Source organism: Altericroceibacterium indicum (assembly GCF_009828105.1).
Lineage (GTDB): Bacteria > Pseudomonadota > Alphaproteobacteria > Sphingomonadales > Sphingomonadaceae > Altericroceibacterium > Altericroceibacterium indicum.
The window spans coordinates 173015-230685 of record NZ_WTYQ01000004.1 but is presented as its reverse complement, the minus strand read 5'-3'; the positions used below and the strand labels follow the sequence as shown (position 1 = coordinate 230685).

The following is a 57671-nucleotide window of genomic DNA, read 5'->3' as shown; positions in this document are numbered from 1 at the left end:
GTATCCTCATCGGTGCAGACTGGTATCGGGAGAAGGCTGACTTCTGGGCGCATACGGTCCCCAACAGCAGAATTCCCCTGCTCAGCCTGCGCAATCCTGTTTACGGACTGTCGGGCGCATCTTTCTATGATCTCGATGCGCTACCCTTACGCGAAACAGAAACCCGCAACACATCCTATGGGGTCTATCTTCAGGACCAGTTGAGCCTGTCCGATCACTGGATCATCGTCGGCGGCACTCGCTATGATCGCTTCGATGGCGAGAATGTTATCACCGGAGAGGATTACACTGGGGATGCCTGGACTTTCCGTGGCGGCCTGATCTTCAAGCCCAAGCAAGATATGTCGCTCTATGTGAGTTGGTCACAGGGGTTCGAACCGCAGGATGTTGCCTCACAGGACAGCTCAGTTGGCGGTCCGTTTGATCCGATCACGGGCAATCAGATAGAAGCGGGCGTTAAGGTTGCCCTGCTGGGCGGCAAACTAAATGCCAGCAGCGCCATCTATCAGATCAAACGTCGCAATCTTCTTCAGGCCAATGGAGAAGTGGTAAATGGCGTGGACCAGCTCGCCCCGATTGGTGAAGTCACCAGCAGAGGCTTCGAACTGGAACTCAGCACTGATCTTACGCCCAATTGGGTACTGACCGCCAATTATGCTTACAATGATACCAAAATCACCCGAACGGTGGCAGGGCAATCGCTAACTAATGCCGTTGGTGATCGCTTTGCCAATGCGCCTAAGCATCAGGCCGGGTTCTGGTCGCGATATCAATTCCCATCCACAGGCACGGCCATTGCCGTGGGTGGTGAATATGTGAGCAAGCGCCTGTCCCTCTCTGACCAGACCGTAAAGCCCTATGCCATTTTCGATGCCTCCATCATTCAGCAGCTCACCAACCATCTCGACATTTTGCTGCGTGTCGATAATCTATTCGACAAGACCTATGCGGCCTCTGGCTTTATTGAACGGACCGGGCACTTCCCCGGCGATCCGCGTACTGTATTTGCCGAATTACGCTGGAAATTGTGAAGCCGCAGCTCCCTTCTGGAAACGTTCGAAAACGCACACGCAATTCCGGGCGTTCGCTATGGTGGCGCATCCACCAGTGGGCGGGGTTGCAGATCAGCCTGTTCCTGATCTTCATTCTCGCCACCGGGACACTGGCAACTGTTTCGCCTGAAATAGACTGGCTGATTCATCCCGCCATACGGGTCGCTGTAGAAGACCGCCCCCTGGCATCATGGGGCGTGCTGGCCACTCACGCAAAAGATGAAGCGGGGGATGCACTTATTGAATCCATTTCCGCACCGCGGGAGCCATGGTTTGCAGCAGAGGTTATTGCGAGACAACCCGACGGATCGCGTTTCCGCATTCAACTCAATCCCTGGACCGGAGAGGTTCAGGGGCGCACTCCGTGGTTCAACGCCCAGCGGCTGTTTCGAGAAATGCACCGCAATCTGATGCTCGCCCCCGCCATTGGCGTGCCGATTGTCACAAGCCTTTCCATTCCACTGCTACTCGCGCTCATCTCCTCTTTCTGGGTCTATAAGAAATGGTGGCGCGGGTTCTTTACCTTCCCCCGCCTAAACCGCGCGCGCCGCAATGACAGCCGCCGTTTTACCGGTGCCCTACACCGCTTTGCCGGGTTATGGAGCCTCTGGTTCGTCGCCTTAATCGGTATCACCGGCACATGGTACTTTATTGAGAAGATGGGCGGTGAAGCACCTGCTTCAAACCCAGCAGCGGCCATCGCCAGCACCCAGCTTGCCGGGCCACAACTCGATGCCATGATCGCACTGGCACACAAGCGCTTCCCTGAATTGCAGGTCAAGGGCATCGCCTTCCCTCATGGCAAGTCAGGCGGTGTTCTGATTGAAGGACAGGCCCACGCCCTGCTGGTGCGTGACCGGGCCAACGGTGTCCTGATCGACCCAATCACGCGAAAAGTTGCCGCTATAGTGAGAGGTGAGAACCTAAGCGTTCACCAACGGATTGCCGAAGCTGCCGACCCTCTGCACTTCGGGACATGGGGCGGGTTCACGACACGGCTCATCTGGTTCGCCTTTGGCGCCATTCTTACCGCACTCAGCGTCACCGGAGTGATGATTTATGCAATGCGGATGCGACAGCAGGAAAAACTGCCCAGAATGCGGCTGGTCCAAGCGATGTGGAAAGGCATGGGGCCAGCCAGGTGGGTTGCTCTTTTGCTGATCGTGATGACCATCGCGCTTATTCCGAGCAAAATGACAGCATAAAGCTGCGCTTCCCGACACCTGAATTTCTTTGACGTAAATTGCGCATCCGCCTGCGAGTACGCAGGATAAGATAAATTTATCATGTACAAAATAAAATTGCCCTCAATCTATAAGATTGGCGGCATTCCAGGCGTAAACCTGCAAAAACCGTCCATGACGCCGCCTCCAACCGGCTCGAAAACCAGAAGGTGAGAGAGGGAGAGCGGAACTGCCCCAGTGGCTTTGCGTATAGGTGATGAGCCAGGTGGTGCAGCGCAATGCAGACATCACCTCCCCCGCATCCACCTGATGCGAGCAGTAAAATCAACAGCTTCTGCCTTTGTTCAGAAGTGTGTTTCGCCCGGAAAGATTCCTATGAGCAACCCTATTACAACCATCAATCCAGCCACTGAAGAAACCATCAAAACCTATCCGCTGATGAGTGATGATGAGGCCTCCAAAGCCGTCGAAAATTGCCATCAGGCCTATCTGGAATGGCGGCTGAAAAGTCCGGAAGACCGGGCAACGATTATCAAGGCAATCGGGAAGGAACTGCTCAACAGCAAGCATGAATTTGCCAAATTGATGACCAGCGAAGTCGGCAAATTGATTGGTGACAGTGAGCAGGAAGTCGAGCTTTGTGCGGCAATTTGTGATTACACAGCCGAAAACGGCCCCGCCGGTCTTGCTGACGAAGAACGCGATATCGATGGAGGGACCGGCGTAGTTGCCTATTCCCCGATCGGTGTCATTTACGGCATCCAGCCGTGGAATTTCCCTTGTTACCAGGCAGTCCGCTACTCGATTGCCAATCTGATGGCAGGCAATGGTGTGCTGCTAAAACATGCTGAAAGTTGCACCGGCAGCGGCCTGTTCCTGCGTGATGTTTTTGAACGCGCTGGGCTTCCTAAAAACCTCTTCACAGTTCTGGTGATCGACCATAAGCAATCAGACGCTATCATCGAGAACGATTTGGTGCGCGGTGTTACGCTTACCGGAAGTGACAAGGCGGGTCGCACGGTTGCAGCAAAAGCGGGTGAGCAGCTCAAGAAGACTGTTTTGGAGCTTGGCTCCAATGATGCCTATCTGGTGCTGGACGATGCCGATCTGGAACTGGCTGTGGAAACCTGCGTACAGGGCCGCCTCTACAATAATGGCCAAACCTGCGTGAACGCCAAGCGCTTTGTCATCACCGAGAAGAACTATGATCAGTTCGTAGAGAAATTCGTCGCCAAGATGAGTGCTGTTGAACTGGGTGATCCGACAGATTCCAACACCAAGCTTGGCCCAATGTCGCGCACCGAACTACGGGACAATCTGGCTGAACAGGTTGATGAAAGCGTAGCAAAGGGTGCGCGAGTGATGTGTGGCGGCAAGGTGCCAGATCGCAAGGGTGCCTATTATCCGGCAACGGTTCTGGCCGATGTTGCACCGGGCCAACCTGCCTATGATGATGAATTGTTCGGTCCCGTTGCCTCTGTCATCAAGGCCAAGGATGACGAGGATGCAATGCGCATCGCCAATGATAGCCGCTATGGCCTTGGCGGCGGCATCTTCAGCCGCGACGAGAAGCGTGCTCGTGAATTGGCGGTCAAACATTTCGATACCGGCATGATTACCATCAATGGTTACAATATTGCGCTTCCCAACATGCCATTCGGCGGTGTCAAGAATTCGGGATATGGCCGTGAACATGGCGGGTTCGGAATGAAAGAATTCGTCAATATCAAATCAGTCTACATGAAGTGACGGGTGCGGCTTCGGCCACCATTCACCTGTCCCTCCCCAGAATTACCGAGTATTCCACATGACTGACATTTCGACACTTTTTAAACCCCTTCATATCGGCGACCTTGAACTCCCTAATCGTGTTTTGATGGCCCCACTAACCCGCAACCGGTCGCAAGCCGATGGCACGCCGAAGGAAATGGCACAGACTTATTACTATCAGCGCGCTTCAGCCGGCTTGATCGTCAGCGAAGCGACGCAGATCTCTGCAATGGGTAAAGGCTATATTGATACGCCGGGCATCCACACAGAAGCTCACGCTGATGCCTGGAAGGAGATCACTGATGCGGTTCACGCTGGCGGCGGGCGAATATTCTGTCAGCTTTGGCACGTAGGCCGGATCAGCCACACATCGCTTCTGCCGGATGGCAATCAGCCAGTATCTTCCAGCGCTGTGAAAGCGAATACCCAAACCTTCACCGCCAACGGCTTTGAAGATTGTTCAGACCCTGTGGCCCTCGACAAGGACGGTATTGCCCAGACAATCGAAGATTATGGCCGCGCCGCAGCCTTTGCCAGACAGGCGGGATTCGATGGGATCGAAGTCCACAGCGCCAATGGCTATCTGCTTGATCAGTTTCTGCAGGATGGTGTGAACCAGCGCACGGATGAATATGGTGGCTCGGTCGAAAACCGGATGCGCCTGCTCAATCAGGTTCTGGACCGGGTGCTACAGGAATTTCCGGCAAACCGGGTTGGCATTCGCCTGTCGCCTTTGGGGCAAGCCAATGACATCACTGATAGTGATCCAGAAGCTCTATTTGGCCCGGTCTATGACATGCTCTCAACCCGTAAGCTGGCCTATCTTCATGTGGTTGAGCAGTTCTTTGGCCAGGACACGGAAGAAGCGGACAAGCAGTTGCTGATGCGTCTGCGCAAACGCTATGATGGCGTTTATATCGGGAATGGCGGATATGATGCTGAAAAAGCTGCCAAAGCGATTAGCAGTGGCGCAGCAGATGCCATCACATTCGGTCGCCCCTTCATCGCCAATCCCGATCTGCCTGAACGCTTCCGCACAGGCGCTGCTTTAAATGAGCCAAATTCCGACACATTCTACGGCGGTGATGAAAAGGGTTACACCGACTACCCATTTCTCGACCGCTAAGTTTTGGCCTTAAGGCTATTATAAAGCCCCCTGATCGCGAAAATCAGGGGGCTTTTGCATGTATAATTTCAGAAACAAACGGCCTTTATTTTTGGCTGCCCTCTTCCCAGCCAAGGCCAAGTGCCTTTTCCACCGAAACGAATGATTCTGCCAACCCGGCTTGCGCACTCACCAGTGCCTGACGCAGAATCAGATGCTGGTTCTGCGCATCAAGCAGTTGAAGCCGGGACACGGTGCCAGCCTCAAATCGTTGCTGAGTAAGGGTGACAGCGCGGGCGCTGCTCTGTTCAGCCCGGGCAAGCCGAGCGACCATTTCCCGGCGGTGGCCAAAGGAAGCGAGAGAATCCTCTACATCCTTCAAGGCGTTGAGCACCGTCGAACGATAATTTGCGCTGGCTTCATCATTCGCGGCTTTCGCCTGCCGCACATTCGCCTTGCTGCGGCCAAAATCGAGGAAATTCCAGGTCAGTCTCGGCAAAGCAACCGCAGCGAAATCGTCGAGATTTGAGAGGTCAGAGATACTGGTGCCACCAACGCCCAAAATCCCTAAGAAACTCAGGCTCGGGAACTGGGCTGCTTCAGCAACACCGATCTGCGCATTGCTCGCCGCCAATTGCCGTTCCGCCATGCGAATATCAGGACGCCGACGGATCAGGCTTGCCGGGTCACCGACCGCAACCTGCGCCGGGGGGAGAGGAATTTCCGCTGATGGTTCCACGATAGAGTCTACCGCGCCTGGAACCTGACCTGTCAAAACCGCCAGAGCGTTGGCGAAGCTGGCAGCTTCGATCTGTAACGGTGAAAGGTCGCTCTGTGCCTGTTCAAGCGCTGTGTGCGCCTGATCAACGTCCACTTTCGATCCGGTTCCATGTTCATAACGCTGCTGCGTCAAATCAAGCTGAGTTTGACGCTGGTTGGCGATATCTCTCGCAAGCTCCAGTCGGTGCTGGCGATCACGAAGATTAAAATAGGCCTGTGCGACAGCAGAGGTCAGGCTGACCTGAGCATCTGCAACGGCGGCATCGGCTGCATCCAGTTTGGCACTAGCCGCTTCAGTCTTGCGGCGTTGTCCGCCGAACAAATCCAACTCCCAATTAGCCTGCAAGCCAAGGTTGTAGATGTTGTAGTTATTCGTCTTGCTGCCGCTTTCCCCATCGCTTGCAGTGTCACCTTCATTCCCTCCCAAGCTGAGGCCGGGAACTCGGATGTGGCTATAGACTGCCTGCGCGCCCACCGTTGGCGTCCCAGAGACCTCCTCAAGACGCAGAGATGCCCGCGCCTGGTTGAGCCTGGCCCGCGCAACATCGAGATCAGGGCTGCCTGCAATGGCCATCTGCTCCAACTGGTTCAGAATGGGATCATTGAAGTTCTCCCACCAGGCTGCAAGGCTTGGCTCCTGCTTCAGCACGGCCTCACCACCACGCACAAAGCCATTTCCCGCCTTGCCTGATGCAGAACCAATCTGCGGAGGACCGCCATAATTAGGCCCCACAGTGCAAGCACTGAGCAGAAGAAGCGAAGCAGGGATTGCGAGATATCGCATGGCGTGTCTCAATGAACTGGAGCCGAAGTCAGATTCTTCGGCAGGGGTTTAAGCAAGAAGGCCAGTGGCATGGCGATTGCAACGAACACAGCCAGAAGCCAGAACAGATCGTTATAGGCCATCACAAGCGCCTGCTGCGAAATCTGGTTGCCCAGCATACGGATCGCCGCTTCCGGCGACCCCAGCAGATGAGTCATTGATGTAATATAGTCCTGAACACTAATGCTGTTCGCGCTCACCGTTTCTTCGATGCGGCGCGAATGGAAATACATGCGCTGGTCCTGCATCGTGGCGATGCCGGCCAAAGCGAAGGATCCGCCAATATTACGCGCGGCATTGAAGATGCCGGACGCATCACTGGCCATAGAAGCTGGCACTGCAGAGATGGCAGCCTGATTCAGGAACAGAAAAGTCATCACCGTACCCAGGCCACGCAGCAACTGGGATTCCACAAAGGCAGAGCCGGTTGATGCAGCAGTCAGTTCCGTATCTACATAGCAACTCAGCGCTAACAAGAGCATCCCTGTCACTACAGCAATGCGCACATCTACATGCTTCATCAGCAATGGCATAAAGGGCATCGCCAGAAAGGCAGGTACGCCAGAAATCATCACAATCTTGCCCGCCTGATAGGCATCATAATCAGCGATCGCAGCGAGAAATTGCGGGATCACATAGGATGTTCCGTACATCACCATGCCCATCACAACGCCCATAATGGCAACACTGCCAAACACACGGTCAAAGAGCAAAGAAAGACGGATAACCGGGTTTGGCGACCGGATTTGCCCAATAATCATGAGCGTAAAACCAATCACCGACATGATCGTCAGCTTCACAATCATGCTGGAATCAAACCATTGTTCCCGATGGCCATCTTCAAGAACAACAGTCAAACCACCCAGACCAAGGCTCATGCCGATGATCCCAAACCAGTCCGCTTGGCCGATCAGATCGTACCGGGCTTTCTGAGTGGGCAACCCCACCAGCAACAGAACCACCAATACGACACACACTGGCACATTGAGGAAAAACGCATAATGCCAGCTCAGTGCTTCAGTCAGCCAGCCGCCAAGCAATGGCCCCATCACAGGCCCCAGGATGGCAGTCATCCCGAAGAGAGCCGTTCCCAGAGGCTGCTGATGCGGCGGCAGTCGGGTAGCGATGATCGTCATCGCGGTGGGGATCAAAGCACCACCAGTAAAACCCTGCCCTGCACGGCCAATGATCATGGTTTCCAGATTGGTCGCCATCCCACACATCACTGAAAACACAGTAAACAGGACCGAAGCAATGAGCAGGAATCTGCGCAGCCCAAAGAGGCGTTCCAACCAACCAGACAGCGGAATAATGATAATTTCCGCAACCAGATAGGCCGTCGCAACCCACGTGCCCTCAGAACTGGAAGCACCGATCTCACCTTGAATAGTAGGCAAAGCAGAATTGACGATCGAAATATCGAGCGTCGCCATCATGGCACCCAAAGTTCCGGCAGCTACTGCGAGCCAGGCACCCGCATCGGCGTTTGGCTGCCGGTCAGGCTGCGAGCGTTCCTGATCGGCTGTGGTCACAGAACCAGCCATCAGTTAGACGCCTGCGCCCGCTTTTCCTGTCGCTTCTCGATTTTATCCAAGTCACCCTTGGCTGAACGCGTATCCACACTCACTGTGACCGACATACCAGGAACGAGCAACTTCTGCGTTTCCGGTGATGCATCGATAAAGATGCGGACAGGAATTCGCTGAACAATCTTGGTAAAGTTACCCGTCGCATTTTCCGGGGGCAGCAAAGAAAATTCAGCGCCCGTCCCAGGAGAAAAGCTGGCTACCTTACCGTGCAGTTCAATGTCATTAAGAGCATCAACTTCGATCGTTACCGGCTGGCCAGGGCGCATCAATGCAACCTGCGTCTCTTTAAAGTTAGCCGTGACATAAAGACCAGTGTTCGGAACAATCGACATAAGGCGCAAAGCCGGTTGAACAAATTGCCCCACGCGCACTGTTTTATTGCCAACACGCCCATCAATGCTGGACTGAAGAATGGTAGAATTCACGTTGACTTCGGCTTCGTCCAGCTGAGCCACATTGGCTTCACCTTGCGCCTGCGCCTGAGTAACCTGTGCATTCAGTGTGTTGAGCCGGCGCTTGGCAGCTTCCACGCCAGCTGCAGCATTGGCAACAGCTGCCTGTGCCTGGTCAGCCTGATTACGACGTTGATTGAGAGTCTGCTTAGGCTCCGCACCAGTAGCCACAAGTGGCTCATATCGTGCCACTTCCGAACGGGCGAAGGAAAGGTCTGCCCGCGCTTTGGCCAGCTGTGCCTGAGCCTGCTGGATGGCAGCTTGCTGTTCACCGATTTGCGCCCGGATGGCATTCGCATTGGCCTTAGCCACATCGATCTGAGCCTGCGCCTGCTGCGCTTGCGCACGATAATCACGCGGATCAATTCGAACCAGTGGATCACCTTTTTTGACGAATTGATTATCCTTTACGAGGACTTCTTCGACATATCCGGAGATCTTCGGCGAAATGGTCACCGAATCAGCCTGAACGAAGGCATCGTCAGTGCTTTGCATATATTTACCGACTGTCTGATAGTGAACGAACCAAGCGATTCCCGCTATCACCAGAACCACGACAGCTATCATTAACCCCTTGCGAACTTTAGGATTCTGGAAAGCAGTCGCCTTCTTTTCCGGCGCTTCTGTTTCTACTGTTTCGCCGTTTTGTTCTGCGATTTCGCTCACGCTGAGACGTCCTTCGTCAAACTGATTTCGTCCGATTCGACTTGCCTAATGCTCGCAATTGCAGCATATGGCAATCCCCTATATTGAGGGCCCTCTGTAATGCCTAAAGTCGAATCGCTCGTCGCAGAATATGTCGAGCTATATGTTAAAATGATGAAAATGATGGATCGGCGCATGACCCAATGCGGCGCATCCTTTGCCCGCACGCGCGTCTTACTGGTATTGTTCAAGTTTGGAGAACAGCGCGCAACGGAGATTGCAGAACGCTTCAGTCAATCACCACGCACTGTAACCGAGGCTATTGATGCGCTTGAACGAGACGGGCTGGTTAGCCGCTGCCCTGATCCGTCAGACCGCCGGGCCAAGCTGATACATATAACCAGCAAGGGCATTGAATCGCTTGAGAAAACCGAGCCTATGCGTCAAAAATTCATCGCTCAAACTTTTGGTAAGCTGAGCGATGAAGAAAAAAGCAGCTTTCACCACGTCATCGCCAAGCTCAACCACGCCGTTGATGACATGCAAAATGAGGGCTGAGTGTGGTCCTCAACCTTCATTATGTGACTGACCAAAGTCTACCTGTTTGGGAATTCGTGCGAAGAGTTCCGTGAAAGGGTGATCTCCAAGTATAGCAGGAAAGGAAATCGATACGCCGCGTTAAGAATAGGCGGAATGAGTTTTGAGGAGAGTAAAATGAACAGAAAAATGAAAGGCTTAATTGCGCCTTCACTGGCGATCGGCCTTGTATGCAGCCTCGCTGCCTGTGACAATAAAGCGCCTACAGAAAGCCCTACGCCCGACAGTGGAGAGGCACTTAATGCCCCCCCTTCAGAGACGGACACCCTCCCGGCAAACTCTACATCAGACCAAGCCAACAATGAGAAAACATCTGCCCAAAGCGGGATAATTCCTACGCCTATTCAGGGGCGCTGGGGTCTCGTTCCAGCGGATTGCACAAGCACAGCAGGTGACGCAAAAGGGTTGATGGTCGTTAAACCCACGGAATTGGAATTTTACGAATCCGTGGGCAAATTAGGCCGGGTTTCTCAGAGTAGTAACAATAGCATCAAAGCCGATTTTGCTTTCTCTGGTGAAGGCATGACCTGGGACCGCGAACAATCGATGACGCTTGAAGATGGCGGAAAAACCTTGGTTCTGACCGAGTTTGGACAGGGCGCAACCCCCACCCCCCTCCGCTACAAGAAATGCGAGAATTGAGATGAGCAGAGTTTCCATTCCCCCGCGCTCTCCTTTTGAAAAAGAAATCGGCTTCACCCGCGCTTTGCGCGTAGGGCAAAGAATTGAAGTGTCTGGTACAGTTGGCATTGCAGAGGATGGCTCTGTTCCCGAAAGCGCTCGCGAGCAGGCGGACCGTTGCTTTGCGTTAATTGCCGATCATATTGAACGGCTTGATGGTAAGGTCAGCGAGATCGTCCGCATCCGGATGTTTGTGACTGACATGGCATATGCTGATGATGTTAGCGCAGCCTTTGCCGCCGCCCTGCAAGGCGTTCGCCCTACAGCCACGCTCGTCGGCGTGACTTCTCTTTATGATCCTAGCTGGAAGGTTGAAATCGAAGCCGAGGCACAGGTCGGAGAAACCTGATGGGCGGGCAATTTTCGCTGACGGAAGACCAACTCGCCATTCAGGAAGCTGCACAGCGTTTTACCGCTGAGCAGATTACGCCCCATGCGGCTGAATGGGACGTCCAGCATATCTTCCCGCGCAACGTCATCCAGCAAGCGGCAAAGCTGGGGTTTGGCTCCATCTATGTCTCGGAAGAGAATGGCGGCATTGGCCTTACCCGATTGGAGGCAGTGCTCATCATGGAAGCGATGGCTTATGGTTGCCCCGCGACCAGCGCCTTCCTGTCGATCCATAATATGGCGAGTTGGATCATTGATCAGTTCGGTTCACCTTTATTGCGGGAAAAATACCTTCCTTCCATGGTGGGGATGGATCGTTTTGCATCCTATTGCCTTACCGAACCCCATTCCGGCTCTGACGCTGCGGCACTGACCAGCAGTGCGATCCGGGAAGGCGACCACTACCGGGTGAACGGCACCAAGCAGTTCATTTCCGGTGCAGGCGAGAATGATCTTTATATAACCATGCTGCGCACCGGGGAGGATGACCCCAGGGGAATCTCCTGCATCGTGATCGAAAAAGACATGCCCGGCGTCAGCTTCGGATTACCTGAACGCAAACTGGGTTGGCATGCCCAACCCACTGCCTCGGTACATTTCGACAATGTCCTGGTGCCGGTTGAAAATCTGGTGGGGCGAGAAGGTCAGGGCTTCACCATTGCGATGAGCGGCCTGGATGGCGGCAGGCTGAATATCGCTGCCTGCTCTCTGGGCGGTGCCCAGCGCTGCCTCGATGAGACTGTACGCTATGTCAGCGAACGCAAGCAATTCGGAAAGAAACTGGCCGACTTCCAAAACACCCAGTTCACGATTGCCGACATGGCCACCGACCTTGAGGCGGCGAGAGCGCTGCTTTATCTGGCTGCCGACAAGGTGACGGAAGGAACGGCTGACAAGACCCGCTTCGCCGCTATGGCCAAACGTCTGGCAACCGACCACGGATCGACCATTGCCGACAAGGCTCTACAGTTGCATGGGGGCTATGGATATCTGGAAGACTATCCCATCGAACGGTTCTGGCGCGATCTGCGGGTCCATTCGATCTTGGAAGGCACAAACCAGATCATGCGGATGATCATTGGAAGGGACTTACTGCGCGAATGAGTGAAGATCTGAGCATTCACACCCATGGCTCCATCGGCCATATTTCTCTCAGACGCCCCAAGGCCCTTCATGCACTGACGCTGGACATGTCCGCAGCCATAGCTGAGGCATTGATCCGGTGGCGTGCAGACCCTGCGATCTCCACTGTGCTGGTGGATCATGCCGAAGGGCGCGGGTTCTGCGCTGGCGGCGATGTGGTCAGTATCCGAAAATCTGTATTGGAAGATGGCGGTGAAACAGGCCGCGCATTCTTTTTCACAGAATACCGCCTGACCCATCTGATGTTCACCTACCCAAAACCGATTATCACATTCATGGATGGGGTGACGATGGGTGGCGGTGTGGGGCTATCCACACCTGCCAGCTACCGGATTGCGACCGAAAATACACTGTTCGCCATGCCCGAAGGTGCCATCGGCCTGTTTCCTGATATTGGTTCGGGCTGGTTTCTTCCCCGGCTTCCCGGGCGTGTAGGTGCCTTTCTGGCCCTGACCGGAGCAAGACTTGACGGCGCAGAATGTCACTGGGCCGGGCTTGCCACTCACTATCTGCCCAGCACCGCCATAGCTGAGGCCAAGGCGCGCATTATCGCAACACCCGAAGCAGTCGAACAAGTTCTGGCCGAACTATCCATCGCTCCGTCCCCTGCTCGGCTCGCGAAGAATGCCGAGAAAATTGACCGGCTATTTGCCTCCAACTGCCTAGAAGACATTCTTGAAGCCTTGCAGAACGATCCTTCAGATTGGGCAGCAAAGGAACTCAAAACGCTGCGCTCCCGTAGCCCGCAAAGCTGCAAAGTGGCCTTGCGCTTGCTCGCGGAAGGACCGCACCGCAAGGATTTTGCCGAGGAGATGGAAGTAGAATATCGCTTGGCGGTGCGTTCCATCATGCGCCCGGATTTTGCTGAAGGTGTCCGCGCAGTTTTGGTGGACAAGGACAATACACCAAGCTGGAACCCGCCCAGCGCTCAAGAGGTGAGCGACGATCTGCTCGACCAGATGTTTGCGCCATTGGACGATGATCAGCGCTGGCGCCCTTACTCCGAAGCCTTGCAAGACTGACCAGCAAGCACTTTCAAAAACAACACAAAAGCGCGCCTCAGCGCCGAGTGGTATGGTGGGCATTTAGGGGTGACAAGAAAATGTCACCCGCCCATCGCCTTGCGATTACGCGCCTCAAAGGCCAATCAACCTCTCAACATTGTTACACCCAATTATCCGAGGTTTGAACGCGCCCTATGCAGCGTCTGACGCATCTTCAGCGGCTTGAAGCCGAAAGCATTCATATCATGCGCGAGGTCATGGCCGAAGCGCAGAACCCGGTCATGCTCTATTCGGTGGGCAAGGACAGCGCAGTGATGCTGCATCTGGCCAAGAAAGCCTTCTACCCCTCGCCACCGCCCTTCCCGCTGATGCATGTAGATACGACCTGGAAGTTTCAGGACATGTATGCCCTGCGCGATAAGGCTGCGCGTGATGCCGGGATGGAACTCATCGTCTATCAAAACCCTGAAGCCAAGGAACGCGGGATAAACCCGTTCGATCATGGTCCGCTCCATACCGATATGTGGAAGACGGAAGGGTTGAAGCAGGCTCTCACCAAATATGGCTTCGACGCTGCCTTTGGCGGCGCACGGCGGGATGAAGAGAAAAGCCGCGCGAAAGAGCGTATCTTCTCCTTCCGCACTGCCAGCCATGGCTGGGACCCGAAGAACCAACGGCCCGAATTGTGGAACCTCTACAACGCCAAAAAGGCCAAGGGGGAAAGTATCCGGGTATTCCCCCTGTCGAATTGGACCGAACTCGACATCTGGCAATACATCATGGCCGAAAATATCGAGATCGTGCCGCTCTATATGGCAGCCAAACGCCCAACAGTGGAGCGTGATGGTCTGCTGATCATGGTCGATGATGATCGCTTCCCATTGAAGCCCGGCGAAGAGCCTGAGATGCGTTCCATCCGTTTCCGTACATTGGGTTGCTACCCGCTGACCGGCGCTGTCGAAAGCACGGCTTCCACACTCTCTGAAGTGGTGCAGGAAATGCTCCTCACCACTACCTCAGAACGGCAGGGCCGCGCAATTGACCGCGATGGAGGGGATGCCTCAATGGAGAAGAAAAAGCAGGAGGGCTATTTCTGATGGCCGATATTCAGACACAGGACCCGGTCTACAAGACCGATGCTCTCATCGCCGAAGACATCGACGCTTATCTCGACATCCATCAGAACAAGGGCCTGCTCCGTTTCATTACATGTGGCAGCGTGGACGATGGCAAATCGACCCTGATTGGCCGTTTGCTCTATGATTCCAAGATGATCTTTGAAGATCAACTGGCAGCACTCGAAGCCGATTCCAAACGGGTTGGCACACAGGGGCAAGACATCGACTTTGCTCTGCTGGTGGATGGACTGGCGGCGGAACGCGAACAGGGCATTACGATTGATGTCGCCTACCGCTTTTTCGCGACCGAAAAGCGCAAATTCATCGTCGCCGACACACCAGGGCATGAACAATACACCCGCAATATGGTGACGGGTGCCTCCACCGCCGATTTAGCAGTGATCCTGATTGACGCACGCAAAGGGGTGCTATCGCAAACCCGTCGTCATTCCTTCCTCGCTCATCTTATCGGCATTCGTCACATTGTGCTGGCAGTGAACAAGATGGACCTGGTGGGTTACGATCAGGCCACATTTGACGAGATCGTCAGCGATTACAGCAACTTTGCAGAGAGCATCGGGATCAAGGATTTCACTGCCATTCCGATTTCAGGCTTCAAGGGCGACAATATCGCCATAGCACCTTCGCCTGAAACACCGTGGTATTCCGGCCCCAGCCTGATCGAACATCTTGAAACGGTAGACCTTGGCGCTGACGAAGAACAGGCCCGGCCGTTCCGTATGCCAGTGCAATGGGTAAACCGACCCAATTTAGATTTCCGGGGCTTTTCAGGCCTTATCTCAGATGGTGAAATTGCCCCCGGCGACACAGTTCGCATTGTTCCTTCGGGCAAGACGAGCACCGTCAAAAGCATCGTCACCATGGATGGCGATAAAGACGAGGCGGTGGCTGGCCAATCTGTTACGCTGACACTGGCAGATGAAGTGGATTGCAGCCGAGGTGATGTGATCGCTGCCGCAGATGCGCCACCACAAGCAGCCGATCAGTTTGAGACCACCATAGTATGGATGAGCGATGAAAATCTCATTCCCGGGCGCGGCTATTGGCTGAAACTCGCCACACAAACAATTAGCGCGACAGTGGCCGAGCCTAAATATGAGATTGACGTCAATTCGCTGGAACACCTTGCAGCCAAGTCGCTGAGCCTCAATTCAATTGGCGTGGCTGAAGTCACCACCGATAAACCCATCGTGTTTGAATGCTACAAGGACAGCAAGCAACTCGGCGGGTTCATTCTGGTGGACAAGATCACCAATGCCACCGTGGCTGCGGGCATGATCCATTTCAGCCTGCGCCGCGCGCAAAATGTCCATTGGCAGCCCACCACCATTACGCGAGACGACCATTCGGCGATGAAGAACCAGAAGCCTGCGCTTTTGTGGTTCACGGGCCTTTCTGGTTCGGGGAAATCAACCATCGCCAATGTGGTCGAAAAGAAGCTCGCCCGGATGAACCGGCACACTTTCCTGCTGGATGGCGATAATGTGCGTCACGGTCTCAACAAGGATCTGGGCTTTACCGAAGCGGATCGGATCGAAAACATTCGCCGCGTGGGCGAAGTCGCCAAGCTGATGACCGATGCCGGCCTGATCGTCATCACCGCTTTCATCAGCCCATTCCGTGCCGAACGCGAAATGGTCCGCAACATGCTGCCCGAAAACGAATTTATCGAAGTCCATATCGACACGCCGCTGGAACTTGCCGAAGCGCGCGATGTGAAGGGGCTCTACAAAAAGGCCCGCAGCGGCGAATTGAAGAATTTCACCGGGATCGACAGCCCTTATGAAGAGCCGGAAAAACCGGAAATTCGCATCGATACAACTGCAATGACTCCTGAAGAGGCGGCTGATCTGATTATTGCCAGGATCATTCCATGAGCCAGATGAGCGACGCAGAACTGGCGGCCCACCTCGCAATCTGTGCCGGACGCATTCTGCTGGAAGTCCGCGACAGCGACGTGTTTGAGGGCAAATCGCTGGGTAAGGCGGGCGACAAAGTCGCTAATCAGTTCCTCATTCAGGCGCTGCGTGAACAGCGGCCTGAGGATGGCCTCCTCTCGGAAGAGAGCAAGGATACTGACCATCGGCTCGAAAAATCACGCGTGTGGATTGTCGATCCCGTCGACGGCACCCGTGAATATGGCGAAGCGCGCTCTGATTGGGCGGTCCATATCGGCCTAGCGATTGATGGTGTTGCTGAAGTGGGGGCGGTGTCGCTACCGGGCCGTGATGGTGGATTGGTTCTACGCTCTGATCAGACCACCCCTGCCCCGGCCTATACAGGGCCACCGCGCCTCGTCGTCAGCCGCACGCGCCCGGCAGAGGAATCTGTTGCAGTGGCCCAAAAGCTTGGCGGCGAGTTGGTTCCCATGGGCTCCGCCGGAGCCAAAGCCATGGCTGTGGTTTGCGGGGAGGCCGAGATCTATCTGCATTCCGGCGGTCAGTTTGAATGGGATAGCTGTGCGCCAGTTGCAGTTGCCCGCTCCCATGGGCTCCATTGCTCGCGCATTGATGGAAGCCCACTCATCTATAATCAATCGAACACCTATCTGCCGGATTTGCTGATCTGTCGCCCCGAATGGGCCAAACAGGTCCTGCAACTGGTGGCAGAACTCAAGCGCTAATTCCACCAACGCAAGCGACTGCCCACGCTTCAGGCGATTGTTCCTTATCAAAGGCGATTGCTTGAAGATTGCCGCGGCGGAGATGTAAGTTTGCGCATTGCAATCGATTGAAATTCGAATTAGCACACATTTGCCGTAGGAATCTTGTATTCTTCCGACGGGCAGGTGAGACAAGTTCCGCTTTAAGCGCACCTCCTGCCTTAGCCGTTCGTGGCAATCAACGATTGAGTGGGGGTAGGTAAATGACAAGGCATTCCTTTTTTAATTGCGCTGCATCAGTCTTGGGTTTGAGTGCATTGGCGGCTTGCGCAACAGGCGCGCCTCAAGCACCAGAAACACAAGTCGCATCCTCTCAGGTCGGGCCAGCAGCACGCTGCACCGCACTTGGCGAAATGATGGCTTCACACTGGCCCGATGCCGGCACGAAATTAAGTGATGCAACCTATCATGAAGCTGGCCCTTTCAGCATACCCGCGCGAATTCCGGGCGCCCCTTCGACCACGCTCAACCTACCGGCGCATTGCGAACTGACCGGCATTACCCATGAACGCAAAGGCGTGGATGGGCAGGATTACGCAATCCGCTTTCACGTCCGCCTGCCAGAAAAATGGAATGGGCGCTTCCTGTTTGAAGGTGGCGGCGGAACCAATGGTGAATTGGGTATGGCCATCGGGATGGTTGGTTTCGGCAAGCCAACGGCTTTGCAAGAAGGTTATGCCATTCTCTCGCAGGATTCCGGCCATAGCAATGCGATCAACACAGTGCCGGATAAGGGCGGCCCGACCGCCTTTGGCTTCGACCCTCAGGCCCGTGCTGACTATGGTGGTGAATCGCTCAAAACCTCAACGCTTGCAGCCAAGGCTTTGATCAAAACCTATTATGGTGCTGACCCCCGATATAGCTACTTCTTCGGTTGTTCCAAAGGCGGGGAAGAAGGTATGGCCCTCGCCCAACGCTACCCCACTTTATATGATGGCATCGTTGCTGCGGCACCTGGCTTTTCGCTTCCCCGTGCGGCCATCGCCGAAGCATGGAACACTCAAGCCTATGCCGGGATTCTAAAGGCTGAAAACAAACCTTTAACAGTTGCAAACCTGGCCTCCACATTCTCGGATGGCGATATGGCCCTTGTTCGCCAATCGATCCTTGAAGCCTGTGACGCAAATGATGGCCTGACGGATGGTCTCGTAGGCGCCTATCACCAATGCACTTCACCAAAAGTCATTCAGCACCTGAAAGCGCATAGCTGCAAGGGTGACAAGGCAGATGGATGCCTTTCCACGGCCCAGATCGATGCTTTGGAAAAAGTGCATCAAGGCCCTCGCACCAGCAAAGGTGAACAGATTTACCCCGGCCTCCCATGGGATGCCGGATGGGGCGATGCTGGCTGGCGCATCTGGCATATCGGATCTTCAGACGGGCGCGTTCCGTCCATCAATGTGGCAATGGGTGCACCATCATTGTCAATCATGTTCAGTACACCCCCCAAGGTGCCTGGCGTAGGTTTGGACGGATATCTCGCCTATCAGGTCAATTACGATTTCGACCGTGACCCGGCAAAAATCTACGCCACGAATGCTGAATTCAAGCAGTCTGCGTGGGATCTGATGAGCGCACGTTCATCCAATCTGGCAGCCTTCCGGGCACGTGGCGGAAAACTGATTGTTCCTCATGGTCTTTCTGACCCTGTTTTCTCCATTGCCGACACGATGGCGTGGTGGAATGAGGTCAATCAGGCGAACAATGGTACAGCAGCCGAATTTACCCGGGTCTTCCCGGTACCCGGCATGGGGCATTGTCAAGGTGGTCCGGCGACAGACAATTATGATTCCTTCGGAGCCTTGGTCAATTGGGTTGAAAAGGGCAAAGCGCCTGACAAGCTTATCGGCACCGCAGGACCGGCGAGCCCATGGCCAGGCCGCACTCGGCCGATCTGTCCTTATCCGCTTGAAGCACAGGCAAACCCCGGCGCGCAAAGCAATGATCCGGCTGCCAGCTTCACCTGCAAGGCCAAATCAGAATAATTGAACGGAAAGGGCCCAGTTTTAATGGCCTCGTCAACGCAACCTACACCTGTTCAGTCGACCCGCTTTCTGAAACTGCTCATCTTCTTGATGTTTGCCAGTTTTGCGATGACAACGGATTCAGTCGGTACGATCATTCCTGAAGTCATCCGCGATTATAAGCTAGGCATGACAGCGGCGGGTTCGTTTCATTACGCATCCATGTCCGGGATCGGATTGGCGGCCATTCTGCTTGGCTTTCTTGCTGACAGATTTGGCCATAAAGCCACTATTCTGCTCGGGTTGGGGCTGTTCTGTGCCACTTGCGCTTTGTTTGCAGTCGGAAACAGCTTCGGGATTTTCGTGCTGTTGCTGTTCGTATCAGGCTTGGGCATCGGCATTTTCAAGGCCGGTGCTCTGGCACTGATCGGAGACATTTCACACTCAACCCACGAACATGCTTCGAACATGAATCTGGTGGAAGGGTTCTTTGCTATTGGCGCTGTGATTGGCCCGGCCATTGTTACCTTTTCGCTGCAAAACGGGTTCAGTTGGAAGATGGTCTATCTCGTTGCCGCTGCCCTTTGCCTCATGCTGGTGGTGGGTACGCTTTTCGCTCCATTTCCTAAACATCGCCCCAAGGCAATTGATGAAAAGCCAGCAGATATGCGCGATGCCTTGCGGTTGTTGAGCGATCCGTTTGCGCTGTTTTTTGCGGTAGCGCTGATGCTCTATGTAGGGGCAGAGGCCGCCATTTATGTCTGGGCCCCCACCTATTTTGCTGACTATACTGGCAATTATGTATGGCTCGCAGCCTATCTCGTTTCCATTTTCTTTATTCTGCGCGCAGTAGGCCGTTTCTTTGGTGCGTGGCTTTTATCCAAGCTTAATTGGACGGTGGTTGTGGCGATCTGCAGTACAGCCATGGCCCTTCTGTTCTGGGTGGGCGTTGCCGGGGGGCGTGATGTCGCCGTTTTCGCACTGCCAGCCACAGGCATCTTCATGTCGGTGCTTTACCCGACAATGAACTCCACAGGCATCAGTTGCTTTGATAAAAGCCGCCACGGATCAATCGCTGGTTTCTTGCTGTTCTTCACCTGTATCGGGGCAGTCATCGCTCCGCTGGCCATGGGGGCCGTCGGAGATATGCTGGGCAATAGCGATTACAGCATGATTTTGGGCAGCCTGTTTGCCACCTTACTGGCCATTCTCTGCCTATGGAATGTGGCCCGCCAACCTATTGCCAAGAAACTGGCTGAACGTAACGCCGAAGATTATGGATCGATCGATCCTGCTGACGTAAACGTTCGTCCTATCTCATAGACATTGCAGAGGCGGCGCACTGCTCTTGCAAGTCACGCGCCGCCGTTCCATGGCTTGTAAGGCTGCAATAAGAGAGAGATGTTAGTTTGGCCGAGAAAATACGCACCATATACGATCTGGCTAAGTTAGCTGGTGTATCCGGTGCTACTGTGTCCCGCGCACTGGCTGGCAAAGATGTCGTCAATTCGAAAACTGCTGAGAAAATCCGCAAACTGGCAGCCGATCATGGATTTCGTCCCAGTTCAATAGCGCGCAATCTGCGGATGCAGAAGAAGGGTGCGATCGGCGTCGTCATTCCTCTGGGCCATGATAAAACCCAGCATATCTCTGACCCTTTTTTCATGACCTTGATTGGCGCGCTGGCCGATGAACTGACCGAGAAGGGTTTTGATCTCGTATTATCGCGGATTATTCCGGATACTGATGATTGGCTGAACCGCATGATCGATTCTGATCGGGTGGATGGCTACATCATCATCGGACAATCCAACCAGTCCAAAACTCTTGACCGTGTAGCCCAGAGTTACCTCCCGATGGTTGCCTGGGGGGCTTTCGCGCAAGGGCAGATACATTGCTCAGTGGGAACGGATAACTTCCTCGGTGGAATGCTGGCAGCGTCCCATCTGATTGATAAAGGCTGCAAGAAACTGGCCTTTTGCGGAAATACCCAAGCCATCGAAATGGCCCTGCGCCTTGATGGTGCAAAAGAAGCCGTTAAGCAGTCCGGCAAGGATGTTAGCCTGGTTGAAACCCCGACCCACCTCGCGGCAGAGTTGAGCGGGACCGATATTGCGGCTTTTCTCGACAGTACTGACGAAATGCCGGATGGCATCTTTGCAGGCTCTGACCTGATAGCACTCACCGCTATACAAGTACTGGTTGGACGGGGCCTTTCCGTACCAAACGATGTCCGCGTGATTGGTTTTGATGACTTGTTATTAGCGCAAACCAGTGTCCCCACATTGACCACTATAAGGCAGGACATCACTTCAGGTGCGAAACATCTCGTGGAATGCTTGCTAGCACGCATCAATGGCGCGCCGACCGGGTCCATCGTGCTCAACCCCGAATTGATTCAGCGCGCATCCACTTAGGGCTGGGCCTCTGTGATAAAAGAAAGCAGAATTGTCTTTGCAATCGATTGTGCAACGGGCGTTTTTTGCATAGAAGAAAGAACATAATAAATTTGGGAGGCACGGGCTGATAGCGCAAAAGATGTCGCGCCAGAGGCTGCTCCCTTCAGCATGAAAGCGTTTTCTACTTTGATGTCACAGAATGCCCAGCCTGAAAAAGCTCTCACCAACGTAACTGCACCATCACATTGGACTGCCGGCCATATTCGCGCAATCAACTCAGATAGTATCGAAACGGCTCCTGCTTTTGGCCCAGACGATTTCAGTGCTGTGGGTAATAAAATAGATATTTGGGATGCTTGGCCTGTTCAGGATGCCGATGGGCACCCTTCCCTCATTTCTCATGATGAAGTTCTGTGGATGGCGCTTGCTGCGCCCCGCTTTGACGATCCGGAAGAACGTCATGGCCATGCACGTATTTACTTGCTCCTCCGCAAAGGCAAAGAATGGATAAATCTCGGGCCACTGATGCCGGATGGCTTCTCCCCCGGAAGCCGCGAATGGTCTGGTTCGGCTGTCCTTGGCGCTGACCGCAGGACATTGGTTCTCTATTTCACCGCAACCGGCCTTCGTGGAGAAAGTGTCATCACATTCACCCAGCGCATGTTCAGCACACGCGCGACATTGGTGAAAGATGATACTGGCTACCACTTTGAAAACTGGCGTGATTTGACAGAAGTCATTCCTTTAAAACCGGATTGGTATATGCCGAGCGATGCCGGAAACGGTAAGATCGGAACGATCAAAGCTTTCCGGGACCCGGGCTATTTCTTCGATCCGGCAACCGGCCGCCACTATCTGTTCTTTGCTGCTTCCAAGGCGTTTTCCCATTCCGCTTTCAACGGGGTCGTCGGCGCAGCCTTCTGTGACGATCCGTCACGCGACGAATGGCACGTCATGCCACCACTGGTAAGTGCCGATGAACTCAACAATGAATTGGAACGCCCGCATGTGGTGCTCCATAAAGGCCTTTATTACCTCTTCTGGTCTACGCAGGCCCATGTCTTCAACCCGGAAGGCCCAACCGGCCCAACCGGACTATATGGCATGGTAGCATCCGCCCTTACCGGCGATTGGAAGCCTGTGAACGGTTCAGGTTTGGTCTTTGCCAATCCGCTGGATGCGCCAAAGCAAGCCTATAGCTGGCTTGTGATGCCTGACCTTAAAGTCACCAGCTTTGCCGATCAGTGGGGGCCGGTTGAACTGGCAGATGGTGAAAGGCGCTTTGGCGGCACTTTTGCTCCAGATATTCAACTCTGGCTGGACGGAGACCGTGCAGGTCTGATCAAGTAAACTGTGGCACAGCAAGGACAAGGAACATGACAGGCAAAGCACTGCGCTTGGGCGGCATCGAACTGGGCGGGACCAAATCAATTGCCATTCTCTCTGATGGAGAAAGCATTCTCGAACGTGCAACCTTTCCAACCCGTTCGCCAAGTGAAACCTTACCACTGCTGTCTGCTCAGTTGCGAAACTGGAACAGAGAAGCATCGCTCGATGCACTGGGAATTGCTTCTTTTGGACCTTTGCAGCTCAATAAAGCCGCGGCAGGCTTTGGAAAGATGCTGCCGACCCCGAAACCGGGCTGGGAAGGTGCTGAAATCACCACGACACTGAGTGGCGGGCTGACCTGTCCATTCGCCATCGACACCGATGTGAACGGAGCGGGTTTGGCTGAATATTGCTGGGGCGCTGGACGCAATTGCAGCAGCCTGTGCTATATAACCATCGGAACCGGCGTCGGCGGTGGGTTAATTGTCAACGGCGCACCAGTCCATGGTGCCATGCATCCGGAAATCGGGCATATGCGTATCCGCCGCGTAGCTGAAGACCAATTTGGTGGAGCCTGCCCCTTTCATGGTGACTGCCTTGAAGGATTGGTCAGCGGGCCAGCACTGGCAGCACGGTTCGGTTGTGACCCGGCCACGGTAGGCGAAGATGATCCACGCTGGACTTATGTGGCATCGGACATCTCTGAAATGGCCGTAAACCTGCTACTCACCTGTTCAGTTCAGCGCATTTTGATTGGTGGCGGTGTAGGAATGGGCCGAGCGAAGCTTCTGCCCAAAGTGCGCCAACTCACAGTGGAACGCCTTGCCGGCTACCTGCCTTTCGCAACCCCAGAAACGATCGATACGATTATCGTCGCGCCTGAACTCGGGGACAATGCCGGCCCCATGGGCACAGTGGCGCTCGCCCTGGATGCACTTTCCCAATAATTGAAAGGCCGCATTGCAGTGGTTCACCTGCAATGCGGCCTTTCCGATCATATTTTGAGTGGTTGACCGAATGCGCGGCGCACCGCGTTCATTTTGGCTCGGGTAAATTCCTTCGCCAAACCCGTATCAGGCGCAACGCGGTCAAATCCGTGGAAAGCACCGGGCAACACCAGCAATTCGGTTGGCACACCGGCTTCAGTGAGATGACGACCATATTCGATATCTTCATCTACAAACAAATCGACTCCGCCTACACCGATAAAGGTCGGTGGCAGACCGGAAAGGTCATTTCGCCGCGCTGGCACAGCAGCCGCAGGAACATTGGATGCGCCCGGCTCTGTCCCGAGAAAGCTCTTCCAGCCAAATTTGTTTGCGCGCGGGTCCCAGCCGACAACACCGATATACGGCGGCAATTGCCGAGTTGAACCTGTCCGATCATCCAGCATCGGGTAAACGAGAATTTGCGCTGCCAGTGGAATTTCGCCGCGATCACGGGCCACCAGAGCCAGCAGGGCGGCATGGCCACCACCCGCGCTTTCACCCAAAAGCGCAATCCGGCTGCTGTCTACCCCAAGGGATGCCGCATTCTTATAGAGATAGCGAAGGCCAGCGTAATTGTCTTCGATCGAACCTGTATATCGCGTTTCTGGTGCAAGGCGATATTCCACCGTGACGATGACACAATCGAGTTCACGGGCGATATTTTGCAAATAGCCTACTTCCCATTTCGCCGCACCAAGGATGAAGCCACCCCCATGAGTATGTAAAATGGCCGGGCGGGACGCGCCTTCACTCGCATTGATAATATAAACTGTCACATCAGGCTGGCCGGGCATACCGGGAGCGACCTGCTTCTGAACTGGAATATCGTCCTGTACGGGCAGAGCGCCAATTCCGCCATTAGGCCGCATTGCTGGAAGCGTTTCATTCGAAAAAGGCTTCATGCCCTTGATGGAATCCAGCACGGCTTGTGCCGCTGGGCGCAGTTCAGGCGCGACATGCTTGAGAGCCAGAGCCTGATCAGGCGTATCAGAGGCCGTCGCAGCAAAGCCCACGCCACCACGCACTGCCATAGCGCCAGCCAGAGCAGCACCGCCCAGCCTGGCAAAATCCCGTCGGTTTATTCCTGCCATAATCCTATCCCTCTTCTTTTATGCAGCGTGACGATTGAGCCAGCGGCCAAATAAATCAATCCACTCACTGGCTGGCAATTCAGGCTGACTCGGTCCAAAACCATGCCCACCTTCTTCAAAGAAATGTGCTTCACACGGGCGATCAGCCGTTCGCAGTGCCTGAAGCATCATAATGCTGTTTTCCGGCGGAACGGCAGGATCATCCAGCGCATGAACCAGGAAGCAAGGCGGGGTTTGCGCTGTGACGTGATAGGCCGGTGAGCGCCTATTGGTGGCTTCCATTGTCGGGTGCTCCCCTAACAAGCGCTGCGTGCTTTCCGCATGGCCAATACCTTCGACCTGACTGATAACGGGGTAAATCAAACCCGCCGCCCGTGGGCGCGCCGTGAGCGCATCTGCACTGTCTCGGGGGGTATAGACCTGCTCGTCAAAAGCCGTCACCAAAGTGGCGGCGAGATGGCCACCAGCGGAAAATCCGACAGCATAGATATGTTCAGGATCGCACTGATAGGATGCAGCCCGCTCACGAATAATCCGCATGGCTCGCTGGGCATCTTGTAAAGGCACGTTTTCGCGATGGGTCCACCCTTCGCCCGGCAGGCGATACAGCAGCACGAACACCGTATAGCCCAGCGCATTCATCCTGCGCGCGATCTGCACGCCTTCATTGTCAATGGAAACAAAAGTGTAGGCACCACCAGGCATAACCAGCAGAGCACGCCCATTCGGCTTCTCTGGACGGAAGACGCGCAGCACGGGCATATCGACGTTGCGCAGGAAAGTGGCAGGCCAGTCCTTAGGCAATTCCTTCGCAGAGAAGCCACTTTCCGGTGTACCTTTGGGCCATAACGTAATTGAAGGCGTGGCCTTCCATGTGGCGAGTGCATCTTGCGGCGTGATCTGTGCAAAAGCCTTGGCTGGTTTCAACGTTGCCCCGGCAACAGCAGCAGCCATGCCGCTTGCGAGCAAGAAATTGCGCCGGCCAATCGGCGCTATATCTTTCACACTATCACCCATATTAATCCGCCCTTTCCATCTGGTCGGTCTCGTTGATCAGATCGAGCAACCCGTTCACGATAGCGCCTTCTGCACAGCCTGGCTTCACTTTTGAAGACAGCACTTCAAAGGTGTTATAGCCGAAAGCAGCTTCATCAGGGATATATCCTGATGAAGACGCGCCGTTGGTCAATGTCGCCAGAATTGTATGCTTATAGGGCGACTCTCGTTTGAAACGCTGCCCGATCATTGTGAACAACTCAGCATCGACTGCGCCGATAATAGTATCGCCAATGCGCAGCACGCCAAGGCGGATATCAACGGGTTTGCCATCCACATAGGTGCCAGGGTGCCCTGCCCTGCCACTGTCTGTACGGGTTCTTCCCGGACAGGTTACGCTTTCCTGCACGCCTTCAAGATCAGCGCTGGCTTGTGGCCGCTCCATATTAGCGCGCAAAACATGGAGAACTTCTTCGCCAAGCATTTGACCATATGTGTTAACCATCTGTTTTTGCTGGTCAAATAACTTGGCGATAACGGGATTATTCTTATTCAGCCCCTGTCCGCCCGGAGGCATAGAGTTGCTGATGTCTTCACCTTTTTTGGCGAAGTTTGCGACACGAATGGCCCGTAAATCATATGTTTGCTGAAAGAAAATAGGGTTCTGATCGCCTGCCGCTCCCATGGACCACAGCGCGACGGCATCATCCCCCAGTGCATTTTCAATGTAATCGGAAGTGACGCCTGGAATATCGCCGCTGAACTGATCCAACATTCCAGTCACGACGCCATGCACAGCGTAATTATAATAGACCGCTATAGGGGTGCCATCAATGTTAGAAAAACGCAGTACAGCGACGGTTTTATCTGATGGACCATCATAGTTAGGGCCTTCACGCCATTGGTGACTTTGCTTGTCCACCATGTTGCGATTGACGTTGATATAGGACCGCCCGGTGCCATAGCTGACAGTAGCAGGCTCCAGCTTTACAGCCGCTTCGCGGAGCGCTGTAAGTACCTGTTTTTCAAACGCTTCACCCTTGAAAAATGCGCTGTGCGAATGAGACGCTGAGAGGAGGAATTGCTTGCGTGGAATATGCAGTTCACGCTCTGCTGCTGCGGTAATATGATCCCAGCTTTCAGTCGTCAGCGCGACGGAATCCACCGTGACCATTGCCGCACGGGTCTTACCATCATCCAGCACCAATGCGCGGACATGAACCGGGTCAAGTACGCCTTCAATATGAGGCGGCCAGTCCTTCTTGTCCGGCGTAATATCGAGCTTTGCGGCACCTGCCTGCAACGACACCTGAGAAGAACCTAAAGGAGCCTGAGCGGAACATATCGAGGCCTGAAATGCCAAAACAAGGGCCATAACTGTCCACCGCAGCGCTCGCATCCTGTCTCTCCCTGAAAAAACGCACCATCAAATTAGCAGCTCCCCATTCCTGCCACCGACCGCGTTCACCGGCATCACCAATGGAGAGATAGAAACGGGCGGAGTTTCCCCCGCCCGTTCATCATTGTCGATCAGAACTTGAAACCGATCCGGCCACCCCAGATGCGGGGTGCTTTGTAGTTCACAACCGTTGAGCTCCATGTCGTGACGACATTGGTTGGCTGACGGTCATTTTCCAGATTGGTGACAAAGGCTGTCAATGTGATCGGAGAATTATCCGGCACATAGGTCAGGTTCAAATCGGTCTTGGTGTAGCTGTCGTTCCGGCTCTGCCGGTAGTTGGCCACATCGCCATAATTGCTCGACTGGACATAGAAATCGACCGATGGGGTCAACACGCCGTTGAAGAGATAGAAATCATGGGCGTAGCTGAAACGGCCGCTCCACTTCGGTGCATTGGCCAGACGGTTACCAGTGAAATCGGCCGTGGCTGACGGGATTGTCGCATAGCCAAAGATTGCCGGAGCGAGGATGTTATACATCGTGTCGGCAGAATGGAGACTGTCCTGACCATCGGGGTAGGAACGGAACTCTGTATCGAGGAATGACACATAGGCCGTGAAGCGATCCTGCGAAGTCGGACGGAATGTTGTTTCCAGCTCGACACCGCGAATGCGCGCTTTGGCGGCATTGGTCGTCACTGGGACAGGGCCCTGAAGCGGATCAACAATCACACTGGAAACCTGCAGATCGTTATAATCCATCCAATAGCCGGTCAGGCCAACAAAGAGCCGACGATCAAGCAGATCTGCACGCAGACCGGCTTCATAATTGGTGACCGTTTCCGGGTTATATCCGGTGAAGCCTTCAGGGTTGGTGCTGGCTTCCAGACCACCTGAACGATAGCCTGTGCTCACCGAAGCATAACCAAGCACGTCCGGGGTCAGGTCATATTCTGCACCAAGCTTCCAATTGACCTTGCTGAAGGTTGCCTTGTCGCGGTTCGTATCGTCCGTGAAGGCGATCTGCGCGACGGGGCAGCTTTCCACATTGGCTTTGGCCCGGGTCACTGTTCCACCCGAGCAGACTAGCTGGATGTTCTGATTGTAAACCTGATCCCAAGTGGCGCGAATGCCGCCGGTGAGACGCAGAGAATCTGTCAGTTCATACTTGATCTGACCGAACAGGGCCTGCGAACGGCTGCCGACATTGCTCGGCTTCGTGAGCACATCCACTGCATTGATGGTGGAAATTTCAAAGCCTTCGCCAGCATAATTAGCGCCAGCGGCATTATAGACCGAATTGAACGGATAAGGCGCAGTGTTGCCAGCATGGATCAGACGTAGCCCGGAATCCTGCTTGTCCTGATAGATATAAGCACCAGCCACGATCGAAAGCGGGCCGTTCTCATAATTGACGTCCAGTTCGTTGGACCAGGTCTTGGTTTTCAAACCAATGCCCTGCTGGTCATACACGCCAGTGGCGGCGTCCATGCCATCGTCTTCAACCTGTGAGTAACCGGAAATCAGCGTGGCCGTCAGATTATCTGTCGCATTCCAGGTCAGACGCGAACGGGCACCATAATAAGTGATGTCCTGACGGTTATCCTTGATGGTTTCCGAGCCAGGATTGACCGTGTCATCTGGTGCATTGACCAGTACGCCATCGCCGAAAGTGCCGGTTTGAAGGTCAGCATCGGGATAATAGATGTAGCTGCGCAGATAGGTGAGCGGGATCGTGCCCTTGTTCTTGCCGTAGGAAACAGCAACACGCCAATCGAGATTGGAAGTGAGATGCGCAAGGCTGGTCAGGCGCAGGCCAGTGGTGTTGGCCTTACTGAAATTGTCGTCTGCATTGAGCTTGGGCTCATAGCCATCATCCACTTCATGCAGCGCAGCAAAACGCAGGGACCAATCATCGGTGACCGGCAGATCAACCGCGAGACGGGTGCGGACACTGTCATTGCTGGCATATTGGAAATCGCCATCAACGCCGAAATCGTTACCCGGGTCGCGGGTATTGATGTTCACCACACCGGCCGTGGCATTACGGCCATAGACCGTACCTTGTGGGCCGCGCAGCACTTCAACCGAAGACAGGTCGAACAGGCCAAGCTTCAGGACCTGTGCGGATGGTTCGTAAATCCCGTCAATCTGGGTCGCAACAGTGGAGTAGCCGCTATAGGCGTTGTTGGAGCCGATACCGCGAATGGAAAAGCCGTTCTGGCTAAGCTGAAGGTTAGGCGCGGTGCTGACGAGATTTTCTGCAGTGGTGATGTTCTGGCGATCAAGCGAGTCCTGCGAAACCACAGAAACGGCCACAGCAGCCTTGGTCAGAAGTTCAGAGCTCTTCTGCGCAGTCACCACGATCTGGCCGTAATCCGGCTCCGAATTGGCGTCCGTGGTGGTGGTAGACTGATCCTGCGCCATGGCGGGAGTGGCGATGGCAGCAAGACTGGCGGCAACCAGATAGACGTGCTTTTTCAAAGTGCTTTCCTCTCAAGCGATCTCAAAACATGTCGATGAACCGCCTCAAAGATGGAGCGGCTGCAAACAGATCGCAGAAAGGGAGCCATGCCCGGCACCAGCGTGGATCATCCATGCCGCGCCAATCGATCATTTCCTGTCGGGAAAGGACCTCACCAAACATCACTCTTCTGTCGACGTTCTTTTGCAATCGATTGCCTGCTCGTTACCCATTAGGATGCGGACAAGCAAGGGGCGGACTGGGTCAGCCCGCCCCTTGCCTGAGGTGTATCGAAGTGCAAAATCGTCTTCGCCGCTGGAATGCTATCTTTTAATATCAATAAGATAGAATTTTATTTTGCGCTAAAAGAACTAGAGTTTCTTTTCAGCTCACTGCCTGAATCCGCACATAAATCGATAGCAATCGATTGCGGTTTATCGGCAAGTGTTGCAAATCTGCGTCAATTATCCGGTACAACTTGATAGATACTGATCTTCACAGCGGGTTCGCCATTCGGCCCCTTCGCTGGAGCAAGCGTCCCGATATAAGTATTATTCGAGAGCGCTTCATACTTGCCTTCAGGTGCCTCAAACACCGGGTGGGTGAAGACGGAAATGTCCTCACCGTCTTTCGGCGGGCACAGGGTCCCGGTGTTGAGGATATTGATAACCACGCCGTCATCAGTCTTGAGAAAGTAATCCGCTTTCACCTGGGTACAGCCATTGGCGAGCTGCAACTGCCAATCCCATCCACCGGGCATGATCGTACCGCGAATATCCGGCCCTTCAAAATGCCCGCCCGTAATCGGAATGATGTTGCGATGTCCGCGCTCTGTCTGGCCAACCGGAATATCCTTTGCCAGCAGCACCGTTTCAGCAAATGTGAATACCAGCTTGGGTGCGTTTGCCGTGTCTGCCGCCTGCCCTGAAACAGGTGCCACTGCGAGCACCATGGCTCCCAATGCCAACAATGTCTTGTTTATCATATATCCTCTATTCCTTTGTTTCTCGCAAATATACGCAAAGTACAAAAAGGGTGGCGAGAGGAATACCCTCGCCACCCTTTATCGCATTAAGACTGACAGCATCAGAAGCGCACTGACGCACGCACCCCATATTCACGCGGCGCGCCATAGAACTCATTGTTCCCTGACTGTCCGCTGACATATTTCTTATCCGCAAGATTGGTACCGTACGCTACCAGCGTCCAATCATCCATCTTCAAGGTTACTTGGGCTGACAGCAGCCCTCGGCCTTTGAGATAATCAAGCTCAGGATTATAGACGAGATTGGTCCAGCGCGAACCGACATAGGCATAATTCACCCGAGGGGTAAGCGTTGCCCTCCCAAAGTCGAACTCATATTGCGCGCCAATATTATAGGACCATTTGGGCGAGAAGAGATTGGGCCCGTCCCCGGCCGTTACAATATAGGGTTTGTAGTTGAAGCAGACCGGTGGATTGGATTCGACTCCATCGGCGCATTGCGGCCCATATTGCGAAAGCGCAGGCAAGGCCCGCTGATTCACCAGTGTGACCGCATCAAGATGCGAATCCACATAGGCTATGCCGCCATCCATGTTGAAGCCGCCGAAGGAAGCCTGCCCCTGCCATTCAATGCCCTTGATGGTCGCATTGGCAACGTTGAACACACCGGTCTGACCGGTGCCAGTATCGCGGGCATCAAACTGGAAGTTGCTATAGTCCATGTAGAAGCCGCCAAGCTGGCTCTGCAAATGGCCATCAAGCAGCGTAGCCTTCCAGCCTGCCTCATAGTCCCAGACCGTTTCAGGCCCGAATTCGGACACTGCGGAATTGGCCCCACCCGGCTTATATCCCCGCGCCGCGAAGACGTAGAACACGTTATTGTTGTCCGCTTTATAGTTCAGCGTCACCTTCCCGGTCATACGGCCATCCTGATGGCTCCCGGCAAGGTCAGCCACTTGCAGCCCGTTCGGCCCGAAAATTGGACCGCCTGCGCCAATGGTCACACTGCCTGCACCCTTGGCCTTGAAGTGCGAATAGCGTGCGCCGACCTGCAACTCGAGGGCATCTGTCAAATGGTAACCCGTTTGGGCAAAGACGCCCCATGTCGTCTTGTTCTGGCCCTGAACAATGTCAGTGGGATCAGTGGGCACATCGCTCGCTGTCTGGATATCCACATCAACCTTGTTCTTCTGGTAATAGCCCCCCAGAATCCAGTTGAAGACGCCATCCGTGGGGGAAATGATGTTAAATTCCTGGCTCCACTGGCGTTCGCGCACGAACTGGTCCTGCGTCTGGTTGGGGCTTTGCCCAGCCTTGCCGGGCAGGATTGCCCCATCACTGTCGTAAAGGTTGTTGATCCGCTTGTTTGTATATCCGCTGACGGAACGCAATTCGATGCCATTATCAAGCGTATAGCTGAGGCGAAGGCTGCTCAGAAACCCGCGCTCATGGTTGAGCGTGGGTGCATTATACGTCAGCTCACGAATATTGTCGGTACGGTTATTATCGAAAGCCGTGCCCAAAATAGGCCGATAGGCGTAACCGCCGGTGTTCTTATCAACCCATTCGATCTTGCCGATCGCTTTGAAACTGCCCGGCTCAAACAGAATCCCAAGCCTGCCAGCCTGTTCATCAAGCTTGCCAGCATGGTTTTTGAACGGCCCAAGATCGGTATAATAGCTGTCGCGTGTGCGGCTGGTGCCTGCGGCCCGAATAGCCAGCGTAGAGCTGATCGGCAGATTGATTGCCCCTTCCGCACTGAAGGCATCATAATTGCCATAGCTGGCTTCGGCATAGCCTTCGACTGCTCCGAGCGAAGGATCTTTGGTGTTGATGAAGATTGCACCGCCGGTGGAGTTGGACCCTACCAAAGTGCCCTGTGGGCCGCGCAAGACTTCGATCGATGCAATGTCATAAAAGCTGGATGAGGTCATAATGGGCGGCTGGAACACGCCATCAATATAGGTGGCCACACCATTGGCCACCGCTGGCGACCCACTGGAGATACCGATACCGCGAATATTGACAGATTGAGTCAGCCCCTGATCGGTGATCGACAGCGACGGGGCGGCAAATTGCAAATCGCTAATCCGCTCGACAGCTTTGGCGTCCAGATTGTCGCCGTTCAGCGCCGTGATGGCGATAGGAACGTCTTGCAGATTTTCGTCACGGCGCTGCGCCGTCACCACGATTTCTGTTATATCAGATGCCGTCGCTTCACTCGTTTGTGCGAAAGCCGTTGGCGCCAGACCAGTAGCTGTGACAGGCGCGGTCGCGCAGGCGCAAAGCAAGAGTGCTTTTCTCATTTACCTCTCCCCATGTTTTCCGGGCAATATGTTGCTCCGACAACAATGCGTATGGCGCAATGTGATCGATTACAACACGTAATAAAGTTGAGAAAACAAGGTCCTTAGTGCGTTGCATATTTACCATATATAACTTTCTCAAATGCTACAAAAATGCTCACAAACCATGTTTGTCCTACGTGATTGTTGACAATTTAGTCCGATAAAAAGATAAGGCGCGCAGAAGTACAAAAGTGCGCCGTATTTTTGGGAGACTGTCATGATAGCCTTAGACCGCAGCAAAATTTCGTTCGTCGCGCTTTGCGCCAGCGCAGTTTCTGCCCTCACCATCCCTTCCATCGCTCAGGCACAGGACGCCGCAAGCACGCCCGCGGAACCCGCCACGCAGGCTGGCGCACCGATCGCTGAAACGATTGTCGTGACCGGCACACGAATCAAAGGCATTGCCCCCACCGGCTCGCCCGTTATCGGCCTTGGTCGCGCTGATATTGAAGCAACCGGCGCCAGCACTACGACAGAAATTCTTTCGCAGCTTCCGCAAGTGTTCAACCTCGGGGCCAGCGAAGCCAATTATGGCGCGGCCAACAATCAGAGCGCCAATGTGACACTTGGCACTGGCATCAACCTTCGCGGTCTTGGCACTGAATCCACCCTGACGCTTCTCGATGGCCGCCGCCTGCCTTCCAGTGGCACGCAGGCTCAATTCTTCGACCCTTCGGTTATCCCATCTATGGCGGTAGAGCGGATTGAAGTGCTCGCCGATGGCGGCTCAGGCATTTACGGGTCGGATGCTGTAGGCGGCGTGGTCAACATCATGCTGCGCAAGCTTGATGGTGCGGAATTCGAAGGCCGTTATGGCTTTGCTGGCGATATGGACGAATATAAATTCGGCGGTGCCATCGGGAAGAATTGGGGGTCCGGTTCGCTCACCGTTTCAGGCGAATATATCAAGCGCTCTAATCTGAAAGCAGCAGATCGCAGCTTCTACACCGATGACCTGAGGCCCTATGGCGGAACAGACCAGCGTTCCACCTTCAGCAATCCGGGCAATATTCTGGTCAATGGCACATCATATGCCATCCCCACTGGCCAAAATGGTACAGGCCTGACGCCGGGCGATTTTCAGGCCGGAACCGTCAACCGAGAAAGCCGCTATCTGGGGACAGACGCCCTGCCCGAGCAGGAACGCTACTCTTTCGCCGCAGTCGCTGAACAGGATGTCAATAGCTGGCTGAGCCTCAATGCACAGGGCTTCATTGCCCATCGCCGTGGCACTTTTGCCAACGCTGCCCCTACCGCTACGCTCAACGTCACTTCTGCCAATCCGTTCTTTGTCGACCCCAGCAATAGTGGCGCTGACAGTGTTCAGGTGCAATATTCCTTCCTGGATGATCTTGGCAATTCCGTGCGCCGTTCCACGCAGGACGTCATCTTCATCACCGGTGGACCTCATGCAGAACTGGGTGGCGGCTGGTCAGCCGATGCCTTCTTCAGCTATGGCGAAGACCGCGAACGCTCCGGTGCGTTGCAGGTCAACAATTCGGCTCTGGCGGCCGCACTGGCTGACACTAATCCAGACACAGCCTTCAATCCGTTTGGCGATGGTTCGAACACCAACCCGGGAACATTGCAAACCCTGATCGGTGAATTCCGCGTCGATACCAACTATCGGATGCAGGAATATGGTGTGGCGGCGGATGGTCCCTTATTCACTATTCCGGGCGGCGATGTGAAGGTGGCGCTTGGTGCAAGCCGTCAGGAAATCACCTTCATCAATCTGACACCCCTGCCAGCCAATGGCCACCGCGCCATCAATTCCATGTCCGGCGAATTGTTTGTGCCGATTGTGGGGGCCGACAATGCAGGGCCCTTCATGGAAGAGCTCAACGTCTCGGCCGCCGTGCGCTATGATGATTATAGTGACATCGGCTCCACCACGAACCCGAAACTGGGTGTGACCTGGAAACCGACATCATCGCTCTCCATCCGGGGCAGCTATGGCAAATCTTTCCGCGCACCGACCCTTTCTGACACCGGTAGCCCGTTCAACACGCTGGCGGATTTCACCGATGTTGGCGGCGGAACAACCCGCGTATTGTTCCTGCGCGGCGGGAAGGCTGGCCTCCAGCCTGAAAAGGCCACCACATGGTCGGTCGGCATGGATTACAAGCCAGTCTTTGCTAATGGGCTCAGCCTGTCAGCCACCTATTATAATGTCGATTACACCAACCGCCTCGCGACACCGGGCAACGATTATCTGGCACTGACCAAGGAAGACATCCTCGGTTCGCTCATCACCCGCAACCCGACTGCTGCTGAGGTCAACGCCATTCAGGATGCCCCCGGCTTTGTCGGTGTGCCAGAAGATCCTGCCAATATCGGCGCGATTGTCGATGGACGGAAATCCAATGTCGGCATCGTCCAGACCGATGGCATCGAAGTGATTGCCGATTACACATGGGACAGCGATTGGGCGACCTTCAAGGTCGGTGCCAATGGCGCTTATATCCTGCACTTCAAACAGGCAATTACGCCAGATGCGCCGCTGATCGATATCGTCAATACAATCAACAATCCGCTCCAGTTTCAGGCCCGAGCCTATGCTGGCATCCGTAAGGGTGGATTTAGCGGCACAGCCTACGTCAATTATACAGATGGTTATGACAACAACAGCGTCACGCCCATGCAAAAAGTAGATTCATACACCACTGTAGATCTGTCTCTGCGCTATCTGGTGGATGGAGACAGCATCTTTACGCGCGGCCTGACCTTCACGCTGGACGTAACCGACGCTTTCGACGCGAACCCGCCCTATGTCAGCAATGGCACGATTGCCTTTGATTCCAACGTTGTGAACCCGACCGGGCGCAAGATCGCGATTGGCGTCAGAAAGTCGTTCTAATGAAAATGCTCCATATTATGCCCGGCACAGGCTGGATTAGCAGGTTCGCTTTCCTCAGCATGGGGGCTGCGGCCCTCGCACTGGGCACAGGAGCAATCGCTCACTCTGACCCCAAGGGTGCACACCCTGGCGGTCAGAGTGAAGCCGGCGCAATATCCACCCATTGGCAGGGCACCATGCCCAACGGCAATCTGTGGGAACTTGACATGCCGGCCTCGTGGAACGGCACTGTCATCCTTACCAGCCATGGCTATCATGGCGGGGACGACAAAAAGGCGCTCCATAGCCTGAATGACTCGCTGGATTTGCAAGAAAAGCTGCTGAGCGAAGGCTATGCCATGCTCGGCTCCTCCTATTCCCGCAATGGCTGGGCCGTGGAAGAAGGCATGGCCGACCAGAAGGCGACGCTTGACCTGTTCACGGCGCGCTTTGGCAAACCCAGACGGGTGATTGCCTATGGCCAGTCAATGGGTGGGCTGATCTCGCTTGGGCTGGTCGAGAAGTGGCCTGAGGCAATTGATGGCGCCATGCCGGTTTGCGCTTCAGCCGCTGGCGCAACACCGATGATGAATGTGGCGCTGGATGGCATGTTTGCCTTCAAGACATTGCTCGCGCCCGATCTCACTCTCATTGGTGCAGACAATGAAATGGCGGAACGCGCCAAAGCGCAAAAGGCGCTGGATGCGGCTCAACAGACACCGCAAGGGCGCGCCCGCATTGCGCTCAGCGCAGCGCTCGCACAGATCCCGACATGGTCCGGCCATGACGCTACGCCCGATCAGCAAGAAGAAGCGCTTTACAAAGACCTCCTCTGGGGTGCGATGTTGCCGCGCAGCGATCAGGAAGAGCGTGCCGGAGGCAATTTCAGCTCCAATGTTGGCGTTGATTATGCCGATCTGCTGGCCCGGTCAGGTGAAGCTGATCTTGTGCGCACTCTGTATCAGCAAGCCGGTCTCAATCTTGAGGCTGACCTTGCCGCCATCAATGCCGCCCCACGGATCAAAGCCAACAAGCGTGCAGTCGCTTATATGGACGCCAACTTTGTCCCCTCCGGCAATTTGAAGCGCCCTGTTCTTCTGATGCACACGCTGGGAGACAATATGACCCCACCCTCGCTGACCTCTGGCCTTGCCATCAGGGTAAAAGCTGCGGGTAATGCGGCAAATTTACGCAGAATATTTGTCGACCGCACTGGACATTGCAACTTCACTTCTGCCGAACTTGAAACAGGCCTCGATCAATTGATTGCCCGGTTGGACAGTGGTGCATGGCCTGACCTTTCAGCTCAGCACCTCAATCAAGGGTCTGGCCGGGGCGATGCAGCCAAAGCCTTTTCCGACCAAAAACCTGCAGAAATGACCCGGCCATGAGCACAGCGTCAACCATAGAGCCCCAGGCCGCCCCTGCCCCCAAAGTGCCTTATCCCAGCACAGGCTATTCCTGGTATGTGGTCGCGGTTCTACTGTCGGTTTACATTCTAGCCTATATTGATCGGCAGATTCTTGGCGTGCTGGTCGCCCCGATCAAGCGCGATCTGGATATTAACGACACGCAGATGAGCCTGTTGCTCGGCTTTGCCTTTGCAATGTTTTACACCATTGTCGGCCTACCCATCGGGCGGCTGGCGGATCGAACCAACCGGCGTAATCTGGTTCTGGCAGGCACGACAATCTGGAGCATCTCCACCGCATTTTGCGGCATTGCCAAAAACTACGGGCAATTGTTCGTCGCGCGGATGGGTGTGGGGCTGGGTGAAGCCTGCCTCAACCCTGCCGTTGTGCCGATGCTGAGCGACTATTTCCCTAAAGAAAAGCTGGGCCGCGCGATGGGCGTTTATATGCTCGGCGTCTCCATCGGTGGCGGGCTTGCCCATATTGTTGGCGGTGAGTTCCTGCCTGTGCTGACATCGCAGACCCCGGTAGACCTGCCGCTCTTCGGCGCGGTTCTGCCGTGGGAAGCCATGCTGATCGCGCTGGGCTGCACCGGCGGTCTGATGGTCGCACTGCTGTTCACGGTGCGCGAACCCGCCCGCCAGGGCGAAACGAAACGTGATGCCAGTGGCAAAGTCGTCAACCTGCCCCTCAAAGCCGTTTTCAGCCATCTGGGCCGCCATTGGAAAGCCTATTGCGCGATTGGCTGGCCTCTGGCTGCCAGCGCATTGATGACCTTTGGCGTAGGCTATTGGGTGCCAAGCTTCTTTCTGCGCAGCTACAATCTGTCAGAAGCCGCAGCAGGCCAATATCTGGGTGCCTTTGGCCTGATGTCGATGATCTGCGGTGCGATCGGCGTCGTGGGCGGTGGCTTTCTGGTTGACTACTTGGGCAAGAAATATGCCGATGGCCATTTGCGCACCTTGCTGCTTGGCATCTGCTTGCTTGCCCCCGGCTATGGCATCTTCGCCCTTATGCCTAACCCCACTCTGGCGATCATCGTGATGATCCCGGCAGTCATCGGCGGCGGAATTTTGCAGGCCACAGGCGTCACCACATTGATGGCGGTTGTTCCGCCCCAGATGAAGAGCCAGATTGCTGCGCTTTACTTCTTTATCGTCAATCTCATCGGTGCCGCTGTTGGCCCGACCGCCATTGCCGTCTTGACCGACAGCGTCTTTGCCGATGAATCCATGCTGCGCTTCTCCATTGCCATCGTGGCATTGGGGACTGGCGCCACGGCGGTGGCAGTGCTGCTTGCAGGCCGCGCTTCCTATCGCCGTATGCTCACAGAGGAATTTTAATGTCGGACTCCCCTTCCGATCGCAGCCCTCCGGGCGATGATTTCGACCCTGATGTGGAAGAGACGTTTGAAAGCCCTTATGAGGTTTATGCCGATCTCCGCAGCCGCTGCCCGGTTGCCCATTCGACAGCCTATGGAGGCTTTTGGGCACTGACCCGATATAAGGATGTCGTGGATGCTGTAACCGATACGGACACCTTTATCACTTCCAAGATCAACGTCATTCCCAATATGTCGCTGGGTGAGAGACGCCCTCCCCTTGGCAAGGACCCGCCCGAGCACACCCCTTACCGCCGGGCGCTGGACAGAACATTGCGCGCCGGACGGGTGAAGCAGCTTGAGGTGCCTTTGCGCGCCCATGCCATCCGCGAAATTGACCGGATGATTGATGCAGGTGAGGCTGATATCTCCTCGGATCTCGGCACAATCCTGCCTGCATGGGTAGCGGTGGAATGGCTCAATCTGGAACCGGAAAAGGCTCAATTTCTGGCCAAGGTCGCGCGGCTTTATAATATCGCGTGGCGCGCATCGGATAAGGATGCGGTGAAGAACACCAGCCTCCAGCTTTATGCAATCGCTGAAAATCTGGTCGATGACCGTATCCGCAACCCGCGTGACGTTTCCACCGACCCAGCCTCTGCGCTGCTGAAGGAAGAAACGCCAGACGGCCCGATCCCGCGCGATTATGTCGTGGCGACATTGCGTCAGGCGCTGGTGGTTGGCCTGATGGCGCCGCCACCGCTGTTTGGCAGCATCGCGGTCCACCTTTCGCGTGATCAGGAATTGCAGGATTTCCTCCGTTCTGACCCGTCGCAGATTCCTGCGGCAGTGGAAGAATTCCTGCGCATGTACACCCCCTATCGCGGCTTCGCGCGCACCACCACGCGGCCTGTCACCCTGCATGGCCGAACGATTCTGCCCGATGAACCGGTGACGATCGTCTATTCCTCAGCCAATCGGGATGAAGAAGTGTTCCCGCAAGCCGATCAGTTCATTCTCAATCGGCCCAATATCCGTGACCATCTGGCTTTCGGCAAAGGCGCGCATAGTTGCGCAGGGATGGGTCTGGTGCGGCTTGAAATCCGGATGGTGCTGGAAGAGCTGCTCAGCCGCACGAAACGCTTCACGCTCGCCGGCCCGATTGAAACCACAAGGCTTCCTGAGCTCGGGCCGATTGTAACGCCGCTTGCGTTTGAAGATGCGCGATAGCGAATGAATTTCTATAGTATCGCCATGACAAAAGAAATCGACACTGGTGAAAGCCCGACCGTTTCCAACGTTATGGCGCGAATCCGACAACATATTTTTGAAGGCATCTATGCACCGGGTCAGCGGCTGATCGAAAAGGATGTGGTTGAAGAATATGGCATCGGGCGCGGACGGGCGCGCGAGGTTCTGAAAAGCCTGGTTGGCGAAGGCTATCTGGAATTTGAAGAAAATCGCGGCGTGCGCGTTCGTCGGCTCACGCGGCAAGGCGCAATTGATATTGGCCGTGTCCGCGAAGTCATTGAAGGCTTGGCAGCACGTCTTGCAGCCGAGCGCACCTTTACCGATGAAGAACGCTCCACTCTGGCCAATATTCAGGCGGAAATGGACCGCGCCACCGAAGAAAGGGACGCCGAAACCTTCGCCCATGCCAATCGCAGATTTCACGATCTGATCGTTGAAGTGGCCGATAATTCAGTGCTCACCAAGCAGCTCGAAATTCTGCGGGTGCCCATTTTCCGCATTCAGTTTCAGCAAAGCTTCACCACCGCCAGCATGGGTGAACGCAACAAGGATCACCAGCGCATTACGCAGGCGCTGCTCGATGGTGATGCCGATGCCGCAGAAGCCGCGATGCGCGACCATGTCCGGCGAGGCAACGCCCGCCTTGTAGAATTCGCTGATCGGTTATTCGGTTAGCTGCAGTATAAATTTAAGGGAGAGAGCAATGTCAGCAAAATATGGTTTGATAGGTCTTGCAGGAGCGATGGCATTGATGGTCGGAGCCTGCTCATCGGAAGCGTCGAAGGAACAGGCGTCAGAAAAATCCGATCTGTCGCCTGAAATGGCGCAGCAAAAGGCTGATCAGGAAGCCTATGAAGCCATGCCTGACACGCCCGGAACCGGTGCATACCCCGCCACTAAGGAAATGGTAGCAAGCCTGCCCGACCATGTGATTTATCACCCCAAGGACCTCTCGGCTCTGGGTGATACGAAGCTCGGTATTGTATTGTGGGGCAATGGTGGCTGCGCTGCTGACGGGGCAAGCGCCCGACTGCATCTCGAAGAAGTGGCTTCGCATGGTTATCTCGCCATTGCGCCAGGCACCATCCGCAGCGGCCCCGGAGCAAGCGATAACAAGATCGAACCCGACAATGGCGTGCGCATTGGAGAGGACGGCAAATTCCCTCCTGTTGAAACCACGCCTGAAGATATCATCGCAGGCCTCGATTGGGCACTGGCTGAAAACAACCGCCCAGAAAGCCCCTATTACCACAAGATTGACCCCAAGGCCGTGGCCGTAGCAGGCCATAGTTGCGGCGGCCTTCAAGCCATCAAAATTTCAGCCGACCCACGCATAGCCACCACCATTATTAACAATAGCGGTGTGCTAAATGATGATGTGCCTAATATTATTCAGGGTCTGACGGTCAATAAATCAGAACTATCCGCCCTTCACGCGCCCATCCTCTATATTCTGGGCGGATCAAAGGATGTCGCCTTCCAGAACGGATCGGATGATTTCAAGCGGATCGATAAAGTGCCCGCAGCGCTTGCCAGCATCGATGTTGGCCATGGTGGCACGTTCCATCAATCCAATGGCGGCAAGGTTGCACAGGTCAGCGTTGCATGGCTCAACTGGCAATTGCGCGGCGACAAAGCGGCGGCGAAAATGTTTGTTGGCAAAGATTGCGGCCTCTGCACCGATCCCGATTGGACGTATGAAGAAAAAGGCCTGAAATAATCATGCTACGCTCATGCAAATGCACTGATTGGGGACATTTGTATGAAATCAGTATTACTTAAAAGACAATGGCCGTTATGCGCTCCCCGTTAGAGCGTATAACGGCCATAAGCTTGAGGCGTTGAGACACTTATCGTAGTCGGGTGATGGTCAATTTATCGGCCTTCGCACGATTCTTCACCGATTCCTCGCTCCGGGTGAGGGATTTGGCAATCGCTTTGAGCGGCATCCCCTTCTTCGCCAGCAGATGAAGCTTCTGGATCTCTGTCGAGGTCCAGGGTTGCTTATGTCGTTCGAATTTTTCAGCCATGCAGCAGCCTTAACCCATCAGTTTAAACTGCGCGAGCGCTTGATTTCACGCCCCGCCTATCCTCATGTAATGACAGTAGGCTTGGCACGTCCAGTGTGCTGGCTAATTTTTGCGATCGATTCCGCTGCGATGATCAGCATGGAGCGGTTAAATGCCCTTTATCCTGCCAGCATAGCTCGGTGCCAGGTGCGCATTAGCGGCAAGAGCTGCAAGCAAATCCGAGGGACCGCAAGAATTGTGGCCGCATAATAGTGTGCCGTTACAGCCCTTCAGGTACATGCTTTATTACTGTGTCTTCTGCGCTCTGAGATATTGATACACTTTTTCCCCGGAAGCAGTCCGTTCCTTACGCGAAAAACCGCCTTTGGGGTCAGCGCCAGGGCGAAGGGCTGAGGCTCCCTCACGCTTATCCGCTACAGACCAGTTCAGGTGAGAAATGTTGTGGGCATTCATGAAATCCCACCATTTCTGTGACCATTCCTGATTGATGGAACCGTCTCCGGTGGCAGCAACGAAACCCTGCTCACTCACAAAAATCGGAACGGTGCGCGCAGCTTTTTCCGCCTTGTCCATCAAAGGCTGCTGATGCGCCGGCTCATCAGCATAATAATGCAGAACATAGGCCACGTTCGAGAAATCGAGCGGGTCCGCTGCAGCTATATCGACGCCTTGGGAATAGACAGGTGTTCCCGCAACAATCAGATTACGCTTGTCGATGGACCGGATCGCAGAGATCACACGCTGATGATAAGGCTTGATATCGCCAGCCCAGCTATATTTTGGCAGCGGCTCATTCCAGGTTTCATAAATGATATTCGGATAGGCACCGTAACGGTGCGCAACCTCTTTGAAAAACCGGATAGCCTCTTCAGGATGGGGCTGATGGGCATGCCAGTCGACGACCACATAAATGCCGTCATCAATCGCAGCATCAATGACTGCAAATGCCCGGTCACGTTCAGCTTCGTAATTCTGGAGAATACCACCTGCAGGCTCATCTGAGCCTGTATCGACACCAATTGCGGCACGCACCACATCCACTTTCCAATCGGATGCCAGCGTGTCGATCGTAGCCTTATTATAATATTGCGGCATCCATTGCGACCAAAACAGGCTCATCCCCCGCAAGGTAACGGGTGCGCCATGCTCATCCACAATGTGGTTTCCGGAAACCGCAAGCTGCCCATGTTCGCTCACCGGTGTGCCTTGCGCAGTCGCTGCATGAGCCCAAAGGGCAAGAAACCCTGCCGCCAGAGCGGAAACAAAATAGCGGATAGACATTGCACCTGACCTCATCGGATGCTCCCCCAAATGGCTTGGCAGCCAGCACTATACTGGCTGCCAAGAGTTCAGATCAGAATGTCATTCTGGTGGTCAGAGAAACGCGCCTGTCATTGACGAAGAACGTCCGAGGTGCCTCAAGCCCGTCTGCGTTGATGACCGAGCGTGTCTTTGTCACTGAATTGAACAAATTGACCGCCTGAATACCAACTTTGACGTGATCATTCACATTATAGAGGATCGAACCATCCCACTGGCCCGTTGCATCGGACATGATGGGCAGGTTCGGAGTGATCTCGTCACGGATCGTCAGCAAGTATTTGGAACGCCAATTATAGGCGATACGTGCTGAAATCGGCCCCTTCTCATAGAACACCTGCGCATTGACTGTGTGCTTCGACAAGCCTTCCAGCGGCAGAATAGACGTGTCTACACTGGTGGTGGCCGGTGCCGGGCCAGACAGGCTGTTGGGCAGACTGGATGTGTCAATGAAGGTATAATTGGCTTGAACACCAAGCCCAGACAGCAAGCCAGGAAGGAAATCGTATGTTTGCTGATAAGCAATTTCGAAGCCCTTGATCTTCCCATGGCCATCGGCGTTCTTTGGACCGACAAATGTGACTTCCTGTTCCACACCATTATTTGTGATGGTGCGGGTCTGGGCAATGTTATTCAGAATAACGTTGCTCAGATCCTTGTAGAACAGTGCCCCTGTCAAAGAGCCTACACGATCAAAATACCATTCCGCTGTAAGGTCGAACTGGTTTGCTTCAACCGGGCGCAACGATGGATTGGAATTCTTGCTTGTGCCGTCCAACCGGTATGGTTGCGCAGCGGTCGCAGGAGCAATCGAGATCGTGTTTTGCAACTGGCTGAAATTGGGCCGTGAAATCGCCTTGGAATAGGCGAATCTCATAATGAGATTAGACGTAAGGCCCAATTTCAAGTTGAAGCTGGGCAACCAATGGTCAAACGCATTGCGACTGGTGCGATTATCAGCACTGCCATTCGAAAAGGCGAGAACATCGGCTTGCTGGCTAGCGGTCAAATCGCAGAATGCATTGGTTTGCGCAGGGTCAGCACAAAAGGCCTCAGGGGAAGCCGAATTACCGATGATTTGCTGCCGCGTCGGGAAGGTCAGGAAGCCATCGGCTTTATCCACCGTTCGCACGTAACGCAGACCGATGTTGCCTGACAGCCTCAGGCCACCCAGTAGGTCGGTGCCATCCGTTCCGAAATCGAGCCGGGCATAGGCGGCTTTCGTTGTCTCGGAGTTGGTATAGATTTCACTGGGAAGGAAATTTGTTCCCTGCACTACACCTGCACGGTCGGCCAGAGGGGTCCAACCGAGGTTCCCGCCTTTGGCCACCCACAACTGGTTGACGCGCTGGACCAGAGCCGCTGTCGAGTCATAATTCTTAGCCGGATTGCCTCTTACGTAGAATGCTGCAAAATCCGAATCGCTGCCGAAAAAGTTCCCAAATGGGTAGTAACCGTATTCAGTGCCGCTGGTTTCAGCGAAGCTCACCGGCCCCGAACCTGCCCAGACTTCACTCAATACCGCCCAATTATACAACGTAGAACGGACAGTCTGGTCACGGTCAGCATACCGTGCGCCAACCTTCACCCGGCGGAAGAAACCGCTGTCCATTTCGTATGTGGCATCGGCGCGGAATGCGTATTCCGTTCCCTTATTGTCATCGAAATGGTCCATCGCAGCCCGGTAGTAGGAATGGCTTGGGTCTGCGAAATAGCTCGTGCTGTCACTGCCATCAGGCGCAAGGAATTGAATGTCCGGAGTACCACCAGACATATCAATCGCCGCATCAGCAAAGGTCGAGCCATACACTGAGAAATCAGTCTGCTTGCTGGTTGAACGGACATATTGACCATCAAAATCAAAGGTCAGACGATCAGTTGCTTCCCAATCGATATGCCCCCCGAAATCATCGGTGACTGAACGGGTTTTCACCCCACGATGCGACAGCTGCGTGGTCAAGCCACGGCGGCTGCCACCGGGCGGATCATATCCGCGATCATAACTCACGATACCCGACTGGAAGACACCATCGTCATCGAAAGTATAGCTGGTGCCAGGAAGGGGAAATGTGGTGCGCGCCGGATCGTCCGGATTGCTTTCAATCGTATGTTCACCCCAGGTCTGGCGCGCATCTGTGCGCAGAAACTGGAAAGTGGCGCGAAGATTTTCCGCATTGTTCTCATATTGCAGAGCTGCTGCAGCACCAATGCGTTGGCGGTTAAAAGCCTGCCGCCGGACACCAGCACCGACCGGTGCATAAACGACTTCCCCTGCAGCAAGGCCGGGGAAATTGTCCGTTTCTGCTACCCCGTCACCATTGACATCGCGCGAGCCGTTGAAGCGCTGCTGGAAATTGGTGATCTGCTTGCCTTCAGCTTCACTGAAAAGCTGCGAATAGGATGCGCCCACCAAAATACCGAAACGGCCAGCGTCGGTATAGAAATTGCGGCTATAAAGACCCGACAAAGCAGGAGACGGTTTTTTGGCGAGATCGCCATAGTTGAGATCGGCAGACAGATAGAGCACAGGATCATTGCTGTCGAACGGCTTGCGCGTGTTCAGATTGACCGTGCCTGCAATGCCGCCTTCAATCATGTCGGCCGTCAGGTTTTTGTAAACCTCAACGGAACCAAGCAGTTCAGGTGATACGTCCTGAAAGTTCAGTGACCGGCCGCCATTTGTGGAAAAGCTGTCACGCCCATTGAACTCAGAGCGAACGTAATTGAGGCCGCGCACAACAACACCAGACCCTTCAACAGAGAAGTGATCAGGGTCATTGCCTGCCGCGAAGCGGGTGATCGAAACACCCGGCACACGTTGCAAAGCTTCCGTAACAGAACGGTCAGGCAAGGCACCGATATCCTGTGACGTGATTGCGTCTACCACCGTATCGGAATCACGCTTGAGTGTCTGCGCATTCTCCAGACTGGCGCGAATACCTGAAACGACGATTTCCTGAGTCGCATCCGCTTGCGTGTCGCTTACCGAAGATGATTGCTCAGACTGGTTTTCATCTGTCTGCGCGTGAACGATCGAAGCCGTAGCCAGCGCAACAAGAGACGCTCCCCGCGCCAGCCAGCGGACATGAGATACGTCAAACCTATGATATGAATTGCTCATAATTACCCCCCCAGGCAGAGCCGGTACGTTTAACGCCTCACGCTACTCTGCCATCTTTTGGTTACCCTAAATTGGTAACGCTATTGATAGCGCTGTCATAACATTGATGTCCAGTGTAAGTTTGATGCTCGATTTGAAATTCATGTTACCACCGACCCGAATCCGGGAACTAAGCAGGATTGGCCCTAAGCTTTGTATAGAGTTGTGATCATTGGAGGGGGGACCGCAGGATGGATGACAGCCGCGGCCATATCTCGCCTTCTCGCGGGGAAAGTCAGCATTACGCTGGTTGAATCAGAACAGATCGGAATTGTCGGTGTTGGGGAGGCGACTCTCCCTCATATTCGCGCCTTCAATCAGAAGCTCGGCATTGATGAAGCAGAGTTCATGCGAACCACACAGGCCACATTCAAACTGGGTATCGAGTTTCGCAACTGGGGCCAGATTGGTGAAAGCTACATCCATCCTTTCGGCACATTTGGAGATGATGTGGAAGGTGTTGGGTTCCATCATTATCTCAACCGTGCAGGACGCATCCATGAACTTCAGCAGTTTTCGGTGCCTGTTATAGCAAGCCGGCAAGCCCGCTTTCAGCGCCCGGCGGATGATCCGCAATCGCTTCTGTCCACATTCGGTTATGCTTATCAATTTGATGCCACACGTTACGCCCCATATCTCAGGAGCAGGGCAGAAAAGTCAGGCGTAACCCGCATAGAAGGACGGATTTTAGAAGTAAGCCGCGACACTGAAAGCGGACATGTAACCAGCCTTCGCCTTGAAAATGACGATGTGATCCATGGCGACCTCTTCATCGACTGTTCCGGTTTCCGCTCCCTATTGCTGGGAGATGCAATGGCAGAGCCGTTTGAAGACTGGTCTGCATGGCTACCCTGTGACCGGGCGGTTGCCATGCCATGTGAACATCACGGCCCGCTCCTCCCCTATACCAGTGCCACAGCTATGCTTTCTGGCTGGCGCTGGCGCATCCCGTTGCAACATCGAACGGGCAATGGGTATGTCTACTCCAGCAAATTCACGGATGATGAGCGCGCGACCCAGGACCTGATCGCTGCGCTTGAAGGCAAGGCACTTGCTGAGCCGAGAATTCTGCGCTTCAAAGCAGGGCGGCGGCGGCGAAGCTGGGTCGGCAACGTGGTAGGCATCGGCCTTGCTGGCGGATTTCTTGAACCGCTCGAATCCACCAGCATCTATCTGATTCAACAGGCTATTACTGCATTGCTGGAGCTTTTTCCTGATGGAAGCCTGTCAGAGGTGGAACGGTGCGAATTCAACCGTATCGTCAATCTCGAATATGACCGGGTTCGGGATTTCCTGATCCTTCATTATCACGCAACCCAGCGCAATGATTCAGAGTTCTGGAACTATGTGCGGACAATGCCCATCCCCGCCAGCCTCGAAGAAAAGATCACCCTATTCAAGCAGCGCGGAAGGGTGATGCAATATCGTGAAGGCGCATTTCTCGAACCCAGCTGGATTGCAGTCTATCTCGGGCAAGGGATTGTCCCGCAATTTTATGACCAGCGGGCGGATGGCCCGGATGCAGCGACGCTAACCAATGCGATTGACGGGCTGCGTAATGAACTTCAGGCTACGGTGAACACTATGCCAGATCAGCGCGACTATCTGACAATGATCGGAGGCGTGGCATGAACGAGCGTTCTATCCGCACCGTAGCCGTGATTGGTGATGGCATTGCCGGGTGGCTTGCTGTCTGCGCCCTCGCCACACGCTTGCCCCATTGCTCTGTCGCCATCATTCGGGTCGAGAATATGCGCGAGGGCATGGCCGATCTGTTCGGTGCGACAACACCCGCAGCCAGCGAATTCCACAGTGATATCGGGTTGGATGAACAGCTCCTGCTTCGTCGTGCCGGAGCCGTAGCAAGACTGGGAACACGTTTCTCCGGTGCAGGATTTCCGGAACCAACTCTCCTTGGATATGATAGAGTTGGTGCAGGTATCGGAAGTGGCCATTTTGCGTCTGTCTGGCCCGAATTTCCCGATGTTGGGAGCTATGCCTCCTTCTCACCCGCAGCGCAACTGGCTGCCAATCGCAAATTGCCTTCCCAAGATCCGATATTCTCCACTGTTGGAGCCGGCCTGCAGCTTGATCCGCTGGGCTATCGCGCGTTTCTCGCTGCCTTTGGGCAGCATTGCGGCGTACGCATCGCCAAGGCACCGATGCAAAAGGCCAATATCGAGGGGCAGCGCATTGCCTCAATATCGTTGAGTGATGGGACTGAACTGCGCGCCGATCTTTATATCAATGCCGCGAATGGTGCTGCGAAGCTCTTTCCTGAATGGGGAGCTGAGCGCGAGGATTGGACACATTGGCTACCCTTCAGTCAAGTATCCATAGAGGAAGCGCCTCAGCATAGTGACACCATTGCGACCTGCGATAATTGTGAAGCCACTGCCGATGGCTGGCGCACGGAGACCGAACTGCCACGTGTCATTCGCAGGGCCAGAATTTGGGCCGGTGATGGGCACAGCAGCGCCCCCTTGTCCTTTCCGGCCGGGCGCGTGATCCAACCCTGGATTGGAAATGCCGTCAGCATCGGAGATGCGCATGGTATGATTTCTCCGATCGCTGCACTGCCCTTGCATATCCTCTACACACAAATTGATCGGATCATCGCGAGCTTGCCTGACAGGGAATATGCAAGATGCGAGATCGATTACTATAATCACGAAGCCAATGCCGAACTGGACCGGCTGCGTGATTTCGCGATTGCCCTGCACCTGCCCTGGCTGGAACGGCAGGAGTTACCGACCGAACTCACCGAGCTGATCTCGCTTTTTCGTGAACGAGGACGCATTTTGCTGCGCGATGGAGAAGGCTTCAGTCGCGACATATGGAGCACCTTGCTGTTTGGCCTTGGGTTTTCACCCAGGCGGTCAGACATGCTTGCAGTGGCGGCTCCTCCCGAGCATGTGCGGCAAGAGATGCGCCACTTCCTTGCCCAGCTTGAAGCAGCAACCCAAAGGGCACCGGTTCAGAAAGTCCAAAAATGACCCAGCAACCTATCCGGGAAATCATCATTGTTGGTGGTGGCACAGCAGGCTGGATGTCCGCCGCCGCGCTCAGCCGCTTTCTTCCGCGTCAACAGACCCGGATTCGTCTTGTTGAAAGTGAGGCAATCGGCACGGTCGGCGTAGGTGAAGCGACGATCCCAACGATACAGAGCTTCAATGCAATGCTGGGCATTGATGAAGATGCCTTCGTTGCCGCGACAGGGGCGACCTTCAAGCTAGGCATTCGCTTCACCGATTGGCGGAAGCGCGGGGAAACCTATTTCCATCCCTTCGGTCGGTTTGGGCATGATATGGAAGGGATGGATTTCCATAAGCTCTTTCTCAAATTGGCCCGTCAAAATCGCTGTGCTGACATTTGGCAATATGCCCCTAGTGCGGTGGCTGCAGCCGCCGGAAAGTTTGAAAGGCCGCATTCACCTGCCAAAACGCCTTTTGACCACCTGTCATACGCCTTCCATTTTGATGCCAGCCGCTATGCTCAGTTTCTGCGGCAATATGCTGAAGAGCACGGAGCCGAGCGGGTTGAAGGTAAGATCACACATGTCACAACGCATAGTGAGACTGGTTTTGTCGATCAGCTCACGCTGGCTGACGGACAAACCTTGAGCGCAGACCTATTCATCGACTGCTCAGGCTTTCGCGGGCTTTTGATCGAAGGCACTTTGGAAACCGGCTATGAGGATTGGAGCCATTGGCTTCCGTGTGATCGCGCGGTTGCTTTGCCGACGCAAAATGTCGGCAAGCCTGTGCCCTACACCCATGCCACCGCACGCGAAGCGGGTTGGCAATGGCACATTCCCTTGCAGCACCGCACAGGCAACGGCCTGGTCTATTCCAGTCGTTATATGGATGATGACCGCGCCGAAGCCTTGCTACTCAGCAACCTCAACGGGCAACCTCTTTCATCTCCGCGTAAACTGTCTTTTACGACAGGGCGCAGAAAATCTCTCTGGAACCGCAATGTTGTGGCTATCGGCCTTTCTGGTGGGTTTCTTGAGCCACTTGAATCCACTTCCATTCATTTGATTCAAACCGGGATAGCCAAACTGATTGCGCTGTTCCCGGACAAACGCTTTTTGCCAGTAGAAATGGCAGAATATAACCGCCTGATGCGAAACGCTTATGATGGAGTTCGTGACTTCATCATTCTGCATTATCACGCTACCCAGCGAAATGATTCCCCGTTTTGGGACCATGTCCGCACCATGTCAGTGCCTGACACTCTCACGCATAAAATGGAACTGTTCCGCTCAAAAGGGCGGTTTTTCCGCTTTGAAGACGAACTGTTTTCTACCCCGAATTGGGTAGCTGTCTTTCTCGGACAGGGTATTGTTCCCGAGGAACTTGATCAATTTGTCGATGCGCTGGATGATGACAAACTGGCGCATTCCTTCGAGGAAATGCGCCAGCTCATCCGCCAGAATGTGGCACGAATGCCGGACCAGTCCGAGTTCATTCGTCTTCACTGCGCGGCGCCAGAGGGCTGAGCCTCTGGCGCTAACAGTTTATTCAGCGCCGCATTTGTCCATCGGAATATCGACACTATCAAACCGGACATCAGAAATAGACATGGTCATCTTGCCGCCGGTGGAAAGCATGAACGGCATCAAAATGCTGTTCGGATCGATACCACGCTCAGCAAAACACTTAAGTGGGATTGCCAGCGAAGTCCAAGTATCGGTTGGCGCACTGCGCAGCAACCCGGCGATAGGCACTCTGGCCTGAACACCCTTATCATTGACCATTCCCAGTGATACGGCATCAGCAGGCTTCACACTCACGCGATATTCCAGAACGAGGCTCAATTCGCCGTTGGTTTCGCGCGAAATATCAATCGGCCGATTAGCTTCGATCTGAACAGCGGCCTCTTGTGTTCCCGACCAGATGAACTGACGTGAATCTTCTTGCGCACGCCGGTCAACACCGGTCATGCGTAAAGTGCCACCGGCAGTTTGAGCCGAGTTCGCCAGTGCCACAAGATCGCTTTGGCCCTTTTCAGTCAATGCAAGCGACCAGCCAGTAGGCAATTTACCCTTGGCAAACAGCGGCCCTTCAGCGCCGATATTCATACCTGCCGGACGAGTTTCATCCAGTTGCGGCAGGTCAGTGTGATCGGCATATGTGAGCCCGTAACCGAAAGCGAACAGCGGATCATAATTCGTGTCCCCGCGATTGAGTGAGAACTGATCAGGGCGTTTGGGCCAGGAGAACGAAAGCTTCCCATGGAAGTCGTATTCCGGCTTTCCATTCGGCTGTGCGAACAGAACATCCGCGACGCCGCCCCCTTCACTACCCGGCAGAAATGCTGCAACAAATGCATCAGAGGCATTGATATAGGAATTCACCCACATCGGACGCCCTGACAAAAACACCGCCACCACCGGGATATTTTGCGCTTTGAACTTCTTCAGCAGTTCAAGATTGGATTGATCTTCGGGAGAAAATTCCAGCGTTGGGCGATCCCCCATGAATTCCGCATAAGGCTCTTCACCAAATACAACAATTGCAGCATCGGGGCGGTTTTTGAAATTACCATCAGCGGCATACTCTGCCTGACCGCCAGCATCTTCGACCGTTTTTTCGATACCTGTCCAGATCGTTTCGGCATTGGGGAATGCCGATGCCGGAACACCCGTGCCCTGCCAGCTGATCGACCAACCGCCAGCTTGCTGGGCGATGCTATCAGCCGCCTTGCCCGCCACGAGGATTTTCGCCTGTGGTTTCAGTGGCAGGACATGTCCGTTATTCTTCAGCAAAACCAACGATTCCCGCACCGCACGGCGGGCAATATCGCGATGCTCCGGAGCCCCGATCAGATCAAACTTGCCGGCATATTGGCGTTCAGAAGGTCTGGCTTCGTCAAACAGGCCTGCGAGAAACTTCACACGCAATATGCGGCGCACAGCATCATCGAGACGATCCGGTTTGATCTCCCCACTTTGAGCTTGCTTCAGCGTATTGTGATAGAGCGCCTTCCAATCACCTGAGACCATGAACATATCCAGGCCATTATTGATCGCGGCAGCACAACTGGTCACCGTGCATCCTGGCACCTGTGCATGGGCGTTCCAGTCACCCACCACAAAGCCTGCAAAGCCCATCTGGCCTTTGAGCACATCAGTAACCAGGGACTTATTGTCCAGAATCTTACGACCATTCCAGCTTGAAAAGCTGGTCATAACAGTCAGCGTTCCCGCCTTCAGCGCAGGCGGGTAACCGGCATTGTGAATGTCGCGCAATTCGGTTTCGGAGACTCTTGTGTCTCCCTGATCCTTACCGCCAGTGCCGCCATCGCCCAGAAAGTGCTTTGCCGTCGCAATGACATGGCCCGGTGACATAAACTGGCTGGTGCCGACCTTGCCTTGCAACCCCGTTACTACTTTACCCGCGTAAGAGGCGACAATCGCCGGATCTTCGGAATAGCTTTCATAGGTCCGCCCCCAGCGATCATCCTGCGTCACCGCCAGCGTTGGGGCGAAGCTCCAGTCCAGCCCGGCAGCCGCTGTTTCAATTGCGGTTACCTGACCGATTTCCTCCATCAATTCTGGATCGCGCGCAGCACCCAGGCCAATATTATGCGGAAACAGCGTCGCACCGACGATATTGTTATTCCCATGGACCGCATCAGTCCCCCAGATAAGCGGGATCTTCGGCCTGCCATCACTGCGTTCCAGAGCAGCATCATAATAAGCATCTGCCGCCTTCAGCCATTTTTCAGGTGGCGCAAATTCGTCATTCTCTGGCGCAGAATTCCCGCCATTCAAAACCGAGCCAAGCTTATAGGTTTTGAGATCATCGGGCTGTATCGTGGCAATATCGGCTTGAATGAGCTGCCCAACCTTATCCTCCAGAGACATCCGTGCCATGATGTCACTGATCTTTGCTTCCACCGCAGGGTTAAGTGCTGGTGTCATAGCGACACGGGGCCAAGCACCCGCATGAGCATGAGCCGAAGCATTTTCAATGGGTTGCGACGTTGCAGCGCAGGCTGATAGCGCTGTCAATGATCCGAATGCCAATAACCTCTTAAGCATATTTCCTCCCCCAATTTAGGCTGAAAAGCAGTGCTTATGCGCAAACAGAATGCTGCTCACACAACTAACCACTGTCTATGTTCTCGGTGAATTTATGCTCACTATTCGCATTCGTCTAGCCCATTGTGAAACTGGAACAGATCGTGAGCCAATTTCAGGTGCGGCTCTGGTTCAGCCTCGTATAAGGGCGGGTAACACCAGAGCGAAGGCTACATCATTCTGCTTGGCCAAACAGATGAACGGCTGCGAATCCAATATAGATCCGCAGCCGCCCAGCCTTTCCATTACCTTATGGCCTTGGTGCTATATCATTGCGGCGACCAAGCCGAAGCCGCTGCCAAAAAGGCCGATGTTTCGTCCGAGGCTTCCATATTGCCTGGTGGGAAATAGCTGAGCTTAACCACAACAGTTTCGCTCCGGGGATCAACGTAGATATACTGCCCTTGAAGACCAAGGGCGGAATAGGCCCCGCCGCCGAAAGTCCACCATTGCATACCATATCCGCCCACTCCGTTGCCTTCAGTGGGCGCAGTAGAAAGGGCCACCCATTCAGGCGAAACGATCTGATGGCCATTGGCGCGACCGCCCTGCATCATCATCAAGCCCACACGGGCAAAATCCCGCAATGTGGCATTGAAGCCTGCGCCGTTAAATTCTCGTCCGACACCGGGCGGCCCATCCATAATGAAGAAGCCATTGCGTTCAGCCCCAAGCGGTTCCCACAGATGCTGGGTCATATATCCAGCAATCGTGTTGCCGCCACTGACACGCTCCAGCAACCAGCCCAAAACCGCGGTATCGAGCGTCTTATACTGGAAGACTTCGCCAGGTTTATGCAACCGCTTGATGGTTCGGGCGGGATCAACAAAGCGTGCCACGTTTTTCACCAAAGCATTGATATGATTCTGCGCCGCCGCACCCGGATTGGCAAAATCATAACGCTCTTCATAATCGACACCTGACCGCATTTGCAGGATCTGCCGGATCGTGACGCCTTCATAGCCACCCCCCTTCAATTCAGGCAAATAGGTATCGATTGGATCATCAAGAGACTTGATCCGCCCTTCCTGCAGCGCAACGCCGATGAGAATGGACGTCAAGGATTTGGTCATCGACCATCCGATGAAGCGGGTCTGCGCATCGCTATTATTGCGATAATTCTCATAGACGATGTGGCCATGCTTCATGACCAGCAACGCATTGGTATAGGTACGATCCAGAAATTGCTCTGGAGTGTAAGTTTTACCTTTATAATCATATGTGAAATCAAGAGTATGATCTTCACGAGGCAAGTTCCATACCGGGCCTGAACGTGGCACCTGCCGTGTCGTAAACAGGATATCCATGCTGCGGAAAGTGAGCGCGTTTACATCAGCGTCATTCATCACCCAGCGCAATTGCTGGATGGCCACCGGCACTTCCGACGGTGCCCCTGCAGTGAGTTGTGGCGGCAATTCGGTTTGCGCACTTGCTGGCGGCGCACCTATCATGAATGCCGTCAGCGCTATTGCCTGTAGCACCCGGCGTCTCAGGTTCTTTTGACCCATCATTTGTTCCTCCCAAAAACAAGCTGAGCTTATGGGGCGCAATTCACAAGCATAAGTCCCAAATGGTATATGCGTTAAAGCAGGTCGTGCAGCCGTGACGCTTTCGGATAATGCAGAGAGGGAGTCAGAACAGAGTGAAACATCTTGCGGATCAGATCGGTTTGCCTTCGAGACCCGGTTTTCGACAAAACCTGTTTTAACTGATTGCGCGCACTCCCTTCGGCTATACCACGCTCATCGGCATAATCCTTGATCGTACTGCCAGCCAATAGGGCGGCAGCCACCCGCCCTTCAGCCTGTGTCAAAGCGAACAATTCTGCCAGATGCAGAGGGTCAGCACTTTTGGGCATATCAGGCTGTGCGAGGATCAGCAGAAAGCGCCTGGCCCATTCTTCTTCATGATTGGGAAGTGGCAATATTCTGATCTGCAGCTCTTCAGCCCCTCCCCTATCCAATACGATCGTTTGGGAGGTAGAGGCAGCATCTTCAACCATAGCCGGTTGGCATAACGCTTTGAGTTTATTGTGCGCTACCTGATCACTCAAAGTGACATGCTGGTCACGGCTGACAAAATGCGCTGAACCATTAACAAGGTGGCGCCCTTCCGCATTCGCCCAATCCAGCGCGAGGTTTTCATCACATATCAGCAAACCGAATGTCAGCGCATCCAGCACACCGCATAGTCGTGCTTTCTGATTTCGGTTTTGTTCTATCTCAAGCGAAAGGTTCATCGCCCTTTCGAGATGAGGTGCCAATTGGCTAAGGTAGTCATAGGCGCTTCTGCCAAACCCCTGCCCATCGCCATATTCTCTGTGGAGAATCAAACAGCATGGGTCTCCTGCATCATTTCTGAGGCCAAGCGTCAGGGATTCTCCAAAGCCAATGCTCCGCAAACGGTCCTGCAACGCGCGGTATTCTTTGCAACTGGATTCAAAGCGATCACTGTCCCGGACAATTTCCCGCGAGGCAACTTGCGGTGTGTAATCCAAGTTCAACCTTGGATTGGAATCGTTGTTCACAATCCGATCATGCTCATTGGCATGTTGCTCGGAAAAACTGTCTCGCACGGTCCATATCTGATGCAGCTTTCTGTTATGGCGTCGAAAAATCTGAAAGGCCGCATTGCGGACTCCCAGGTCGGCACAGAGCTTATCCATTACCAACCGCCATTTATCCGGCCGTGATGGGCACGCATAAAGGTCCAGCAATATATCCGCGTTGAAGGCTGCCATATACCCTACCCCCCCTTGCTCCGCTTCGACTGCTTTATTCTTACCCGACAAAGCTATCCGAAGAACGCCAGATTATCCGCTTTTGAACGGCTGACAAGCTCGGTCATTTTCAATCTCATCCGATAGTGTCCCTCCATCTGCCTACTTGCTTTCGAAATCCGCGCTAACCTCCCATCGCGGATTTGGTTGCGAAGGCGACAATGATGAGCGCCAGAAGAACCAGCCCAAGGATGATCGGTTTAGGTAAGGACGGCGTGTCAGACAGTTCCGAATTCGTCGTGGCGCGCCGAGATAGAACAAGCGAGGTAGCAGCCAGAGCAATACCAAGCCCCGTACCGATCCATTCCAGCGTAGTGAGGAGCGCCGACATCGGGTTGGGTGTCACGGGGAAAATACGGCCGAGATCAAGTAGGTAAACACCGATAAAGGCCAGGCCTGCAAGCACAGACCAATTATATCCTTTGCCTGCTTTCGTAACGCTATAGGCAAGCACAAAACTGCCCAAGCCAAGTATCGTCAGAAACACATTGAAAGCACCCAACACAATGGAGGGGTACGCGCTGAAATCTCGCGTTTCAACGAAGCCGCCGGGAATCATGAGTGACAAATTCAAGGCCGATGCCACCAGAAGTGTGGAGGTAAAGAGGCGGAATGCGGGCATTTGATTAGTCCTTGAATGGTGTAGGATTCTGAGATGGAACGCAGTCATGTTTGCTGGGCGCGAGCATGTCCCTGAACAAACTGAACACGCTGTGATTGAGCTTCAGGGCATCATGCGGGCTGAGTTCCTGAGCATTCATGGCAAACCAGCGGTCTGCTTCACGCATTGACGCAAATGCCATATCTGTGAGCAAGGGAAGTGGCAGATCCGTGCGAATGGCACCGATTGCTTGCCCGGCGTCGATCACTTTCTGAAGCCGAATATGAAGAGCTTCAAGCAGATCGGTAATGGCTTCCTGTGCCGCCGCTTCCCGGTAAATGCCGCGCCCCAATTCAGCGAGATGATCGTTTTCCTTAAAAACCAGCGTCACATTGCCAAAGAGCGCCGCAATCTGTTGCCAGTAATGGTCAACGGAATTTGCCTGAACTGGCCGTGCATCAATTAAATCAGCCAGCTTCGTAATGGCTCGCTCAATAACCGCGCGATAGAGTTCACCCTTATCCGCGAAATAATAATAGGCCTGCCCTTTACTCAAGGCTGCACGTGCCAAAATCCCATTCAACGATGCGCCCTTGAACCCGAAAGCTCTGAATTCGTCTTCCGCGATATCAAGCCAGTCCGCCCTCTGCTGATCGGGAAGTTGCCGAAATCTTTCGCGCGCCTGAAGCCGCTGATCCATGAAGCGATCCCTGCATTGAGTGAAGTCACTTAGACATCATTAGACCACTGGTCTAATGATGTCTATAAAGCAGATATTCGTCCTTTAACGGAAGCCTCTAGTTGATCGTACGATTATTGCACCAAGGTCTGCCACTCGGCCGAAGCAACCGAGCAACAGCTCTTGCAAATGCCCCGAAATTACATC

General features: G+C 54.4%; 44 protein-coding genes and 1 pseudogene (2 of these 45 running past the window's edge). 27 read left to right on the top strand and 18 right to left on the bottom strand.

What is annotated here, in order from left to right; all coding sequences use genetic code 11:
• From GRI39_RS11875 to GRI39_RS11860, 4 genes are all read left to right on the top strand, one after another.
• Positions 1 to 1031: the 3' portion of a TonB-dependent siderophore receptor gene (locus tag GRI39_RS11875; RefSeq protein WP_211371578.1), read on the top strand. The gene continues 1105 nt to the left of window position 1, outside the view; 1031 of the gene's 2136 nt are visible here — the last part of the coding sequence; the start codon falls outside the window, past its left edge; it ends in the stop codon at positions 1029 to 1031.
• The gene (locus GRI39_RS11870) at positions 1028 to 2257 is read left to right on the top strand and encodes a PepSY domain-containing protein (protein ID WP_160739933.1); all 1230 of its coding nucleotides are present in this window, start codon (positions 1028 to 1030) and stop codon (positions 2255 to 2257) included. The genes GRI39_RS11875 and GRI39_RS11870 overlap by 4 nt, the downstream gene beginning before the upstream one ends.
• A 354-nt stretch (positions 2258 to 2611) precedes the next feature.
• The gene (locus tag GRI39_RS11865; RefSeq protein WP_160739932.1) at positions 2612 to 3985 is read left to right on the top strand and encodes an NAD-dependent succinate-semialdehyde dehydrogenase; all 1374 of its coding nucleotides are present in this window, start codon (positions 2612 to 2614) and stop codon (positions 3983 to 3985) included.
• 58 nt (positions 3986 to 4043) lie between these two features.
• On the top strand, positions 4044 to 5132 hold the full coding sequence (locus GRI39_RS11860; RefSeq protein WP_160739931.1) for an alkene reductase: 1089 nt from the start codon (positions 4044 to 4046) through the stop codon (positions 5130 to 5132).
• 85 nt (positions 5133 to 5217) lie between these two features.
• On the opposite strand, the gene GRI39_RS11855 is transcribed toward GRI39_RS11860, so the two are convergent.
• The 3 genes from GRI39_RS11855 to GRI39_RS11845 are packed head-to-tail and all read right to left on the bottom strand — an operon-like array spanning position 5218 to position 9421.
• Entirely contained in the window at positions 5218 to 6675 is a 1458-nt protein-coding gene (locus GRI39_RS11855) for an efflux transporter outer membrane subunit (protein ID WP_160739930.1), read from the bottom strand.
• A gap of 8 nt (positions 6676 to 6683) precedes the next feature.
• The gene (locus GRI39_RS11850; protein ID WP_160739929.1) at positions 6684 to 8258 is read right to left on the bottom strand and encodes a DHA2 family efflux MFS transporter permease subunit; all 1575 of its coding nucleotides are present in this window, start codon (positions 8256 to 8258) and stop codon (positions 6684 to 6686) included.
• Complete coding sequence (locus GRI39_RS11845; RefSeq protein WP_343033338.1) at positions 8258 to 9421, bottom strand: HlyD family secretion protein; 1164 nt, start codon at positions 9419 to 9421, stop codon at positions 8258 to 8260. Before GRI39_RS11845 ends, GRI39_RS11850 begins: the two co-directional genes overlap by 1 nt.
• A 99-nt stretch (positions 9422 to 9520) precedes the next feature.
• On the opposite strand from GRI39_RS11845, the gene GRI39_RS11840 reads away from it, so the two are divergent.
• The 13 genes from GRI39_RS11840 to GRI39_RS11780 all read left to right on the top strand — a co-directional run bounded on the left by GRI39_RS11840 (position 9521) and on the right by GRI39_RS11780 (position 23655).
• Positions 9521 to 9958, top strand: a complete 438-nt coding sequence (locus GRI39_RS11840; RefSeq protein ID WP_160739928.1) for a MarR family winged helix-turn-helix transcriptional regulator — start codon at positions 9521 to 9523, stop codon at positions 9956 to 9958.
• 135 nt (positions 9959 to 10093) lie between these two features.
• The gene (locus GRI39_RS11835) at positions 10094 to 10639 is read left to right on the top strand and encodes a hypothetical protein (RefSeq protein WP_246205064.1); all 546 of its coding nucleotides are present in this window, start codon (positions 10094 to 10096) and stop codon (positions 10637 to 10639) included.
• Between the two features lies 1 nt (position 10640).
• Complete coding sequence (locus GRI39_RS11830; RefSeq protein WP_160739927.1) at positions 10641 to 11027, top strand: Rid family hydrolase; 387 nt, start codon at positions 10641 to 10643, stop codon at positions 11025 to 11027.
• Positions 11027 to 12172, top strand: a complete 1146-nt coding sequence (locus tag GRI39_RS11825; protein WP_160739926.1) for an acyl-CoA dehydrogenase family protein — start codon at positions 11027 to 11029, stop codon at positions 12170 to 12172. The genes GRI39_RS11830 and GRI39_RS11825 overlap by 1 nt, the downstream gene beginning before the upstream one ends.
• A complete protein-coding gene (locus GRI39_RS11820) occupies positions 12169 to 13233 on the top strand; it encodes an enoyl-CoA hydratase/isomerase family protein (protein WP_160739925.1) in 1065 nt (354 codons plus the stop codon). The genes GRI39_RS11825 and GRI39_RS11820 overlap by 4 nt, the downstream gene beginning before the upstream one ends.
• Before the next feature lie 176 nt (positions 13234 to 13409).
• Positions 13410 to 14312: a sulfate adenylyltransferase subunit CysD gene (gene cysD / locus GRI39_RS11815; RefSeq protein WP_160739924.1), complete on the top strand. Its 903-nt coding sequence runs from the start codon at positions 13410 to 13412 to the stop codon at positions 14310 to 14312.
• Positions 14312 to 16231: a sulfate adenylyltransferase subunit CysN gene (cysN, locus tag GRI39_RS11810; RefSeq protein ID WP_160739923.1), complete on the top strand. Its 1920-nt coding sequence runs from the start codon at positions 14312 to 14314 to the stop codon at positions 16229 to 16231. Before cysD ends, cysN begins: the two co-directional genes overlap by 1 nt.
• 5 nt (positions 16232 to 16236) lie before the next feature.
• Entirely contained in the window at positions 16237 to 16977 is a 741-nt protein-coding gene (locus GRI39_RS11805) for a 3'(2'),5'-bisphosphate nucleotidase CysQ (protein ID WP_160740010.1), read from the top strand.
• A 242-nt stretch (positions 16978 to 17219) separates the two neighbouring features.
• Positions 17220 to 19001, top strand: a complete 1782-nt coding sequence (locus GRI39_RS11800; protein ID WP_160739922.1) for a tannase/feruloyl esterase family alpha/beta hydrolase — start codon at positions 17220 to 17222, stop codon at positions 18999 to 19001.
• A gap of 24 nt (positions 19002 to 19025) precedes the next feature.
• Entirely contained in the window at positions 19026 to 20303 is a 1278-nt protein-coding gene (locus GRI39_RS11795; RefSeq protein ID WP_160739921.1) for an MFS transporter, read from the top strand.
• An 86-nt stretch (positions 20304 to 20389) separates the two neighbouring features.
• The gene (locus GRI39_RS11790) at positions 20390 to 21397 is read left to right on the top strand and encodes a LacI family DNA-binding transcriptional regulator (RefSeq protein ID WP_160739920.1); all 1008 of its coding nucleotides are present in this window, start codon (positions 20390 to 20392) and stop codon (positions 21395 to 21397) included.
• A 171-nt stretch (positions 21398 to 21568) separates the two neighbouring features.
• Positions 21569 to 22729: a glycoside hydrolase family 68 protein gene (locus tag GRI39_RS11785; RefSeq protein ID WP_160739919.1), complete on the top strand. Its 1161-nt coding sequence runs from the start codon at positions 21569 to 21571 to the stop codon at positions 22727 to 22729.
• 26 nt (positions 22730 to 22755) lie between these two features.
• On the top strand, positions 22756 to 23655 hold the full coding sequence (locus tag GRI39_RS11780; RefSeq protein ID WP_160739918.1) for an ROK family protein: 900 nt from the start codon (positions 22756 to 22758) through the stop codon (positions 23653 to 23655).
• A gap of 47 nt (positions 23656 to 23702) precedes the next feature.
• On the opposite strand, the gene GRI39_RS11775 is transcribed toward GRI39_RS11780, so the two are convergent.
• The 6 genes from GRI39_RS11775 to GRI39_RS11750 form a co-directional block, all read right to left on the bottom strand.
• Positions 23703 to 24788, bottom strand: a complete 1086-nt coding sequence (locus tag GRI39_RS11775) for an alpha/beta hydrolase (RefSeq protein ID WP_170324290.1) — start codon at positions 24786 to 24788, stop codon at positions 23703 to 23705.
• Positions 24789 to 24806: 18 nt separating this feature from the next.
• Positions 24807 to 25805: an alpha/beta hydrolase gene (locus GRI39_RS11770; RefSeq protein WP_160739917.1), complete on the bottom strand. Its 999-nt coding sequence runs from the start codon at positions 25803 to 25805 to the stop codon at positions 24807 to 24809.
• Between the two features lies 1 nt (position 25806).
• Complete coding sequence (locus GRI39_RS11765) at positions 25807 to 27093, bottom strand: hypothetical protein (protein WP_211371577.1); 1287 nt, start codon at positions 27091 to 27093, stop codon at positions 25807 to 25809.
• Positions 27094 to 27314: 221 nt separating this feature from the next.
• The gene (locus tag GRI39_RS11760) at positions 27315 to 29669 is read right to left on the bottom strand and encodes a TonB-dependent receptor (RefSeq protein WP_160739915.1); all 2355 of its coding nucleotides are present in this window, start codon (positions 29667 to 29669) and stop codon (positions 27315 to 27317) included.
• A 440-nt stretch (positions 29670 to 30109) separates the two neighbouring features.
• The gene (locus GRI39_RS11755) at positions 30110 to 30634 is read right to left on the bottom strand and encodes a DUF3237 domain-containing protein (protein ID WP_160739914.1); all 525 of its coding nucleotides are present in this window, start codon (positions 30632 to 30634) and stop codon (positions 30110 to 30112) included.
• A gap of 101 nt (positions 30635 to 30735) precedes the next feature.
• The gene (locus GRI39_RS11750; RefSeq protein ID WP_160739913.1) at positions 30736 to 32940 is read right to left on the bottom strand and encodes a TonB-dependent receptor; all 2205 of its coding nucleotides are present in this window, start codon (positions 32938 to 32940) and stop codon (positions 30736 to 30738) included.
• A 259-nt stretch (positions 32941 to 33199) separates the two neighbouring features.
• On the opposite strand from GRI39_RS11750, the gene GRI39_RS11745 reads away from it, so the two are divergent.
• Genes GRI39_RS11745 through GRI39_RS11720 form a run of 6 tightly spaced genes read left to right on the top strand, consistent with a single transcriptional unit; the run spans position 33200 to position 41525 of the window.
• The gene (locus GRI39_RS11745) at positions 33200 to 35842 is read left to right on the top strand and encodes a TonB-dependent receptor plug domain-containing protein (RefSeq protein ID WP_160739912.1); all 2643 of its coding nucleotides are present in this window, start codon (positions 33200 to 33202) and stop codon (positions 35840 to 35842) included.
• Positions 35842 to 37212, top strand: coding sequence for a serine aminopeptidase domain-containing protein (locus GRI39_RS11740; RefSeq protein ID WP_160739911.1), 1371 nt, complete (start codon positions 35842 to 35844; stop codon positions 37210 to 37212). Before GRI39_RS11745 ends, GRI39_RS11740 begins: the two co-directional genes overlap by 1 nt.
• Entirely contained in the window at positions 37209 to 38576 is a 1368-nt protein-coding gene (locus GRI39_RS11735) for a spinster family MFS transporter (RefSeq protein WP_160739910.1), read from the top strand. The genes GRI39_RS11740 and GRI39_RS11735 overlap by 4 nt, the downstream gene beginning before the upstream one ends.
• Positions 38576 to 39784, top strand: a complete 1209-nt coding sequence (locus GRI39_RS11730) for a cytochrome P450 (RefSeq protein ID WP_160739909.1) — start codon at positions 38576 to 38578, stop codon at positions 39782 to 39784. Before GRI39_RS11735 ends, GRI39_RS11730 begins: the two co-directional genes overlap by 1 nt.
• Positions 39785 to 39808: 24 nt before the next feature.
• Entirely contained in the window at positions 39809 to 40480 is a 672-nt protein-coding gene (locus GRI39_RS11725) for a GntR family transcriptional regulator (protein WP_160739908.1), read from the top strand.
• Between the two features lie 28 nt (positions 40481 to 40508).
• Positions 40509 to 41525: an alpha/beta hydrolase gene (locus GRI39_RS11720; protein ID WP_246205063.1), complete on the top strand. Its 1017-nt coding sequence runs from the start codon at positions 40509 to 40511 to the stop codon at positions 41523 to 41525.
• Between the two features lie 130 nt (positions 41526 to 41655).
• On the opposite strand, the gene GRI39_RS11715 is transcribed toward GRI39_RS11720, so the two are convergent.
• The 3 genes from GRI39_RS11715 to GRI39_RS11705 form a co-directional block, all read right to left on the bottom strand.
• Positions 41656 to 41835 carry a hypothetical protein gene (locus GRI39_RS11715; RefSeq protein WP_160739907.1) on the bottom strand — a complete coding sequence of 60 codons (180 nt, stop codon included), beginning with the start codon at positions 41833 to 41835 and terminating at the stop codon, positions 41656 to 41658.
• Between the two features lie 285 nt (positions 41836 to 42120).
• Positions 42121 to 43131, bottom strand: a complete 1011-nt coding sequence (locus GRI39_RS11710; RefSeq protein WP_160739906.1) for a glycoside hydrolase family 5 protein — start codon at positions 43129 to 43131, stop codon at positions 42121 to 42123.
• A 58-nt stretch (positions 43132 to 43189) separates the two neighbouring features.
• On the bottom strand, positions 43190 to 46276 hold the full coding sequence (locus tag GRI39_RS11705) for a TonB-dependent receptor (RefSeq protein ID WP_160739905.1): 3087 nt from the start codon (positions 46274 to 46276) through the stop codon (positions 43190 to 43192).
• A 204-nt stretch (positions 46277 to 46480) separates the two neighbouring features.
• Between GRI39_RS11705 and GRI39_RS11700 the strand changes: the two genes are divergently transcribed.
• The 3 genes from GRI39_RS11700 to GRI39_RS11690 are packed head-to-tail and all read left to right on the top strand — an operon-like array spanning position 46481 to position 50819.
• The gene (locus tag GRI39_RS11700) at positions 46481 to 47947 is read left to right on the top strand and encodes a tryptophan halogenase family protein (RefSeq protein WP_343033337.1); all 1467 of its coding nucleotides are present in this window, start codon (positions 46481 to 46483) and stop codon (positions 47945 to 47947) included.
• On the top strand, positions 47944 to 49311 hold the full coding sequence (locus GRI39_RS11695) for a tryptophan 7-halogenase (RefSeq protein WP_160739903.1): 1368 nt from the start codon (positions 47944 to 47946) through the stop codon (positions 49309 to 49311). The genes GRI39_RS11700 and GRI39_RS11695 overlap by 4 nt, the downstream gene beginning before the upstream one ends.
• Positions 49308 to 50819, top strand: a complete 1512-nt coding sequence (locus GRI39_RS11690; protein WP_160739902.1) for a tryptophan halogenase family protein — start codon at positions 49308 to 49310, stop codon at positions 50817 to 50819. The genes GRI39_RS11695 and GRI39_RS11690 overlap by 4 nt, the downstream gene beginning before the upstream one ends.
• An 18-nt stretch (positions 50820 to 50837) precedes the next feature.
• On the opposite strand, the gene GRI39_RS11685 is transcribed toward GRI39_RS11690, so the two are convergent.
• The 3 genes from GRI39_RS11685 to GRI39_RS11675 form a co-directional block, all read right to left on the bottom strand.
• On the bottom strand, positions 50838 to 53366 hold the full coding sequence (locus GRI39_RS11685; protein WP_160739901.1) for a glycoside hydrolase family 3 protein: 2529 nt from the start codon (positions 53364 to 53366) through the stop codon (positions 50838 to 50840).
• Positions 53367 to 53674: 308 nt separating this feature from the next.
• Positions 53675 to 54913, bottom strand: a complete 1239-nt coding sequence (locus GRI39_RS11680; protein WP_246205061.1) for a serine hydrolase domain-containing protein — start codon at positions 54911 to 54913, stop codon at positions 53675 to 53677.
• A gap of 74 nt (positions 54914 to 54987) precedes the next feature.
• Positions 54988 to 55644: a helix-turn-helix transcriptional regulator gene (locus GRI39_RS11675; RefSeq protein WP_160739900.1), complete on the bottom strand. Its 657-nt coding sequence runs from the start codon at positions 55642 to 55644 to the stop codon at positions 54988 to 54990.
• Positions 55645 to 55668: 24 nt separating this feature from the next.
• Here GRI39_RS11675 and GRI39_RS11670 point away from each other — a divergent pair, with 24 nt between their 5' ends.
• Positions 55669 to 56097: a hypothetical protein gene (locus GRI39_RS11670; RefSeq protein ID WP_160739899.1), complete on the top strand. Its 429-nt coding sequence runs from the start codon at positions 55669 to 55671 to the stop codon at positions 56095 to 56097.
• A gap of 211 nt (positions 56098 to 56308) precedes the next feature.
• Here the strand turns inward: GRI39_RS11670 and GRI39_RS11665 are convergent, their stop codons facing one another.
• The 3 genes and pseudogenes from GRI39_RS11665 to GRI39_RS11655 all read right to left on the bottom strand — a co-directional run.
• On the bottom strand, positions 56309 to 56806 hold the full coding sequence (locus GRI39_RS11665) for a DUF8051 family protein (RefSeq protein ID WP_160739898.1): 498 nt from the start codon (positions 56804 to 56806) through the stop codon (positions 56309 to 56311).
• A 4-nt stretch (positions 56807 to 56810) separates the two neighbouring features.
• Positions 56811 to 57485: a TetR/AcrR family transcriptional regulator gene (locus GRI39_RS11660; protein ID WP_160739897.1), complete on the bottom strand. Its 675-nt coding sequence runs from the start codon at positions 57483 to 57485 to the stop codon at positions 56811 to 56813.
• A gap of 97 nt (positions 57486 to 57582) precedes the next feature.
• A pseudogene (locus GRI39_RS11655) lies at positions 57583 to 57671 on the bottom strand (aldehyde dehydrogenase family protein); its annotated part runs 1330 nt beyond the window's last position; the annotation flags it as partial.

Excerpts from the sequence above, each read along its gene's own strand:
- GRI39_RS11865 (WP_160739932.1), top strand. The coding sequence starts at position 2,612 with ATGAGCAACCCTATTACAACCATCAATCCAGCCACTGAAGAAACCATC.
- GRI39_RS11860 (WP_160739931.1), top strand. The coding sequence starts at position 4,044 with ATGACTGACATTTCGACACTTTTTAAACCCCTTCATATCGGCGACCTT.
- GRI39_RS11855 (WP_160739930.1), bottom strand. The coding sequence starts at position 6,675 with ATGCGATATCTCGCAATCCCTGCTTCGCTTCTTCTGCTCAGTGCTTGC.
- GRI39_RS11850 (WP_160739929.1), bottom strand. The coding sequence starts at position 8,258 with ATGGCTGGTTCTGTGACCACAGCCGATCAGGAACGCTCGCAGCCTGAC.
- GRI39_RS11840 (WP_160739928.1), top strand. The coding sequence starts at position 9,521 with ATGCCTAAAGTCGAATCGCTCGTCGCAGAATATGTCGAGCTATATGTT.
- GRI39_RS11835 (WP_246205064.1), top strand. The coding sequence starts at position 10,094 with ATGAGTTTTGAGGAGAGTAAAATGAACAGAAAAATGAAAGGCTTAATT.
- GRI39_RS11830 (WP_160739927.1), top strand. The coding sequence starts at position 10,641 with ATGAGCAGAGTTTCCATTCCCCCGCGCTCTCCTTTTGAAAAAGAAATC.
- GRI39_RS11825 (WP_160739926.1), top strand. The coding sequence starts at position 11,027 with ATGGGCGGGCAATTTTCGCTGACGGAAGACCAACTCGCCATTCAGGAA.
- GRI39_RS11820 (WP_160739925.1), top strand. The coding sequence starts at position 12,169 with ATGAGTGAAGATCTGAGCATTCACACCCATGGCTCCATCGGCCATATT.
- cysD (WP_160739924.1), top strand. The coding sequence starts at position 13,410 with ATGCAGCGTCTGACGCATCTTCAGCGGCTTGAAGCCGAAAGCATTCAT.
- cysN (WP_160739923.1), top strand. The coding sequence starts at position 14,312 with ATGGCCGATATTCAGACACAGGACCCGGTCTACAAGACCGATGCTCTC.
- GRI39_RS11805 (WP_160740010.1), top strand. The coding sequence starts at position 16,237 with ATGAGCGACGCAGAACTGGCGGCCCACCTCGCAATCTGTGCCGGACGC.
- GRI39_RS11800 (WP_160739922.1), top strand. The coding sequence starts at position 17,220 with ATGACAAGGCATTCCTTTTTTAATTGCGCTGCATCAGTCTTGGGTTTG.
- GRI39_RS11795 (WP_160739921.1), top strand. The coding sequence starts at position 19,026 with ATGGCCTCGTCAACGCAACCTACACCTGTTCAGTCGACCCGCTTTCTG.
- GRI39_RS11785 (WP_160739919.1), top strand. The coding sequence starts at position 21,569 with ATGTCACAGAATGCCCAGCCTGAAAAAGCTCTCACCAACGTAACTGCA.
- GRI39_RS11780 (WP_160739918.1), top strand. The coding sequence starts at position 22,756 with ATGACAGGCAAAGCACTGCGCTTGGGCGGCATCGAACTGGGCGGGACC.
- GRI39_RS11775 (WP_170324290.1), bottom strand. The coding sequence starts at position 24,788 with ATGGCAGGAATAAACCGACGGGATTTTGCCAGGCTGGGCGGTGCTGCT.
- GRI39_RS11770 (WP_160739917.1), bottom strand. The coding sequence starts at position 25,805 with ATGGGTGATAGTGTGAAAGATATAGCGCCGATTGGCCGGCGCAATTTC.
- GRI39_RS11755 (WP_160739914.1), bottom strand. The coding sequence starts at position 30,634 with ATGATAAACAAGACATTGTTGGCATTGGGAGCCATGGTGCTCGCAGTG.
- GRI39_RS11750 (WP_160739913.1), bottom strand. The coding sequence starts at position 32,940 with ATGAGAAAAGCACTCTTGCTTTGCGCCTGCGCGACCGCGCCTGTCACA.
- GRI39_RS11745 (WP_160739912.1), top strand. The coding sequence starts at position 33,200 with ATGATAGCCTTAGACCGCAGCAAAATTTCGTTCGTCGCGCTTTGCGCC.
- GRI39_RS11740 (WP_160739911.1), top strand. The coding sequence starts at position 35,842 with ATGAAAATGCTCCATATTATGCCCGGCACAGGCTGGATTAGCAGGTTC.
- GRI39_RS11735 (WP_160739910.1), top strand. The coding sequence starts at position 37,209 with ATGAGCACAGCGTCAACCATAGAGCCCCAGGCCGCCCCTGCCCCCAAA.
- GRI39_RS11730 (WP_160739909.1), top strand. The coding sequence starts at position 38,576 with ATGTCGGACTCCCCTTCCGATCGCAGCCCTCCGGGCGATGATTTCGAC.
- GRI39_RS11725 (WP_160739908.1), top strand. The coding sequence starts at position 39,809 with ATGACAAAAGAAATCGACACTGGTGAAAGCCCGACCGTTTCCAACGTT.
- GRI39_RS11720 (WP_246205063.1), top strand. The coding sequence starts at position 40,509 with ATGTCAGCAAAATATGGTTTGATAGGTCTTGCAGGAGCGATGGCATTG.
- GRI39_RS11715 (WP_160739907.1), bottom strand. The coding sequence starts at position 41,835 with ATGGCTGAAAAATTCGAACGACATAAGCAACCCTGGACCTCGACAGAG.
- GRI39_RS11710 (WP_160739906.1), bottom strand. The coding sequence starts at position 43,131 with ATGAGGTCAGGTGCAATGTCTATCCGCTATTTTGTTTCCGCTCTGGCG.
- GRI39_RS11705 (WP_160739905.1), bottom strand. The coding sequence starts at position 46,276 with ATGAGCAATTCATATCATAGGTTTGACGTATCTCATGTCCGCTGGCTG.
- GRI39_RS11695 (WP_160739903.1), top strand. The coding sequence starts at position 47,944 with ATGAACGAGCGTTCTATCCGCACCGTAGCCGTGATTGGTGATGGCATT.
- GRI39_RS11690 (WP_160739902.1), top strand. The coding sequence starts at position 49,308 with ATGACCCAGCAACCTATCCGGGAAATCATCATTGTTGGTGGTGGCACA.
- GRI39_RS11685 (WP_160739901.1), bottom strand. The coding sequence starts at position 53,366 with ATGCTTAAGAGGTTATTGGCATTCGGATCATTGACAGCGCTATCAGCC.
- GRI39_RS11680 (WP_246205061.1), bottom strand. The coding sequence starts at position 54,913 with ATGGGTCAAAAGAACCTGAGACGCCGGGTGCTACAGGCAATAGCGCTG.
- GRI39_RS11675 (WP_160739900.1), bottom strand. The coding sequence starts at position 55,644 with ATGAACCTTTCGCTTGAGATAGAACAAAACCGAAATCAGAAAGCACGA.
- GRI39_RS11665 (WP_160739898.1), bottom strand. The coding sequence starts at position 56,806 with ATGCCCGCATTCCGCCTCTTTACCTCCACACTTCTGGTGGCATCGGCC.
- GRI39_RS11660 (WP_160739897.1), bottom strand. The coding sequence starts at position 57,485 with ATGGATCAGCGGCTTCAGGCGCGCGAAAGATTTCGGCAACTTCCCGAT.